This is a genomic window from Streptomyces roseoverticillatus, assembly GCF_000719265.1.
Taxonomy (GTDB): domain Bacteria; phylum Actinomycetota; class Actinomycetes; order Streptomycetales; family Streptomycetaceae; genus Streptomyces; species Streptomyces roseoverticillatus.
Genome location: NZ_JOFL01000035.1, coordinates 1 through 54052, shown reverse-complemented (window position 1 = coordinate 54052; position 54052 = coordinate 1). Strand labels below are relative to the sequence as shown.

The window sequence follows — 54052 nt, the reverse complement described above, 5'->3', positions numbered from 1 at the left end:
CGTCGACGGTCCCCAAGCCCCCCACTCGCCCGAACCCGCCTGAGGCCCGCCGTCCCCTCTACAGAAACGCCATCAAATCCATCGGCAAGAAGAAGACCGGCAGCGTCTCGCTGGTCGAGCTCACCCTGCTGCTCACCGTCCCGGCCGTACTGGCAGCGGCACTGCTGCGACCGCGCTCGGCCACCCGCCGGAACCGATGACCAGTGAGCTGTTGCCCATTCAGTTCCTGACGGCGGGCAGGTCGTAGAGTCGGGTCCCATGAGCCTTGTGGGACGCTACGGCTGCGACCATCTCGTCAGTTGGTATCACCGACTCCCTGAGCGCCGTCTCGATGCCGTCACCACGGTGGTGCTGCACGCCACCGAGCTTCCCGGTTTCGAGGAGGCGTTGCAGGTGGCCGAGGAGACGGCGCGGGAGAGCGAGAGCGGGCGCGGGGTGTGCGGGCATCTGTACATCGACCGGGACGGTACGGTGCGCCAACTCGTCCCGGTCGAACGCGTCGCCCAGCATGTCCAGGGACACAACACCCCGTCGATCGGCATCGAGCTGATCAACCGCGGGCGGTACCCCCGGTGGTTCGACGCCGGCCACCAGACCCCGACGGAGCCCTTCCCGCCCGCACAGGTGCAGGCCCTCATGGACGTCCTGAGGACGCTCCGCACCGAATGCCCCGGCCTCGCCGACCTGTACCGGCACAGCGATCTCGACACCGCCCTGGTCCCGGCCACGGACCGCCCCGAGGTCAAGGTGCACCGTCGCATCGACCCCGGACCCCTCTTCCCCTGGGCCGATGTCTCGGAGTTCTGGGCCGGGCTCAGCCGCCGGCCCTGACGGCCGGCCGCGCTCACACCAGATGGCCACGGGTGCCGTACGCGTCCACGGGCCCCTTCGATGGTGTCAGGTCCGTGCCCCGGGGTACCCGCACGACCGTGCCGACGCATACGACCGACAACCCCGAGGAGGACACCATGGGGTACCCGGACACCGCCGGCCGACGGCCGGAGAGCAATGATGTCGTGGCGCTGCTGATGAATCAGCACGAGCGGATCCGCACTCTGCTCGACGACGTGCTGGAACACACCGGAGAGGAGCGGCGGCATGCCTTCCGGCAGCTCGTCCACCTGCTCGCGGTGCACGAAACGGCCGAGGAGGAAGTCGTCCACCCCTACACCCGGCAGGCCGCCGAGGGCGGCGAGCACGTGGTGGCCGACCGGCTCAAGGAGGAGGACGCGGCCAAGCGGGCCCTGAAGCGGCTGGAGCACTTGGACCCCGACGGCCCCGCCTTCGTCGAGGAGTTCACCACCCTGCGTGACTCCGTGCGCGCCCACGCGCGGGCCGAGGAGACGTACGAGTTCACCCGCCTGCTCGAAGCCGGCGACCCGGCCCGGCTGCAGGCCCTCGCCAAGGCCGTGCGCGCGGCGGAGGCCGTCGCGCCGACGCGCCCGCACCCGGGGACGGAGACCGTCACCAAGAACGCCCTGCTCGGCCCTCCGGCCGCCGTGGCGGACCGCGCCCGTGACGCGGTGCGCAAGGTGCTGGGCCGCAGCTGAGCAGCCGGACGGCCGCCCCCGATCGGCGGCCCCCGCCCTGCGACGGCCCGCTGTGAATGGCACGGTAACGGTGAAGGACACGGTGAGTCCTGAAGGGAAGCCCTGAGGGAAGTCCCGAAGGGAGAGGGAAGACGACATGACCTCCCGTAAGTCAGAGGCGTCGGCCGGGGCACTCACCGATTACCGCCGTAAACGCGACTTCACCAAGACCGCCGAACCGAGCGGCGCGGGCAAGGCGGGCGGCCGCCGCCGCGCCGCCGGTGGACAGCCGTCCTTCGTCGTCCAGATCCACGACGCCACCACCACGCACTTCGACTTCCGGCTGGAGGCGGACGGCGTCCTGAAGTCCTGGGCCGTCCCCAAGGGCCCTTCCCGGGACCCGCAGGAGAAACGGCTGGCCATGCCCACCGAGGACCACCCGCTGTCGTACCGCACCTTCGAAGGCGTGATCGCGGAAGGCGGCTACGGCGCGGGCACGGTCATCGTCTGGGACGAGGGCACCTATCGCAACGAGACCACCGGCCGTGACGGGGATGAGCTCCCGATGGCCGAGGCCCTGCGGCGCGGCCACGCGTCGTTCTGGATGGACGGGAGCAAGCTGCACGGCGGCTACGCGCTCACCAGGATCCGCGAAGGCCGCGACGAGGCGTGGGTGCTGGTCAAGCGGAAGGACAAGCACGCAACCGCTGCCCACGGCTCAACCGACCCTGTACGGGCCCGCTCGGCCCTTACGGGGCGCACACTGCGGCAGGTCGCCCGGCAGGCGGCGGCAGCGGAATCCGGCTGACCAGGACCTGCGAGCAGCTGAGCAGCGCGAAGCAAGACAGGGGAAGGCAGGAGGAGAAGGCCAGGGAAGGCAAGCGAAGGCCAGGGAAGGCAAGCGAAGGCCGGGCAAGGGAAGGCAAGCGAACGCCATGAAGATCCGTACCGGCCGCCGCACCGTGGAGATCAGCCGCCCCGGCAAGGTGCTCTTCCCCGCCGGGCCGGCCGACGCCGCCGGCTCCGCCGGCAAGGACCGGACCGGCGACACCGCTCTCACCAAGGCCGACCTCGCCGAGTACTACCGCAAGGCCGCCCGGCGGATGCTGCCGCACCTGCGCGGGCGGCCGCTGATGCTGGAGCGCTGCCCGGACGGAACCGACGGCGAATGCTTCATGCAGAAGGACGTACCCGACCACTTCCCCGGCTGGGTGCACCGTGCGGAACTCGCGAAGGAGGGCGGTACGGTCACTCACGTCGTCTGCGACGACACCGCCACCCTCGTCTACCTCGCGGACCAGGCGTGCATCACGCCGCACCGCTGGCTCGCCCGCGCCGATCGCCCGGACTGCCCCGACCGGCTCGTCGTCGACCTCGACCCGCCGGGCGCTTCCCGTGACGACTTCACCGCCGTACGCGAAGCCGCCCTGCTGCTGCGGGAACTCCTGGACGAACTCCGCCTCCCCTCCACGGTCATGACCACCGGGTCGCGCGGGCTCCACGTCCTCGTCCCCCTGGACCGGCGTGCGCCGTTCGACGACGTCCGCGCCTTCGCCCGCGACCTCGCGGACGTCCTCGCCGCCCGCAACCCTGCCGGACTGACCACCGAGCCGCGCAAGGCGGCCCGCAAGGGCCGGCTCTACCTCGACGTCCAGCGCAACGCCTACGCCCAGACGGCCGTCGCGCCCTACGCCGTCCGGGCCCGTCCCGGAGCCCCCGTGGCCACCCCGCTGAGCTGGGACGAGGTCGACGACCCGGAGCTGACGGCCGGCCGCTGGACCCTCACCACGGTCGGCAGCCGCCTCGGCCACGACCCTTGGCAGGACGGCGGAGCGGCGCCGCGCGGCCGGTCACTGGGCCCGGCCCGCCGCAGGCTCGACGCCCTGCGCGCACGCACCTGAGCGTGTGACGCCCTGCCCCTGCACCGGTCAGCCTCCGTTCCCGGCACGGGCGGCTTCCTTCACTTCACCGGCGATCTCCTTGTCCAGTGCAGCTCTCACCAGAGCGGCCGCGAACGCCGGAGCGTCCGTACGTGCGACCAGCCGTGCCAGCGCGCCGGGATCGCGCGGCAGCCCGAGGAGCGCGGCGCCCTCCCCTGCCTTTCCGTCGAAACACGGATGCACCTCCGGCCACACGCCCTGCACTTCCCGCAGGAAGATGGCCACACCCGCGGGCCCGAGCCCCGGGAGTTCCTGCAACAGCTTCCGCAGCCGCCCGGTATCGCCGTCCGCCTCCTCACGCATCCGCCGGACGTCGCCCCGGTAGCGGTCGATCAGCAGTTGCGCGCCGTCGCCGAGCTGGGTGGCGGTGCGCTCGTCGTAGCGGCGGTAGCCGCCCTTGCCCAGCGCGTCCACGCGCTGCTGCCAGGTCGCCCCGGCCATCCGCCGGGGATCCTTCATCCCGGCCTCCGCCAGACAGCGTGCGGCTTCGACCGCGACGGACGCCCGGATCCGCGCGCTGAGCAGACAGGCCAGCACGAGGAGCCGGTACAGCGGCTGCGGGGTGTCCCGCAGCCGGATGCCCGCCTCCTCGGCGTACGTCCGCCCGTACATCCGCAGCAGCGCGGCCGCGGTCCGCTCGTTGCCGGTACCCATGGAACGAGTGTGTCCTGACGGACCCGGTCCCGCGCGGCGCGATCACGCTATCCGGCCGTTCTCCGCGCCGGCTGCATGCCGGGGGACAAGGGGGTAGATGTGTACGGGAGCTGCGGACCGATCTTCATATCACCGCTCTCGACCACCCCGTTCTCCTTTCTCCCCGGAGGCTTCCATGGCTCGCTCCGGCACGTCCTTCGTCCGCACCTGGCAGCACTGGCGCCGCGGACGCGACCTCTCCGTCCCCGCCCGCCCCACCACCGTCGAGGACGCCAACCGGCGGTTCCTGCTCTACGGGGTCCTCCCGCTGTGGGTGGTACCCGCGGTCGCCGACTGGTGGATGCACAAGAAGACGAGCATCGAGCACACGAGCGGCGTGAAGGAATCCGCCGTCCACGCGCTGATGATGACCGAGGCCGGTGTCCCCGTCGCGATGGGCCTCCTGGCCAGGATCAACCCGCTCGTCCTCTCCGTGATGGGAGGGGCGGCCGTCGCCCACGGCGCCACGGCCCTCTACGACGTCAGCCTGGCCACGGCGGAGCGCGAAGTACGCCCCGTGGAGCAGCACATCCACAGCTTTCTGGAGGTGCTGCCACTGTCGGCGATGGCGTTCACCGCGTGCCTGCACGCCGACGAGGTCCGTGCCGCCCTGCGCGGCGGACCCGGCCCCCGCGACTGGGCCCTCCTCCCCAAGGACAGGCCGCTGCCCGCGAAGTACCTCGCCGGGCTCGCCGCGGTGATCTGCGCCGGGGTGATCCTGCCGTACGCCGAGGAGTTCTCCCGGTGCCTGCGCGCCCGGCGTCCCGTGCCCGTCTCATGAGGCGCCCGCCCGCTTCCGCTCCCGCCCGCGCCACGCCGCCCCGGCGGCTGCCTCCGCTGCGCATGCTCCGCATCGGGGGGTCGGGGCCGGAGGACGTCGTCGTCGATGCCGCCGGACGGGTGCTGACCGGCACCGACGACGGCCGGATCCGGCGGATCACCCTGCCCGGCCCGCGCGGCGGCGCGCGGGTGGAGGAGATCGCCCGGACGGGCGGCAGGCCACTAGGCCTGGAGGCGCTGCCCGACGGCCGGCTGCTCGTCTGCGACGCGGAACGGGGGTTGCTGCGCATCACCCCTGAAACCGAAGGGGGCAGGCGAGCCAGGACCGAGGTGCTCGTGGGCTCGGTGGCAGGTGCCCCACTGCGGTTCTGCAGCAACGTGACCGCCGCCGCGGACGGCACCCTCTACTTCACCGCCGCCAGCCTGCGCTACGGGCTGCGCGACTGGCAGGCCGACATCGTGGAGCACTCCGGTACCGGCCGGCTGCTGCGACTCCGGCCGGGCGGCGAGCCCGAAGTGCTCCTCGATGACCTGCAGTTCGCCAACGGCGTCGTCCTGGCGGCCGACGAGTCGTACGTCGCCGTGGCCGAAACCGGCGCGTACCGCCTCACCCGCCTCTGGCTCACCGGCCCGCGGTCCGGCGTGCGCGACACCCTGACCGGCAACCTGCCGGGCTTCCCCGACAACCTCTCCCGCAGCGCCGACGGAACCCTCTGGACCGCCCTGGCCGCGCCCCGCACCGCGCCCCTCGAATGGCTGCACCGAGCACCCGTGCCGGTACGACGCACGGCGGCGGCCGCGGCGGTCCACCTGCGCCTGCCCCCACGCCGTGTCGCGCGCGTCATCGGCGTCGACGCCGGCGGCCGCATCACCCACGACCTTGGACGCCACGGCACCGGCTACCGGATGATCACCAGCGTGTACGAGCACCGGGGCACCCTCGTCCTCGGCAGCCTCCTGGAGCCGGGCATCGCCGTGTGCGAACTCCCGGCCTCCGCTCCCTGAACGAGGGCAGGGGGGCGTACCCGCTCGTCCCGCCGGGACCGTACGAGCCTGCCCGGACCGTACGGGCCCGCTCAGGCGGCGTGCCTGCCCCTGCCCCTTGCGAACGCCCTGGCAGGCGACGCCGGGCCCACCGGCGGGGTCGGCGCCTGATGCGAGTCCGGCGCCTGATGCAAGTCCGACTCCTGACGCGAGTCCGACTCCTGACCGGTGAGATCGGGCACCGCCCGTAGGAGGCGGCGCCGGGGCTGCGCGGGGCGTTCGGGGACGCGACCGCTCAGCAGCCGTTCCTCGTAGCGGCCCAGCGCGAGCACCACGCACAACATAAAAGGCGGCAGGAGCAGAGCGACGGCGACCACGGGGTCCCCTTTCGCAGCGGCGGTGGTTTCCCTTGTCGCGTTGCCGTGCGTGGGTGGTGCAAACACCGGGTTCCGCCAAATGGGGGACTCCATGGGGAACTCCATGGAGAACTCACGGCCACGGCATCAGCCCGTGGCCGATTCCGCCCGCACCTCCTCGGCCGACGTGTCCCGAAGTTCCCCGTCGAGACTCAGCCAGCGCGTTATGGCGATGGATTCCAGAAAGCGGATGTCATGGCTGGCCACGATCAACGCGCCTTCGTACGAATCCAGGGCCATGGCCAGCCGGCGGACGCTTGCCATGTCCAGGTTGTTCGTCGGTTCGTCCAGCATCAGCAGCTGCGGGGCGGGTTCGGCAAGCATCAGGGCCGCCAGAGCGGCCCGGAAACGCTCTCCGCCCGACAGGGTCCCCGCGCACTGGTCGGCCCGTGCTCCCTTGAACAGGAAGCGGGCCAGCTGCGCCCTGATCCGGTTGCCGGTGGCTCCGGGGGCGAACCGCGCCACGTTGCCTGCGACCGTCAGCTCCTCGTCGAGGACGTCGAGCCGCTGTGGCAGGAACCGCAGCGGCACGTGGACCGCAGCCTCCCCGGAGAGCGCCTCCAGCTCACCGGCGATCGTCCGCAGGAGCGTCGTCTTGCCCGCGCCGTTGCGGCCGACGAGGGCGATCCTCTCGGGGCCGCGCAGCTCGAACCCGCCATCGACCCGCGCCCCGTACTTCAGGCGGAGGTCGCGCAGCGTGAGGACGGAGCGGCCCGGCGGCACCGCCGTGTGCGGGAGGTCGACGCGGATCTCGTCGTCGTCGCGCACGGCCTCCTCCGCCTTGCCGAGCCGTTCCTTCGCCCCGGCCAGCTTCTCCTCGTGCATGATGCGGTGCTTGCCCGCGGAGACCTGGGCCTGGCGCTTGCGGTCACCCATGACGATCTTGGGCTCGCGCTTGCTGTCCCACATCTTCTGGCCGTACCGCTTGCGGCGGGCGAGCTTGACGTGGGCGTCGGCCAGCTCGCGCTTCTGCTTGCGCAGATCGGACTCGGCAACCCTCACCAGCCGCTCGGCCGCCTCCTGTTCGGCGGCGAGCGCCTCCTCGTACGCGGAGAAGTTGCCCCCGTACCAGGAGACCTCACCCGCCCGCAGGTCGGCGATCTGGTCGACGCGGTCGAGGAGCTCACGGTCGTGGCTGACCACGACCATGACGCCGGACCACGCCTCGACGGCCGCGTACAGGCGCCGGCGTGCGTACAGGTCGAGGTTGTTGGTGGGCTCGTCGAGAACGAGGACGCCGGGGCGGCGCAGCAGCAGCGCGGCCAGGCGCAGCAGGACCGACTCCCCGCCCGACACCTCGCCGATGGTGCGGTCCAGGCCGATGCGGGCCAGCCCCAGGCCGGCGAGCGTCGCCGTGGCGCGCTCCTCGACGTCCCAGTCGTCGCCGACCGCCGTGAAGTGCTCCTCGCGCACGTCGCCCGCCTCGATGGCGTGCAGGGCGGCACGGGTGCCGGCGATGCCGAGGACATCCTCGACGCGGAGCGCCGTGTCGAGCGTGGCGTTCTGCGGCAGGTACCCGATCTCGCCCGCGACGCGCACCGTGCCGCCGGTGGGCGTGAGCTCCCCGGCGATCAGCTTCACCAGGGTCGATTTTCCGGAGCCGTTGAGACCGATGAGGCCGGATCTTCCGGGCCCGAAGGCGACCTGAAGACCGTCGAAGACGGTGGTGCCGTCCGGCCAGGCGTAGGAGAGCGATGTGCACGTGATGAAAGCAGGGGAAGCAGACAAGAAAGCCTCGTAATCGTTGCGGGGAAGGCGGCCGGGGAAACGCCGGAAGGGCGTGGGGCGGACACCGCCGGGCGACCAGGAGGGACCGACGAGAAGGCAGGAAAGAGATTCCCGCATCGGCGGAGGGACGGCTCAAGCGTCGAGGTCGCACACGGAACGCGGGCAGCGGCGGCGTCATGGCGCTGCTGCGTGGCGCGGTGTCTCAAGACCTCAGACGAGCAACGTCCTGCTCCGATCGACGACAACAAAGGCGTGATGAAACGTAAAGGAGCGGTGGTGACGGCGTCAACGCAATAAAGTCCGGCTCCGTGGAGATCGCTGAGACGCATCGTGCTCTGCTCGGCAGGCTGCTTCCGAATGACGGGCCGGGGGTCCGGACCGTCCGGTGGGGGCAGTTCCACCACGAGGTCATCGGATCCGATCGTGTGGTGTGCCCGCCTCGCACCGAGGCGGTGGCCATGACTCCCCTGATGTCCGGGACCCCGCCGAGGACCTCGCGGCCGTCGGCGCCGGCTACGGCGCGGACTTCCTGGGGCGGGGTACTCGCCCGTGGCGGCCGGCTGTGGCCGGCTACCGCTGAGAGCTGTTCCGGACAGGGCCGCCGCAGGACAGGGCCAGTAAGGGCCAGTACGGGACAGGACCATTGCAAGGAAACGTGTTCAGGCTCATCATGCCTGGGTGCGTTTCTCGATGAATGTCCCCAATTTCGGAGACTTTGCCGATGCCAGGAACGTGGCGGCCCTGGCCAAAGCGGCCGAGACGGCGGGCTGGGACGGCCTGTTCCTGTGGGACCACGTGGTCCATGACAAGGACTCGTCCCGCCCGGTCGGCGATCCGTGGATGCTCCTGACAGCGGCGGCATTGGCCACCACGTCCATCAAGCTGGGCACGCTGGTCACACCCGTACCCCGGCGCCGTCCGCACCAACTGGCCCGTCAAGTCACGACACTGGACCGCATCAGTGGTGGCCGAGTGGTCTTCGCGGCGGGCCTGGGCGGGCTCGTCGAGGATGAGTACGGCAGCTTCGGCGAACCCACCGACGAAGTCCTGCTCGCCGAGCGCCTGGACGAAGGGCTGGGCCTGCTGGAGCGGTACTGGACCGGGGAGCGGATCACGCACCGCGGCCGGCACTTCCAGGCGCAGGACGTGGCCCTGCTGCCCCGGCCCGTCCAGCGCCCGCGTCCGCCGGTGTGGATCGCGGGCTACTGGCCGAACCGCAGGCCGATGCGGCGCGCGGCCCGCTGGGACGGCGTCGTTCCGCTGTTCGCCTCCGCCGGGCACGGCCGCACCCCGCCGGTGGAGGAGGTGCGCGACCTGGTGGCCTACGTCGGCCGGCACCGCCCCGACGACCGCCGCGGCGCGCCCTTCGAGGTGGTCGTCGGAGGCCTCAGCCCCGCGAACGAAGCGGCCGCCGCCCGCGACCTGATCGGACCGCTCCGCGACGCGGGGGCCACATGGTGGGACGAACGGCTTCCCCTGGACGACCCCGGGCTCTCCCGCCTCGACACGCTCCTCCACCGCGCCGGACAGGGCCCGCCCCGGCTTTGACACATGCACAGCGTCGGCGGACTACCAGCTGCACCACCTACCGGTACCGGTACCGGAACGCTGTGTTCCTGGGGTGTTGTGTTCTTAGGGAACGCGGCGGGGACGGGCCACGAGTTCGCCGCCGCAGTTGGGGCAGACGTCGTGCATGGCGTCGCTGCAGGGCACACAGAACGTGCACTCGTGCGAACAGATGCGGGCGGGCGAGTCCGGCGGCAGCACTGCGCTTTCACATCGCTCGCAGCGCTCGCGCATCTCCAATGCCATGGCTTCTCCTTGACGGGGTCGGGCATCCGCCGGCGGGTCAGCCGGCACTGGATGAGGTCGGAGCCCATTCTTGGCAGGGGAAACATGGCCGGAAAGCGTCGGCAGGGCCAGCTTTGCGCAGGATCGGGCCAGCACCGGAGCCCGCATTGACCAGGACCGACCGGTCGTCGGCCGGCCTCCGCAGCACGGGGCACCTGGGACAGGAACAGGACACGCACTCGCGCTAGTGTGCGCACGTGAGTCTTTGTGTCGTAGTGGGATTCGGGGCCGCCGGGGCGGCCACTGCTCGGATGCTGGCCGAGAAGGGGTACTTGGTACGGGTCGTCACCCGGTCGGGCCGGAGCCCGGAGCCCGGCATCGAGCACGTCGCGCTGGATGCGACGGACAGCAGGCAGCTGATCGAGGCGTCGCAGGGCGCGGCCGCGATCTACGGCTGCGCCGCGCCGCCCTACCACCGCTGGGCCGCTGAGTGGCCGCCGCTGGCCTCGTCGCTCTGCGCGGCGGCCGAGGCCACCGGTGCCGTCCTGGTGATGCTGGGCAACCTCTACGGCTACGGCCCCGTGGACGGCCCCTTGACCGAGGACCTTCCCCTCGTGGCGACGGGCCCCAAGGGACGGGTGCGCGCCGCCGTTTGGGAGCAGGCGCGAGACCTGCACGAGCAGGGCCGCATCAGGGCGGTCGAGGTGCGGGCCTCGGACTTCTTCGGCCCCGGCGTGACCGACGGCGGACACCTGGCCGCCCGGGTCATGCCACGCCTGCTGCGCGGCAAGCCCGTCTCCGCGCTCGGCGACCCGGACGCCCCCCACAGCTGGACATATCTCCCCGACGTGGCCGGGGCCCTGGTCGAGGTCGCGGGCGAGGAACGCGCCTGGGGGAGGGCCTGGCACGTTCCGACGGCGCCCGCGCTGTCCGCCCGCCAGATGGTGGACCGCCTCGCCGCGCAGGCCGGAACGGGACCGGTCGCCGTACGCAGGCTCTCGCCGGCCGTGCTGGGTATCGCGTCCGTGTTCTCCCCGCTGATCCGCGAACTGAAGGAGATCCGCTATCAGTTCGACCGCCCGTTCGTCGTCGACTCGAGCGCTTACGAAGCCGAATTCGCCGTACGCGCCACCTCCGTCGACGAGCAGGTCAAGGCGACGGTCGACTGGTGGCGCGATCGGTCGTAGGCCGTAGCAGCCGTAACAGTCGTAACAGTCCAGGCCTGGCCTTCATGCACGCATGAAGGCCAGGCCTGGCCGGGACTGCAGCGCCGGCGGTCCCTCAGGAAACGAGGGGCTGCTCTTCCAGTTCGGTCAGCTGCACGGTGCACAGGCCGCTGCGCCCGACCTTCACGTCCTCCACCTTGAGCTGCGTGCCCGGCAGGAGGATGTACTCCTCCTCACCGGTGAACGCCGAGAAGCGCTGGATGCCCACGGCCCGGGCGGGCCGCACCTCGAAGAGCGTCCGCTTGCCGCGGCTGCCGAGGAACGCCTGTGCCACGCCCAGGTTGGGCGTGCAGGACGAGACGCCCCACCAGGTCACGGTCTTGCCGACCGGGTACTGCCCGCGCAGGTCCAGCGATACCCCGCGCCACAACGGCTCCGTGCGGGCGGGAAGCCCCGACACCGCCGAGAACAGCAGCCGCAGGTACGGGAGGTAGGGGGCGACCTTGGAGCGGTCCGGGGAGCGCAGGATGGCGTTGATCTCCCGGTAGAACGCGGACTCGCAGGTGTAGAGGTAGAGGGCGGCGATCGCGTCGGCGGACAGGCTGCCGGCCGTGGCCGGCTCGGCCGCCCGGCTCCTGCCGAACTCGTGCGACAGGCCGACGTGCCGGTCCAGACCGGACAGCAGCTTGGCCACCGGGCCGACGGCGTCGCGGAAGTCCATGAGCGGGGTGTCGAACACACCCGTGATGGCGGGGAGGGCGAGGCCCTCGTCCTTTACGCTGGCGAGCCGCTCGAGATAGAGCTGGTGCAGCTCCATGGTGGACGTGATGAACGCGCCCATGCGTTCGGCGATGCCGCCGTCCGCCCCGCCGCCGGCCTCCGCCGCGGCCTTGTCCCACCCCTTGCTCGGCAGCCAGTCGACCGTGTCGGCGCCCAGCGACGCGAGGGCGTCGTTCACGACCGCGAAGTGGTCGCCGTCGCAGAAGATGTCGCCCTGCGCCGCGGGGTTGGGGTGGTCGATGTGCCGGACCTCGACCCCGGGGTACTTCTCCTGGAGCCGGAGGACGACCTTCTTCAGGCTGCGCGCGTGAGCCCCCCACCATGCGAAGACGACACCACGGTCCTCCTCGTCGGCGTCCTGCTTGGCTTTGAGTATCTCCTCGACGATCCGCTCGGCGACCGGACGCCAGAAGGCGGTGTGCCGGTCGGCGTCGGCACCCCTTCCCCCGCTGCTGCTGGCGGTGAGTGCCGTGTTCAGCAGCAGCACGCCCTGCGTGAGCATCGCCTGGAACCACTCCGGCGGCTGGACGGTGTCCTGCTCCTTCAGCAGCGCCCGGATATCGGCGATCGGGGTCTTCTTGGGTATGCCGTACTTCCACATCGCCGCCGCCTTGATGATGCAGCGGATGCTGACGACCCTGCCGAACTGGCTGTCCTTCCAGTCGTGGAAGGTGTTGTCGAACATCGCGATGCCCGTGGCGCTCTCCGGCCGCGGGTACGGATTCTGACCGAAGGCGACGACCTTCCACTTGTGCGGTGGATGGGGCTTGAGCGCCTGAAAGGTCAGCTCGCGGACAGGGACGATTTCCGGGCCGCGACCCGAGCCGATGAACGCAGCCGCTTCCGGCTGCTCCTCGATAACCGGCTTCAGCAGCGGAAGCCACGGTTCACCGCCGCCTTTGAAGAGCTCGGTGAGGGCAAGCGGGTCATTGGCGTCGGGCTCGGCCGGGGTAGGGGAATCGCTCATTGTGGAGGGGCTCCGAATATCAAAACGTGCTGATAGGGCATGTTCGGCAAGGTGGGCAAGGCAGGTGAAACCGCCGCGCGAGGGCCTGAACGCGGCGACAAGAACCTAAAACGCCGCTTCGGGTCTCCGGCTCTGCCTCACGGAAACTGCCTGCAGGCTAGCACCGGGCTCTGACACCCACCGCAATCGTGACGAGAGGTCATGAACCGCAGGTGGCAGCGGCGTTGTCAGTGGGGCGCGGTAACGTCATGAGCGCTGGAACGACCGGCTTTCCGATGGGAGTGGACCATGACCGTAGACCGTGTGCAGCCGCCGCTGAGAGTGGTACTGACCGATATCAACACGAAGGTGGTGGAGGCGTGGCGCGCGGCGTTCGCCGACACCCCCGGGATCGAGATCCGCAAGGGTTCGATCCTCGATGAGGGCGTCGACGCCTGGGTTTCCCCGACCAACTCCCGGGGCCGTATGGACGGCGGCGTCGACGCGGCCATCAAGCGATACCTCGGAGCGGGAATCCAACTGCGCGTGCAGCGTGCAATACGCGACCAGTACGAGGGAAATCTCCCGGTGGGAAGCGCGGTGTGCGTCCCGTCCGGGGCGGTCAATCCGAAATTCCTGATCTCGGCGCCCACGATGGAATATTCTTCGCAGAACGTGAGCGAGACCCTGAATGTGGCCCTGGCGTGCGCCGCCGCCTTCCAGGCGATCCACCGGCAGAATGAGAAGGCGCCGGGCAGCATCGGGTCCGTGGCCCTGGTCGGCATGGGCGCCCAGACCGGCCGGGTGCCGGCACGGGTGTGCGCCAACCTGATGTGGACGGGCCACACGTTGTTCAACGACTACCGCTTCGACGACTACGACGACCTGCGCAGCACGATCACCGCCCAGCTCGACGACATCGAGAACGCGCCCGAAGAGAAGCGCGTACGCATAGTGCCGCCCAAGCGCACCACTTCCCGCCGCTGACCAACGGCATGTGATCCAATGGAAGGATGAGCGACACGGGCGTTTCTCTGGGGCCGTTAGAACGGATCGACGGCCGCTGGGTAGTGGGGGAGTCCCGAAAGCCGGGCGGCACCTGGCTCGAGTTCCGTACGGAGGGGCTGTACCAGCACGCGCGGGACTCCGAGGGACAGCTGATCCCCTGGTCCAGGATCATGATCCTCGGGCGCTGCACGGTAGGGGCCAGGTATCCGAGGGGCTCGCACAGTGTGAAGGCACTGCTCGATGTCCTGCCGGGGCCGTGGAGGGGACACGGCCGCGGCTACCTGCACATGACGCTGCGCCATCCCTACGAGGACTGGCTGGCCCCCTTCAGTCTCCACCCTCGTTGGTACAGCCCGACCGAATTCGAGTTGTTCCAGGAACTGCTCGGACAGACGGACGGCGCAGGCGAGATACACAGGCTCGGCGACGCGGACTGGCTGGGCCGCGTGGTCGAACAGCTGGCACCACAAAGGCCCTGGACGGCCTGGAAGATACACGATGCCGTGAACGAGGCTCGCGGAGGGTGAGGCGCACCTGTTTGATTTTGTGGACAGGGCGGTTCGAAAACCCGAGAATCACCCTCATGACGTCTCCTGAGTTCCGTACGCGCGTGACCCGGCCTTCCGAGGCCGACCGGGAGAGGGCACTGGCGATCCTGCGCGACGGCACCGGCGACGGCAGGCTCTCCCACGACACGTTCATGCGCCGCATGGACCTCGTCCTGACCGCCCGCACCAGCGCCGAGATCGAGCTCGCCATGGCCGGCCTCCCGGCCCGCGGGCGGTTCTCGGACTTCGTCCTGGCCGTGGTGGGCCGCGTGTCCTCCTTCGGGGCCCGCGTCCGCGGAGCCTGGCGGGCCGCGCGGCTCCCCGGCCTCCGGCTCCCCGAGCCCGGCACGAAGCCGCTGACCATCGGCCGGGCCCCGGTGTCCGACCTGCGCCTCGAAGACGACACGGTCTCCCGCCGGCACGCGGAACTACGCTGGCTCGACCACGGCTGGCGCCTGACCGATTTCGGCTCCCGCAACGGCACTTACGTCAACGGACTGCGCATAGCCGGCTCCGTCCGCGTCGGCCCCGGCGATCACGTCGCCTTCGGCGACCTCGGCTTCCGCCTGTCGGTCTGACGGCTGCGGATCCCGCGGCAGACCGGTTCGTTCTGCCGGGAGGCCACTTTGCCGTACCCCGCAGGGGGGCGCAGGGCGTGCACGACAGTTCCGTAGGCGGCCCTCGGCGGCGGATCCCTGCCCGGTGGGACCTTCCGTGATGCCGGGCAGGGTCAGGCGCGAGCCGGCTGCTGTCGGCGAAGTGCTCGGGGTGGAACTCCGCGGCCGGCCGACGGCTTCGGCGTCCGCATGCCCGAGGGCTTCCGGGTAGGCGGAGCCAAGACCAGTAGCGGTCGCGCTCGTTGCCTGTCTCAGCGGCGGGGGCGTCAGCCGAGGGTGGTGTCGCCGTGTGCTTCGAGGAGTCTGCGCAGCTCTGAGTTGAGGTGTTTGCGTTCCTGAGGGTCGAGGGGTGCGCAGATCTTCTCGTAGTTGCGCATGTGGGCGGCGAGGACCTCGTCGGCGAGGGCTTTGCCGTGTTCGGTGAGGCGGATCTGTACCGAGCGCCGGTCGGTGCTTTCCCGTACTCGTTCGACCAGGCCCTTGGCCTCCATGCGGTCGAGCCGGTTGGTGATGGCGCCCGCGGTCACCATGACCGCCTTCACGAAGGCTCCGGCGCTGAGTGTGTAGGGCGGCCCGGAGCGGCGGAGCGTGAAGAGCATGTCGATCTCGCCGAGGTTCAAGCCGAACTCTTCGTACAGCTTCTTGTAGTGCTGGTCGAACACCCGCTGCATGCGGGAGATGCGCGCGAGCAGCTCCACTGATTCCAGCCGGCCGGCAAGGTCGGGCCGCTCTGTACGCCACTGCTCGGCCATCTGGTCCACCGCGTCGGCCATGACAGCTCTCCTCCTCGCAACGATGTAATTCAACCTTAAGAGACTTGACGGCGAAAGAGCAAATGTGCGTGTCTTTCAACAGCAAAAGATATTGCCTTAAGGGGTGTGGCCTTGAGTCAGATCTCCGGAGTCGCCCCTGAGTCACCTGAACGAGTGATTCCGCTCTGTGGTGAGGCGAGAGCACACTTCCGGGTGGAGGGCGTAGCACCTCTGACGTCCGTGAAGACCCGAGGAGGGCTTCTCATGCTCCCGTTCCGCACCCGCAGACTCATCGCCGCCGCCGCAGCTGCCGTTGCCGGGGCGTTCCCCCTGGCAACAGCCGGAACCGCCCCGGCCGCTGCTGCAGGTGGCGCCATCGCCCAAACCCTGAACTGCTCCGGTTCGATCAGGGTGAACATCACCAATACCGGAGCCGTCGACGGCAAAGGCACCCTCCGCTGTGCGACACCCACCACTTCCTACGACGGCCGGCTGACGCTCTCGGGAACCGTGACGAGCATCAGCGGGCTGGTCTATCAGATCAAGACGAAAGACCAGCTCAGCATCTTCAGCGGCAGCACTGGCGAGATCATCGACCTCTCGGTGAACCGGACCCTGCAGAAGCTCTCCGACACCCCCACCGGCAACGCCACGGAACAAGGCGCGGGACTGGTCATCGGAGGCGGCCCCTTCGGAGGCTCCACGGAGACCGAGTCCGGCACGGGCACGTTCGGCACGGGGATGGTGACGACCTTCCTCATCACCAACAACTACGTCCTCGACCTGCACGGCTGACTCCAGTCAGTCTGTCTGGAACCTCCACCCCGCGGTGACCCGGACCCCGTCTTCGGTCTCCCGACGCCTGGGCCGACCTGCCACAGCGTGACGTGACTACTGGAAGAGCTGAGGACGCCTGCGCCCGGGCGGGGGAGCCGCCGGGACCGCTCGGCCGCCTCTCCTCAGGTCACCGCGTGTTCGGCGTATTCGGCAGGTTCGGCGGCATCGCCGTCAGCGCGGCCTTCGCGACGACCGCGGCCTCCGCCTCGCAGGCCGCGTACTTCGTACTGACGAGGTAGACCCGTATTACGAGATTGCCGTCGCGGACATTCAGCCGGTAGCACTTCTGACCGCTCCCGGAGGCCGTCCAGCACGCCTCGTCACCGAATAGTTCGCTTGCTCGAGATAGACGTCCTTGTCCTTCCTCCGCTCGCCCTGCAGCGGAAGCTTGGGCCCGGCCTCCGTGCACACCGGCATCGTCACGTACTTGTCCGGCGCGTTATCGCCGTCGTCGCGCAGGAGCAGGTACGCGCCTACGCTGAGACCCGCCGCGAGCACCGCCCCCGCCGCGGTCCACGTCACGGAACGCCGGTTGTTGCGGACCGGCCGACCGGGGGTGGCGCGGGCGGCGTACGTGGTGAGCACGGCCGTGGGCGGCGCGGTGGCAGGGGCGGCGGTGCCCGGCAGGAGCACCGTGCGTCCGGGGTCGCCGTCGAGGAGGCCCTCGACCCGGGTCCGCTGCTCGTCGATCATCCGGTGCACGGCGGGCGGCCACGGGCGGGCCGCCGGAGCGACCGGACCGAGGAGGCCGAGCAGTTCGGCCGGCGCGGGCCGGTCAGTCGGCCGCTTGGCCGGACACCGGGCGACGATCCCGTGCAGGGCCCGGGGCACACCGCTCAGGTCGGGCTCGGTGTGGACGATGTTGTAGAGCGTCTGGAGGGCGGAAGGGCCGGCGAACGGGCTGCGGCCTGTTGCCGCCAGGACGAGTACCGAGCCGAGCGAGAACACGTCGCTCGCCCCGGTCAGCTCCCGGCTCTCCGCCTGCTCGGGCGACATGAACGGCGGTGAGCCGATCACCCAGCCGGTGCGGGTGAGTTCGGTGACATCCCCCTTCTCCGCTGCCGTCTCCGCCGTCCGCGCGATGCCGAAGTCGATGACCCGGGCGCCGTCCTCTGCGAGCAGGACGTTCTCGGGCTTGAGGTCGCGGTGGACGAGGCCGCCCGGTGGATCTCGTCCAGGGCCGTCGCCAGGCCCACCGCGAGGCGGTGCAAGGCACCCTCCGGCAGGGCGCCCGCACGCTCCACGGCCGCGCCCAGCGAGGGGCCGGGCAGGAACGCCGAGGCGGGCCAGGGCAGCTCGGCGTCCGCATCGGCGTCGAGGACGGCCGCCGTGTACGCGCCCGACACTTTCCGCGAGGCCTCCACCTCCCGCCGGAAGCGGGACCGGAAGCCGTCGTCGGCCGCCTGCCGGGCGTGCACCAGCTTCACCGCCGCGGGGCGGCCGTCCGGCGCCACCCCGAGCAGCACCTGCCCCATGCCGCTCTGTCCGAGCACTCCGACCGTTCTGAACGGGCCCACGTGCGCCGGGTCGTCCACTCCAAGCATCTGCATGCCGAATCCGTCCTCCCCCGTCAAATACGTGAGGATCTTAGGACGGTGCGGTTTCTTATGACGGGCGGCCTTCCCGGTGCCTTCCCTGACGGCGTCCGCGCGGGCCCGTTTCCTCGAAGCGACGCCGGCGCGGGAAGTCCGGAAACCCATTTGGAGCGTGGAGCGTAAGCCTCCGAACGGAATCCGAGCATCCGATATGCCGCGCCTTTGAGTTGAACTTATCGGTCATATTCGGTCGACCTCGCGACTTCATGGTTGACGCCGTCGGTGCGGCCGTGCCTACGCTTCCAGAGCAAGATCAACAGGCCCACTGTCTCTGCGAAATGGCCGCATCATGACGAACCCGACCAGTCTCGACAGCCGCACGCCGAACGCGAGAGATGCCCCCGTAAGACCCCGACGCGTCCTGACAGTTGCCTGCCTGGGTTACGGCATGCTCGTCATCGACATCAGCATCGTCAACGTCGCGATCCCGGCGATGCGCGACAGCCTGCACGCGAGCCTCGCGACGATGCAGCTCGTGGTCGACGCGTACGTCATCGTTCTCGCCAGCCTCGTGCTGGCCGGAGCCGCGGCAGTCGGACGGTACGGCTCCGTTCCCGCGTTCCGTCTCGGCATCGGCGTCTTCGGGCTGGCATCCGTGCTCTGCGGAGTCGCCCCCAACGGTTCCGTACTCGTCGCCATGCGGGTTCTGCAGGGACTCGGCGCGGTCCTGCTCGTGCCCGCCACTCTGGTGATGATCACCGACGCCTACAAGGACCCGGGCAAGCGTGCCAAAGCCATCGCCGTCTGGGCGACGGTCGCCGGAAGCCCCGTTGCGTTCGGTCCCATTCTCGGGGGCGCCCTCGTCTCCGCCGTCGGCTGGCGGAGCATCTTCCTCATCAACATACCGGTCGTCCTGGCCGTCCTGTGGCTCTCGGCACGTCACATGCCCCGCGGCGCAGCAGAGGCGAAGAAGGAGCCGCAGGACATCGCGGGCCAGCTCCTCGGCATCGTTTTCCTCGGAAGCGTCGCGCTGGCGCTCACCGAGGGCCGCGAACTGGGCTGGACCCGGCCGCTGCCCATTGCCGCAGCTGTGACCGCCCTCGTAGCGCTCGCCGCGTTCGTCGTCAGACAGCGCGCCTGTTCCTTCCCCATGATTCCGAAGGACCTGCGCCGGGCCCCGGGATTCGGCAGCTTCGTCATGGTGGGTCTCCTGCTCTTCCTCGGCTACTACGGGCTGGTGTTCTCCATCAGCGTCTTCCTCCAGCAGGTGCGCGGCTACGGCCCGGTCACCACCGGCCTGTGCTTCCTGCCGTCCGCCCTGCCGATCACGTTCATGCCCCTGGTCGCCGGGCGCGTCAACGCCAAGCACAGTCCCCTGAGAGTGCTGGCCACCGCGGTCGCCCTGACGCTGGCCGGCGGGCTGCTGCTGGTCTTCCTGGGCGGTGAGGCCCCGGTCGGCACCTGCGCCGGGCTCGTCTTCATCGGACTCGGCTTCGGTCTCGCGACCGTGCCTCAGATCTCCCTGGTCATGGCGACGGCCCCGCCGCACCGCTCGGCGATCGCCAGCGGACTGCTGTCGGCGGCCCGGCAGTCGGGAACCACGATCGGCATCGCCCTGCTCGGCGGTCTCCAGTCCGGGGACAGCATCGTCGCACCGGCGCTCGCGGCCGTGGCGGCGTACCTGCTGATGGCGGCGGCCGTCGGCCTCGCCGCCCGGAAGCTGGCCGCACAGGCGTCGTCCCAGACGTCCCCCCGGACCACGTAGCGAGAGCAAGGCCTTCGCGATGTCCGCGCCCCGGTGCCCCGAAGCACCGGCCTCATCACCAACGGAGGACATTCATGAATGAGCACCAAGCCACGCACCAAGCCACGCACCTGGCCGAGCACCAAAACGATGGCCAAGCCGAGCAGCAGAACGATGGCCAAGCCGAGCACCAAAACGATTACCAAGGCGAGCAGCAGAACGCCGGATATCAAGGCGAGCAGCAGAACGGCGAGCAGCAGAACGGTTATCAAGGCAAGCGCCAAGCCGGCCACCAAAACGAGCAGCAACGAGACGAGTACGAAGCGAGCCGCGCCATCGCCTCCCGCGTTGAGGCCCTTCACGCCCACGACCCCGGATTCGCCCGCGCGGCTCCGTCGCCGAGCGTCGCCGAGGCCGTCCACCGCGCCGGCGGCAGCCTCATCGGCACCATCTCGGCCGCCATGAGCGGCTATGCTGACCGCCCGGCGCTCGGGCGGAGAGCCGAGCGCATCGTCGAAGACCCCGCCACCGGCCGGCGCACCACCGAACTCCTCCCCCACTTCGAGACCGTGACCTACGCCGAACTGTGGCAGGAGGTGGGCAGTCTCGCCGCCGCCTGGGCCGATGCCTCGGGCGGCCTGCGCGCCGGCGACTTCATCGGAGTGCTCGGATTCACCAGCACCGACTACGCCACGGTCGACCTCGCCTGCATGTACCTGGGGGCGGTCTCGGTCCCCCTTCCCACGGGATGGTCCGCGGCACGGCTGGCACCCATCCTCGCCGAAACGGAGCCGCGGATCCTCGCGGCCGACCTCGGGTCGATCGACGCCGCGGTCGAGGCCGTCCTGGCCACCGACTCCGTCGAACGCCTCGTCGTCTTCGACTACGACCCGCGCGTGGACGACCACCGGGAGGCCCTTCAAACGGCCGTCGGCAAGCTGAGCGGGCGCGCACCCGTCGTGCCGCTCCAGGAGGAACTGGGCCGCGGAAGGCGGCTGCCCGCCCTGGAACCCCGTGACGACGGCGACCCGGACCGCCTGGCCGGCCTGATCTACACGTCCGGGAGCACCGGCGCGCCCAAAGGCGCGATGTATACCGCATCCATGATCACGAGGATGTGGCAGAACAGCCGCACCGGCATGCCGAACGCCGCGCCGGGCAGCGACAGGCCGGTGCCGACGATCGTCCTGCACTACATGCCCATGAGCCACGTCAACGGCCGTGCCCGGCTGATCTCCGGCCTCGCCTCCGGCGGGATCGGCTTCTTCACGGCTCGCAGCGACATGTCGACACTGTTCGACGACATCGGCCTGGCGCGCCCCACGGTGCTGAGCCTGGTCCCCAGGATCTGCGACATGGTCCACCAGCGGTACCTCCTCGAAGCCGACCGCCTCTCCCGCACCGGCACCCCCCGGATCACCCGAGCGGAGGCCGAGGAGGTCGCGCTCACCCGGGTCCGCGACGACATGCTCGGCGGCCGGATCGTCAGCGCCCTGTGCGGCAGCGCCCCGCTGTCGTCGCAGATGCACACCTTCATGGCAGAGGTCCTCGGCACGAAGGTCGTCGACTGCTACGGGTCGACGGAGACGACCCGTCCGGTCGTCGTCGACCAGCAGGTGCGCCGCCCCCCGGTGATCGACTACCGGCTGGTGGACGTACCCGAGCTCGGATACTTCGCCACCGACAAGCCGCACCCCCGGGGCGAACTCCGCCTGAAGTCGGTCGGGCTGGTGCAGGGGTACTACAAGCAGCCCGAGGTCACCGCGCGCGCCTTCGACGAGGTCGGCTACTACAAGACCGGTGACGTGGTCGCCGAGATCGCCCCCGACCGGCTGGTCTACGTCGACCGGATCAACAACGTCGTGAAGCTCTCCCAGGGGGAGTTCGTCGCGGTGTCCCGGCTGGAGGCGCTGTATTCGACCAGCCCGTACATCTCGCGGGTCTACGTCTACGGCAGCAGCGAGCAGGCGTTCCTGCTGGCCGTGGTCGTCGCCGACCGCGAGCAGCTCGACCAGGAGCGCCTCGGCCGCGAGCAGCTCGACGGCGAGAAGTCGCAGTCGGACGGCGCGGACGGTGCGGACGGCGTAGACGGCGCGGAGGGTGCGGACGGCGCGGAGGGTGCGGACGACGACGCCGCGACCCGCGCGAAGATCCTCGACTCCATGCGGGAACTCGCCCGCGACGCCGGCCTCAACCCGTACGAAGTCCCCTACGACGTCGTCCTCGAACCGCACCCCTTCACGATCGAGAACGGCCTCCTCTCAGGAGTCGGCAAGCTCCTGCGGCCCGCCCTCAAGGACCGCTACGGCGCACAGCTGGAGCAGTTGTACGCGGACATCGCCGGCGGCAGGGCCGGGCGGATCGCGGCGCTGCGGGCCGCGGGCCGGAGCGCCGAGCCGCTGGAAGCGGTCCTCGCCGCGGTCCAGATCACCCTCGGATACCCCGCGTCGATGGTCGTGCCGGAGGCCGCCTTCACCGACCTGGGCGGCGACTCCCTGTCGGCGCTCACGTTCTCGACGGTCCTTGAGCAGATCTTCGACACCGAGGTCCCGGTCCAGGCCGTCCTCAGCCCCACGTCGACTCTTGCCGGCATCGCCGACCACCTCGCAGCAGCGCCCGCAACGGCTGCCGCGCCCCGGCCCACGTTCGCTTCGGTCCACGGCCGCGGGGCCACCGAGGTGAGGGCGGGCGACCTGACCCTCGACCGGTTCGTCGACGAGCAGGTCCTGGTGCGGGCGCCGAAGGCACCGGCCCCGACCGACCCGCCGACCTCCGGGAACGTCCTGCTCACCGGGGCGACCGGGTACCTCGGCAGGTTCCTGGCGGTCGAGTGGCTCGAGCGCGTCGCCGCTTCGGGCGGCCGGCTGACCGTTCTCGCCCGCGGCGCCGACGACGCGGCCGCCGGGCAACGCGTCCTCGAGTGCCTGCGCAGCGCCTCCGGTGACCGGACCGACTGGTTCGACGCGGTCGCGGCGCGGCACCTGGAGGTCCTGGCCGCAGACGTCTCCGCGCCGAAGCTGGGCCTCGGCCGTACGACCTGGGAGCGGCTGGCCGCCGAGACCGACCGGATCGTGCACTCCGCGGCGCTGGTCAACCACGTGCTCCCGTACAGCCGGCTGTTCGAGCCGAACGTCGCCGCGACGGCCGAGCTGATCGAGCTCGCGCTCACGCACCGGATGAAGAAGTTCGCCTACGTCTCGACCATCGCGGCCGCGATGATGCCCGGCGGGACGTTCCTCGACGAAACGGCCGACGTCCGTACGGCCTCACCGGCACGGCAGCTGAACGACTCCGACGCGAACGGATACGCCACCAGCAAGTGGGCGGGCGAGGTGCTCCTCCGGGACGCGCACGACAGAACAGGGCTGCCGGTCGCGGTGTTCCGCCCCGACATGATCCTCGCCCACAGCCGCCTGACCGGACAGCTGAACCTGCCCGACCGCTTCACGCGGCTGCTCCTCAGCGTCGTCGCGACGGGCATGGCACCGCGCTCCTTCCACCGGCTCGACGCGGACGGCAACCGCCGGCGGGCCCACTACAGCGGGCTGCCCGTCGACTTCACCGCCGACGCGATCGCCTCGCTCAGCGCGCGGAGCCAGGACGGCTACGTCACGTACCACAGCGTCAACGCGAACGACGACGACGTCTCGCTGGACGAGATCGTGGACTGGCTCATCCGCGCGGGCCACCCGATCACCCGGATCGACGATTACGAACAGTGGCGCGTACGGTTCGAGGCGGCCCTGAGAGGCCTTCCCGAACACCAGCGCCGGCTGTCGATGCTCCCGCTGATGCGGGCGTACGCCCGGCCGACCGAGCCGAGAACGAGCTCCATGGTGCCGGCCGGACGGTTCACGACGGCCGTCGCCGAGTCCGGTGCCGGCGGGGGCGTCATACCGTCCCTCTCGGCGGATTTCATCGACAAGTGCGTCGCGGACTTGAGGACGCTCGGCATTCTCTGACGCGCGGGCGCGCAAGCCGGCCGGAGGAGGGAGGCGGAGTGGGCTGTCCCGGGGCGCTGTGTTGACCTTCAAGCCGCTTGAAGGTCAACAATCGCAGCCATGGACGAGATCGACGCGCTGATGAGCATCGGCGCCTTCGCACGCAGGGCGGGGCTGGCCCCGAGCGCTCTGCGCTTCTACGACGACTGCGACATGCTGCGCCCCGCCTATGTGGACGACGCGACCGGCTACCGCTATTACGCCGCGGACCAGGAACCCCGAGCGGTCCTGGTCCGGCGGCTGCGCGAGGCCGGAATGCCGCTCACCGACGCCTCGGTGGTGCTCGACGGCACCCGCGAGGAAGCCCGCGCCGTTCTGGAAGGGCACGCCCGGCGGGCGCGCGAGACCGCGGCGTCGGCCCGGTCGGCGATCGAGGAGATCCTCCGCGACCTGCCGGGAGGCGCGCGCCGCGCCTCGGTGCGGCTCGGCGGGGCGGAGCTGGCCAGCGCCGTACGCCAGGTCGCCCCGGCGGTGGCGTCAGCTCCCGTACGGGAGGAGTTCCCGGTACTCGGTTGCGTCCTGATCGAACTGGACCGCCAGGAAACGCGGCTCGTGGCCACGGACCGCTATCGCCTGGCGGTCCGCGCGCTGCGGACCTCCTCTGCTGAGGCCGTCGAGGCCGTCGAGGCCGTGGAGGCCGTTGGGGGCGTTGGGGGTGACCCGTACCGCGTCCTGGTCGACGCCGCGGAGCTGACGGAGGCCGCGTCCTGGGCCCTGCGCACGCCGGGCATCCGCATCGAGGCGGACCAGCAGGGCGTACGGCTGCACAGCGACACAGCCGTACGGGACCTCCCGACCGTCGAGGGGACGTTCCCGGACTACCGGCTGATCCTGGACAACCTGCCGGCCGCCCGGCACCGGATCATCACGGACCGGACCGCCCTGCGCAAGACGATCGCGGATGCCGGAGACGACGGGCCACTGACGCTGCACACCGGCGACCAGCAACTCACCCTCGCCACGCGCGGCTCGAAGACCGCCACGCCGCCCGCCATCTGCACAGGACCGCCCGTGCGCATCGCCTTCGACCCGCACGTACTCCTCCCGGCGCTCGACGCCGGCGTCGGCCCCGACGTACTGCTGGAAATCTCATCACCGTCCCAGCCCGTGATCGTCCGCTCCGCGGACCAGGGAAGCTTCACCACGTTGGTCATGCCGGTCCGTGACGCGTCGGCGGACGGGGCGGCATGACGTTCCCGCCCCCTGCGGATCGGGCACACCCGCTCAGCAGGGCCCGCGCCGCGGCCGCGGACGGTGCCCCGGACGTCAGCCTCTGGTGGTGAGGCAGAAGGGATGCCCGGCCGGGTCGGTGAAGACGCGCCATCTGTCCGCGCCCGGCTGGTGCTCCGGCTTGGTCGCCCCCAACTCCATGAGCAGGAGCTCGGCCTCATCGAGGTCGTCGACTTCGAAGTCGAGGTGGACCTGTTGCGGCACGGACTGACCAGGCCAACGCGGCGCCCGGTAATCATCCACCCGTTGGAAGCCGATGAAGAGCCCGTCCCCGCGGGTGAGGCCCGCGAAGTCACGGTCGGATGCGGGGTGAAGTCCGAGCCCGGTGGCTTGCTGATAGAACGCGGCCAGTGCCTCGGGGTCCGCACAGTCGAGGGTGATCGCCGTCAGCTTCATCTGCAGGGGCATGGCACCTCCATGGCGGCCGTCAAGCTGTGGATTCGAACGCGGGTGTGCATCGGACTCCCTCGGTAGCTGTTCCGTGGGGTGGTGGTGCCGGTGATGACCAACGCGGGAACGAGTCGGAATCAGGGCGTGGGGGCGATGACTTGCAGCCGGACACCAGCGGTGGCTTCGGCGGCCGTACGCATCGCCTCCGCAGGGGTTTCGGCGAGGGCGATGGCGTAGCCGATGCGGTCGTGCGAGCTGTGGAGCCCGGTGAGGTCGGCGCCCGGCGTGCGGTCGAAGTGCCAGCGGAGGATGCCGTGCGTGGGGGTGAGGGAGAGGGCGGTGAGGGCGCCCGGGGCGGGGGGCATGACGAAGCTGACGGCTGCTGCCGGGGCGGCCGGGGCCGGGGACTGGGCGGGGTCCGTGCCGAGCAGAGCGGCGATCGCGTGGTCGTACTGGTCCCGGCCCGTGGCGAGTCTGACGAGTTCGGGGATGCAGTCGCCGCCGACCCGGGTGTGCGTCTCGATGACGACGGGGCCGTGCACCGGGTCCAGCCGCAGTTCGGTGTGGCTGGCGCCGTGGTGGATCCCGAGCCGGTCCAGGACGCAGCGCACCGCGTCCTCCAGCCGTTCGCCGTCGCCTTCCGGCAGGGGAGCGGGGACGACGTGCCCGGTCTCGATGAAGTTGGGGCTGCCGGTGGTCTGTTTCGCGGTGATGGCCAGGATGGTGTGCCGTCCGGCCGCGCTGACTGCCTCGACGCTGAATTCTGGTCCGGTTGCGGCGTGTTCGGCGATGTAGTGGACCGCGCCGGCCTGCTCGCCGGCGGTGCCCTGCGTACGGTGTCCCCGCCCGGCCGTGACCTTCGCGTGCCACCGTTCGACGCCGGCATGCGACTCCAGCGCTGTGACCCCGGCGCTGCCGGCCCCGTCGGCCGGCTTGACGATCCAGGCGACGCCGTCGGGCTCGGCGCGTACGGCATCAACGATTTCGTCTGCGGTACCGGCCGCGTACGGCCACGCGTAGGGGGTGTCGGCGAGGAGGCGGCGCATGGCCGCCTTGTCGCGGGCGTGGGCGGCTGCGGCGGGGGAGACGGAGGGGAGGCCCAGGCCGGTGGCGATCCGGGCGCTGACCTCCTGGGCGTGTTCGGTGAAGGAGACGACCAGGCGCGGTGGCCCGAGCTCCCCGGCCAGCCGGTCGACGGCGGTTCTGGTCGCGTCGTGGTCGGTGATGTCGCAGAAGACGACGCGTTCGGCGTGGGCTGTGACCTCGCGGGGTATGGCCTGGTCCGGTTGCGCGAGCACCACGAGCCGGTGTCCGTGCAGGGCGATGGCCTGGGATCCGGTGGTGCTAGGGCCGAGCAGGCATATCCACGTCATGGGAGTTCCTTTCGTGACCGCTGGGCGGTGTGTCAGATGTACTGCCGGCAGGCGCACGGCGGTCAGTGGTACGGCGGCCGCTCCAGGACATGGCGAGGCCGGTGAGCAGGGCGAGCGCGGCCGCGCCCCAGTACGGCGCCGCTGCCGGTGACAGCACTCCCGGCACGGTGGGACGGACTGCCAGGAGCGTACCGAGCCAGGCGCCGGCCGATTCGGCGGCGCCCCATGCCACGCCTGCGAGGGCGTAGGCGGCCGTGGTGGACAGCGTGCCGCGGCGCTCGCCCACCTGGGCGTCGTAGAGGGGGCTCCACACCAGTTCGGACAGGGTGAAGAGCACCATGGCCGCGAGGAGCAGCCCGAGGCCGCCCGTGCGGCCGAAGGCGAAGAGCACGACGGCGGCGGCGAGAATCACGTTGGCCGCGGTGCAGAGGAGGCCGAACCCCGCGCGCGGGCGGCTCAGCACCCGGCGGGACAGCGCGGACACGGGCACCTGCAGGGCCACCACCAGGACGGCGTTGAGAGTGAACACCAGGCCCAGGTCACGGGTGCTGATGGTGTCGCCGAGGTAGGCGGGAAGGACGTCGAAGACCTGGGCGTAGGCCACCCATGTGCCGCACACCAGCAGAGAGAAGGCCACGAAGGGACGCTGCGGCAGCCACCGGCCCTTCCGGCCGTCGTCGTCCCCTTCGGCGGTCCGCTGCGGAGAGTCGGAGCCCCGCCACGTGCCCGGCAGCGCGGGCACCGCGGCCAGTGCCACCAGATCGAGCGCCGCAGCCGCGAGCGGCAGCCAGCCGGCGTGCCACTCCAGGAGGGCGCCGCCGATGACCGGGCCGACCGCGGAGCCCGCGTTGACCGCCATGTTGAGGTAGCTGAACCCGCGCAGCCGTTGATCGGGCGGGAACGCCGCGACCTGGGCCTTCATCGCCGTCGTCGCCATCGCCAGGGACAGGCCGGCCAGCGCGGCGACCACCAGCCAGCCGTAGGCCGGAAGGTGCAGACCCGCCCCGAGCACGGCGAAGGCGAGGGCCGCTCCCAGGTAGCCGGCGCCGACCGAGGCCTTGAGCCCGAGCCGGTGGATCAGCGGCACCAGCAGCACCCCGCCGGCCCGGTTGGCCAGGATCGCGGCGCCCACCACCAGGCCGGCGTCAGCCCCGGTCAGGCCGCGGGAGTCCACCAGCCACAGCCCGAGGTAGGGCAGCACGGCGAAGAAGCCCGCGCAGCTCGTCGCCCGCGCCACCACCAGCGCGGTGAGCTGCCGGGCACTCAGCGGACGGTCATCGCCGTCGTCTTCGCCGCCCGCGGTCGTCCGGGATCGTTTCGCGGCCAGACGGTCGAGACGGTCTGTCATGTGTGCCCTTCCGTACGGTCCGGGCACCGGAGTACGGGGCCAAGACGCCAGCGAACCAGCGACTGCTGCGGCCCCGTGCTTGGTGCGGTGCCGAACCGGCGTCACGACGACCGGGCAGGGCGACGAGCGGCACAAGCGAAACGGACCCAGCGGTCCGTTCTTTCTACCCCCGGTTCGGCAACTGCGACCTATGAAGATGATCACGCCGCGACAGGTGGAGCCGGTGGCGACGGCCAGCTACCGTCAGGAGGTTCCGGGCCCGCTCGTCCGAGCGGTGGTGTGGTTGGCTACGCCGTATGGGTCGTAGACGAGCGTTCCCCGGGTGCACGTATATACAGGTCAGCTGTGTCGGCAGGGATGACGGACGGCGGAGGCCCGCCCTCCGGCCAGGGAGCGGATCATGACTGTCCCCAGCGCGCGATCGGAGTCCGGCAGCGCCCCGGCACCGAAGGCGGTGCCCCCTTTCGACCCTGAACTGGACGCCGCACTGCAGGCCTTGGGAAGGGAGCCGGGGGAGCCCCTCACGCCGGACAACCTTCAGGCCCGGCAAGAGCGGGACGCCGCGGCCCGGCCTCGGCCGACGGCCGAGGACCTCCGTGCCGACGGCCGCTTCGAGGTGACGGAGCTTCGTGTTCCGGGACCGCCGGGCGCGCCGGACGTCACGCTCGTGAGCGCGCGGCCGTCCGGGCTCACCGGGCCGCTGCCTCTGCTGTACTACATGCACGGAGGCGCAATGATCATGGGTAATGCGTGGTCCGTGCTTCCACGGATCCTCCGCGAGTGGGCCCTCCCGCTGGAACTGGCGGTCATCTCGGTCGAGTACCGGCTGGCGCCGCACGCGCGGTATCCGCAACCGCTGGAGGACTGCTACGCCGGACTCGCCTGGGCGGCCCGGCACGCGGCCGAACTGGGCATCGACCCGGACCGCATCATCATCGGAGGCAAGAGCGCCGGCGGCGGACTCGCCGCGGCCCTCACCCTCCTGGCCCGCGACCGCGGCGGCCCCCGGGCCCTGGGGCAACTGCTGCTGTGCCCGATGCTCGACGACCGCAACAGCACCTTCTCCAGCCACCAGATGACGGGCCTGGGCACGTGGGACCTCACCTCCAACGCGACCGCGTGGCAGGCACTGCTGGGCGACCGCTACGGCGCCGCGGACCTGCCGCCCTACGCGGCCCCCTCCCGCGCCACGGACCTCTCCGGACTCCCTCCGGCCTACATCGACGTCGGGTCGGCCGAGATGTTCCGGGACGAGGACGTGGCCTACGCCAACGCGATCTGGCAGGCCGGCGGCCAGGCCGAACTGCACGTATGGCCCGGCGCCTACCACGGCTTCGACAGCCTGGCACCGCAGGCGGCCCTCAGCCGGGAAGCCCGCAACACCCGCACCCGCTGGCTCCAGCGCCTCCTCACGCCCGCGCACGCGCGGACGAAGCCGGCGACCGCCCCTTTCTGACAGCCCCGCCTTCTTTACAGCCCCGCCTTCTGTGCAGCCTCGCCCGAGTCCGTGGGGCGCGGCGGCCCGGTGCTCCGATGGCGATCGTGCCGGGCTGGTCGCAGCATGGTAGTGAACCGGGTTTTTCCCGGTGTGACCGCCTTGCTAGGTGCTCGGCGAAGTACTTGGCGAGGTATGCGGTCTGTTCCGGCGTTCATGGGGGTTTGCCATGCCGATGTTGCTGATCAAGGGGTCATTTCATCTTTCGGGCCGCACCAGGCCTGACGGGGACACCGTCCCGTTCATTCCGGATTACGTGGGTGAGTGGAAGCTCGTCCGCGGATGTCAGAAGCTGGAGCCCGAGAAGGACGGCCACGTCGATATCCGCCTCGAAGGCATCGACGCGCTGGAAACCCATTACACGGGGAACTACGGGACGGAGGAACGCCAGCCACGGAAGTTCGGCGATGCCGCCACCGACGCGCTGCTGACGTGGCTCGGATTCAGCGACATCCGGCGCACTCTCGATCCCAGTAATGGCCACGAGAAAATCTCCGCCACTCCCGACACGGTCCCGGGCTTCATCCTCACCCGCGGCAGCGACGTATTCGGCCGCTGCGTGGCACTCATCGGCCGGGGCGCCCCGCCGGGTCCCAGTGGCTACGAGATCGAGGTGAAGACGGGGCTCCTGAAGAACACGGCCAACCACCACCTGCTCACGGAGGGCCTGGCGTATCCCACCTTCTACACGGGCCTGCCGGCGGATCTGCGCCAGGAGCTGACCGTCGCCGTCCAGCAGGCGAAGGCCGATCCCGGCAAGGGCGTGTGGAACGTCACGAGCGGTGCGCTGGGTGACGTGACCCTCACCGGAGCGAAGATCACCGGGATGTCCTCCATTACCGAAGATGTGGTGATCCTTCCGAAGCTGTTCCGCCGGCTGAAGGAGTACCTCTCGCTCGGCAACGCGTCGCTGGCCTGCTTCCCCGCGTACCTGGGCGGGGCCGCGGACAAGTTCCGCATCCTGTCGGCCACCCCGTCCCGTGTTCAGACCGGTCTGCACAACGTCATCGAGATCACCAACGGCGAGACCGTGAAGATGACGCATCCCTCCGAGGACCTCCTCTTCACCGAGAAGTGAACCGAGAAGCGAACCGGGAGCGAATCGAGAACCAGCCGTTACGGCCGGGCGTCAGCTGTTACGGCCGGGCTGCCAGTCGGCCGGGAGCGGCGGCAACTCCGCATGGGTGACGGTGAAGCCGCCCTTGACGACCGGGGCGAAGGGCGCCGGCGCCATGCAGGTGCCGACTCTCGGCGCCACCGTCTTGCCGTCGACGACGTCGACGTTGCTCACCGCCCAGTCGAACCCGAACCTCCCCTTGCCGGGGCCGCCGGTCTTGACGCTGAACCCCATCCGCTTGCCTATCTCCCGGGGGTCCGCGGACTTGGTGACGACGGCGCTGAGAGTCGCCGTGTCGCCGGCGGTGACCAGACAGTCCACCGCGGCCTCCCCACGCCGGCTGTCGTTGTTGCCGGCCATCCAGTGGTAGATCGTCACGGTGCCGCGGGCATCGGTGGGCATGCCCTTCGGCAGTTGGTCGAGGGGCCGGCTGAAGGGCGCGGCCGTCGCTTCCACGGAGAAGCGGATGTCGTCGTCCGGCGTGTAGGCGAAGAAGAGGCGCCCCTGGCCGGACACCCTGGCCGGCGGGTACGCCTTCCCGACCCCGGCCTCCGCCCCGGCCTTCGACAGGGGTACGGAGGGGGAGGCGGACGCGGCGGAGGTGAGCCCGCAGAGTACGGCGAACGCGGTCGCGGCGCCCACGGCTCCGGTGACGGTCCTGCGGCGGGAGGAAGACCTCTTGTGCTGCATGCGAACTCCTTCGATCTCGTTCGTTCTTGTGCCTGACGGGGCGTGGGCCGTCGCCGGTGAACGGCCGTCCCGATGACGTGATCAACTCTCGCTTTCGCCCCCGCTCCCGGGCCATCTGCCGATCAGCGGATCTCCGGCTCCGCACGGGCCTTCTCCTCTGCCGTTCGGCAGAGGAGAAGACCCGTGACCCGCCCGTAGGATCACGGCGTGGAGATGATCAAGAGCGTGAGACGACGGGACGCGGTGCTCACCGCGGTCCTGGCGCTGACGGGTTGCTCGGCGCTCGGTGCCACCGCCCTCGGCCTCGACGGCATGCCGCGGCCCTACGGGGCGCCCTCGGCGATCGCCGCCCTCACGCTGCTCCTGTGGGCACTGGCGGGTTGGCCGCGGTCACGGGAACGCCTCGCCGTCCCCCTCGCGCTCGCCGGAGCGGCATCCCTGGTCACCACGGCCATCGCCCGGCCGCCCGCGATGTCCGAGGGCTCCTGGGCACGCCTCGCGGAGACCGCCACCCTGCTGGTGTTGCTGACCGTCGTCGTACGGTGGGCTCCGCTGCGACGCGCGGCGGCGGCCGTTGCCGTGACGGGACCGGCAGTGGCGGCCTGGACCCTGCCGCTGCTGCCGGATCCCACGCCGCTGACCCTGGCCGGCGCGGCGGCGTTCTGGACCCTGCCCGTGCTGGGCGCGTGCGTCATCGGCGGCTATCCCCGGCTGATGGAGCACCGCCGGAACCGGCTGGTCGCCGAGACCCGCCGCGCCCAGCAGCTCAGCCTCGCCCGGGACCTCCACGACTACGTGGCGCACGACGTCAGCGGCATCGTGGCCCAGGCCCAAGCCGCCCGCTTCGTGGCCGGCACCGACCCGCGGCAGGCCCTGACGGCCCTGGAACGCATCGAGACGGCCGGGCTCAACGCGCTGGCGGCCATGGACCGGATGGTCCGGACACTCCACGAAGCGGACGGCTCCGGTGCCGCCCGGACGGAGGACTCCGGCGCCGCCCGCACGAACGGATCCGACCCTGCCCCGACGACCGGATCCGGCGCCGCCCGCGCCGAGGCCGCCGTCGTCGAACCCCTGCCGGGCGTGGACCAACTGCCCGCCCTGGTCGAACGGTTCTCCTCCGCCGCCACCGGTCAGGCCACCCGGCTCACCGTGCAGCCCGGCGCGACGGACGACCTCTCGCGAGCCGTCGGCTCCACTGCCTACCGCGTGGTCGTCGAGGCGCTCACCAACGTCCGCCGCCATGCCCCGGGCGCCACGCGGATCGACGTAGCGCTCACCCGGACCCGTACGCACGACGGCGAATCCGCCCTCGACGTCACGGTCGTCAACTCCGCCGACAGCGAAGACGGCCCCCGCACCACCATCCGTCGCGAGCGCAACGACCACGGCGGACGAGGCCTGAGCGGCATGCGTGAACGCGTACGGGCCACGGGCGGCACGCTGGTGTACGGGCCGCACGAGGGAGGCTGGCGGGTGGCCGCCACCTTGCCGCTGACCCCGGCGGACCCGGCACCCCACGCGGCATCGTCTCCTTCGACACCGACACCGACACCGGCAAAGGCGCCGGCGCCGGCACCGGCAAAGGCGGAGAAGCTCTCGTGACCAACACTCCCACCCGCATCGTTCTGGCCGACGACCAGGACGACATCCGCAGCGGCTTCCGCCTCGTCCTCGACTCCCAGCCGGACATGAGCATCGTCGGCGAGGCCGCCGACGGCACCGGCGCCTTCGAACTCGCCCGCCGGCTGCGGCCGGACGTCGTCCTGGCCGACATCCGCATGCCCGGCATCGACGGTCTCGAGCTGACCCGGCTCCTCGCGGGACCCGGTGTCGCGCACCCCACTCGCGTCATCGTCGTCACCACCTTCGACCTCGACGACTACGTCCACACCGCGCTCCGCAACGGCGCCGCCGGATTCCTCCTCAAACGCTCCGGGCCCTCCCTGCTCATCGAGGGCGTCAGGGCGGCCATGGCCGGCGACGCCCTCATCAGCCCGCAGATCACCGTCCGGCTCCTGCGCCGGCTCACCACGCCACCGCCTCCGCCCCTGTCACCCGTTACGGGCCTCGGCGCCGCCCCCCTCACCCACCGTGAGCAGGACATCGTCCGCCTCGTCGCGCGCGGCTGGACGAACTCCCGGATCGCCGACGAGCTCTTCATCTCTCCGGGAACGGTGAAGACCCACATCGCCAACGTCCGGACCAAGCTCGGCACCGCCAACCGCGTCGGCATCGCGGCGTGGGCCTGGCAGACGGGGCTGGCTGTCCCCGAACCCTGAGCCGGCCGGTGCCGCCTCACCGGCGACATCACGGTACGGAACCGACCCGGCGAAACCACGGAACGCGACCGGCCCGGGCGCGAGCGCGCGCGGCACGGATCCAGCCACTGCCCCATATCCCGGCCACTGTCCTGACGTGGTGTTTTACAGTGGCTTCGATCAGTTCTGGCGATAGGACCTGTGAGGTATTCGCGAACATGTCGACTGAGACGTTTGAGTTTCAGGTAGAGGCCCGTCAGCTGCTGCAGCTGATGATCCACTCGGTCTACTCGAACAAGGATGTCTTCTTGCGGGAGCTCGTCTCCAACGCTTCCGACGCGCTGGACAAGCTGCGCCTCGAGAAGCTGTGGGACGACTCGCTCGACGCCGACGTGTCCGATCTGCACGTCGAGATCGACGTCGACAAGGACGCCCGCACCCTCACCGTGCGGGACAACGGCATCGGGATGTCGTACGACGAGGTCGGACGGCTCATCGGAACGATCGCCAACTCGGGCACCGCGAAGTTCCTCCAGGAGCTCAAGGAGGCCAAGGACGCGGCCGGGGAGGAAGGCCTCATCGGCCAGTTCGGCGTCGGCTTCTACTCCGGCTTCATGGTGGCGGACGAGGTCACCCTGCTGACCCGGCGCGCCGGCGAGGGCCAGGGCACCCGCTGGACCTCGCGCGGCGAGGGCACGTACACGCTGGAGACCGTCGGCGACGCGCCGCAGGGCACCTCGGTCACGCTCCACCTCAAGCCGGCCGACCCGGAGAACCAGCTCCACGACTACACCTCCCCGTGGAAGATCAGGGAGATCATCAAGCGGTACTCGGACTTCATCACCTGGCCCGTCCGGATGGTGCCCGAGGCCTCCGCCGCAGCCACAGCGGACGAGAGCGGCGAGGCGCCCGAACCCGAGACGCTCAACTCCATGAAGGCACTGTGGGCGCGGTCGCGCGACGAGGTGTCCGACGACGAGTACCACGAGCTGTACAAGCACATCGCCCACGACTGGCGCGACCCGCTGGAGACGATCCGGCTCCAGGCGGAGGGCACCTTCGAGTACCAGTCCCTGCTGTTCCTCCCCGCTCACGCCCCCCAGGACCTGTTCACGCGGGACTTCAAGCGGGGCGTGCAGCTGTACGTCAAGCGCGTGTTCATCATGGACGACTGCGAGGCGCTGCTGCCGCCGTACCTCCGCTTCGTCAAGGGCGTAGTCGACGCGGCGGACCTCTCGCTCAACGTGTCCCGCGAGATCCTCCAGCAGGACCGCCACATCGAGCTGATGCGGCGACGGCTGACGAAGAAGGTCCTGTCCACGGTCAAGGAGATGAAGACCAAGGACCAGGACCGCTACGACACGTTCTGGCGGGAGTTCGGCACCGTCCTGAAGGAGGGACTGGTCACCGACCCGGAGAACCGCGATGCCATCCTCGCCGTCGCGTCGTTCGCCAGCACACACCACGACACCGAGCCGACGACGCTCAAGCAGTACGTGGAGCGGATGAAGGACGGCCAGGAAGACATCTACTACCTGACCGGCGAGTCCCGGCAGAGCATCGAGAACTCCCCGCACATGGAGGCGTTCCGCGACCGGGGCATCGAGGTGCTGCTGCTCACCGACGCCGTCGACGAGGTGTGGGCCGACGCCGTCGGCGAGTACGAGGGCAAGAAGCTGCGGTCCGTGGCCAAGGGCCGGATCGACCTCGACGCCGAGAACGAGGACGCCCCCGACGGCGATCGGGAGAAGCGGACCGAGGAGTACGCCGGGCTGCTCGGCTGGATGAAGGAGCAGCTGGACGGGGACATCAAGGACGTACGCCTCTCCTCCCGCCTCACCGTCTCCCCGGCCTGCGTCGTCTCCGACGCGCACGACCTGACCCCGGCCCTGGAGAACATGTACCGCGCCATGGGCCAGGAGGTGCCCAGCGCCAAGCGGATCCTGGAGCTCAACCCGGACCACCAGCTGGTGAAGGGCCTCAACCAGGCGTACAAGGAGCGCGAGGACCGCACGGAGCTCGCCGGCACCGCCGAGCTCTTGCACGGCCTGGCCGTACTCGCCGAGGGAGGCCGGCCGAAGGAGCCGGCCCGCTTCGTCAAGCTGATGGCGGACCGCCTGGAACGCGCGCTGTAACCCGGACTCCGCCGGACACCGGCGGCCTGCCCGGATGACACGGCAGGCCGCCGAAGCCCCGACTCCCTGCCGGGGCCACGAGCGGCTTCAGCAAGGGTCGGGCTCGGCGTTGTTCACTGCTCCGCGATGAGGCCCGGCAGTTCGCGCATGTCACCTGCCGCTGCCCGCGCGGAGCTGCAGGCCGAGATAGGTCCAGGCCACCCCCGGGCGTCCGTGCGGGTCCTCGCGCCGGGCGTGGTGAATGACGTGCAGCCCGGATCGCCGGGCGAGTTCCACGGTCTCCTGCGCGGTGACGGGGAACATGCGACGGCCCGCCGGGACCGGGCCGTGGCGCAGGGAGAGGATCACTCGGCCTCCGGCTGCGAGGAGGCCGGTCAGGCGAACCATGGCCGCAGAGCGCTGCCGTTCGTCCAGGTGCATCCAGACCGCGGTCAGCAGAATCAGGTCGAAGCGGAGCCGCTGTGCGCTCAGGCGTGGCAGACGGTCGTCTCTGTTCACCCTGTTCGCCCTGTCTGCCCTGTCCACGACGCGGCACTCTATTGCCGGGATCGTGCTGGACACCGCGATGAAGATCACTCGTGCCGGCGTCACCCGAGGGGCGGAAGGCAGGCCCGCCCCGGCGGGTCCGGCACGGAGACGTTCTGTCGGTGAATGCCCAGGTGTGGTCTCATAGCGTCGGCGACCGCTGCCGCACTGCCACATCCTGACGGAGACGACCCGCTTGTCGTGGAGGCGCGCGTGCTGATCGACGGAACCGCATCTGCCGGACCGGAATCCGGCCTCCTGACCGAGGCGTGGAGCCTGCTGCCCGATGTCGTGGCGTTGCGGCGCCGCATCCACCGCCTTCCGGAAGTGGGCACGTACCTGCCCCGTACCCAGCGGGCGGTTGTGGAGGCCCTCGACGGACTGGGCCTGACGGTGACGCTCGGCAGGACGCTGAGCTCGGTCGTGGCCGTGCTCGACAGCGGACGGCCCGGGCGGACCCTGCTGTTGCGCGCGGACATGGACGCCCTGCCGCAGCAGGAGAACACCGGCCTCGACTTCGCCTCCGAGGTGCCCGGCGTCATGCACGCCTGCGGGCACGACGCGCATGCCGCCATGCTCGTGGGCGCCGCGCGGCTGCTCAGCACCCGCAGGGACCGGCTGGCGGGGCGGGTGGTCTTCATGTTCCAGCCCGCCGAGGAGACCGCCGGCGGGGCCCTGCCCATGATCGAGGAGGGGCTGCTCACCCTGGCCGACGGCACGGCGGTCGATGCCGCGTTCGCCCTGCACATCAACGCCCGCAACGAGACGTGCACCGTCCACGTCCGGCCGGGCACGCAGTACGCCGCCGCCGACGTGGTGCGGATCACCGTCAGGGGCCGGAGCGGGCACGCGGCCGGCCCGCACCGGGTGCTCGACCCCGTCCCGGTCGCCTGCGAGATCGTCCAGGCCCTGCAGACCATGATCACCCGGACCGTCGGCATCTTCGAGCCCGCGGTGCTGACGATCACCACGATCCGGGCAGGAAGAGCGTTCAACATCATCCCGGAGACCGCGGAGCTGACCGGCACGTACCGCACGCTCTCCGAGGCGACCCGCCGCAAGGTGCGCGAGGGCATCGCGCGCGTCGCCGAAGGCGTGGCAGCCGCCCATGGCATGACCGTCGACCTCGAACTCCCTGAGGGCTACCCCACGGTGCGGAACGACCCCGCGTTCACTGCCTTGGTGCGCCGCGCGGCGGCTGCCGCCCTCGGCCCCTCCCACGTGCACGAGCTTCCCCACCCCACGATGGGCGGCGAGGACTTCTCGTACGTCCTGCAGCGCGTGCCCGACGCGATGGTGTTCCTGGGCGCCTGCCCGCCCGGCAGCGTGCCGGGGACGGTCCCGGACAACCACTCCGACCGTGTGCTCTACGACGAGCGGGCACTGGCCGCGGGTGTCGCCCTGCACTGCGCGGTCGCCGAGGACTTCCTGCGCGGCGGCGGAAGCGAGGGCGAAGAGGGCGAGTGCGGCGCGGCTATTGGTGCGGCCCGCACGGACGAGAGCGGCTGAGCACCGGCAGCAGGTACGGCCCACGCCGAGGATCCTTACGACGCCGCCCACTTGCCCGCTGGCTGAGCATGTCGTTCCGAACTGCCGGCAGGCCCATCACCGAGCCCGTCGCGAAGCTGTGCGGCGACCCTACAGCCGCTCTGCGGCGCGGGTGACTGTTCCGAATACCTTGTCGAAGGCGAGGGACCGTGCGACGGGAACGAGGAAGTAGGCGGACCCGGATCCCTCGGTGGTGAGGGGACCGGTGCGTCCGGACAGCAGGATGTCCACGGGAGTGAGCACGCCGAGGTCGTCGAAGACGTACGCGACCGGGAGCTGCGTCCATGCCGTCAGATGGAGGTGGGCCATGACGGCGGACCGTTCCACCGCGTGGCGGTGTGACGTGCTACTGGTCATCCGGGACTTGCAGTCGATCAGGACGACGCGCCGGTCCCGGGCAGCCGCCAGATCCGGCGTCCATCGCAGGTAGCTGTCGGTACGGCGCAGGGCCGAGCGTATTGCCTGGCTCAGTACCGCCTGTCCCCACGGCGAGACGTCCCACCCGCGTTCGGCCAGCTCATGTGCGACATGGGCCTCGTGCGCATCCCCTACGGCTTTCCTTTGCTGAAAGCTCGGCATACGGGCAAGTGTCGCGTAACGGTCCCGCGCCGGAACGATCAACGAATCCGTACCGGCCACCCCTGACCAGGAACCCGGGAGACCCGTGACGTCCACTGGTCTCCGTGAGTGTCCGCCTGTGTCCATGGCGCCTCAACTCCACGCGTACGGAGTCGACCGAAAAACGCGGACCGCCCGCTGCATCGCCGTCGCGCGTCGGATCTCCAAGACCAAGCGCACCAAGCGGGACGAAATCCCAACTATGCGCCTATTATTGGATGTCGTGGGGCGACATGGTGCGGAACATTCGGCGGCGTCCGGTACAGGGCGATGGCGGACCACTTCCTTGCTCGGTGTGTGCGGTGCGGTGGCCCTGGCCGCCGCCCTGCCGCTGGCCATGGCCTCGGGCAGCCCGGGCGGCGGCGCGTCGCCGAAGAGCACCCGCCGTCAGGCGGGCGCCCGGCCGGGCTGGGGCTTCACCCACACGCAGTACAGCGCGGAACACGGCACACCGGAAGCCACACGCAAGGCCGGTGCCCTGCTCTCCGCGCGGCCCTTGCCGCAGAACCAGCACATCATGGGGTGGGGCGCGGAGAACCCCGAACCGGCGCCCGGGCGGTACGACTTCCAGGCCCTCGACGAGCGCGTCGCCCTGATGCGGGCCACCGGCGCCACCCCCGTCCTCACCCTGTGCGGCGCCCCCGACTGGATGAAGGGCGGACGGCGAGGGCGTACCGACTGGTCCAGGCTGGAGGCCGCTCCCGACCGCCGGCACTACAAGGACTTCGCCCGGCTCGCGGGCGCGATCGCCCGCCGCTACCCGGACATCAGGCACTTCCTCGTGTGGAACGAGCTGAAGGGCTTCTACGACGAGGACAAGCGCCGGTGGAACTACGAGGGGTACACCCAGCTGTACAACCTCGTCTACGCGGAGCTGAAGAAGCAGAACCCGGACAACCTGGTCGGAGGCCCCTACGTGGTGGCCGACCACGACGCGCCCGCCGACGACCCGGAAGACCGCTCGCCCGAACTCCGCGGCCCCTGGGGCGAACTCGACCAGCGCTCCGCCGACGTCATCCACTACTGGAACGCGCACAAGGCAGGCGCCGACTTCGTCGTCGTCGACGGCTCCAGCTATACCCGCGAGGGGCACGAGACGATCCCTGACGAGTTCGCCGCCACCGAGAAGTTCGCCGCCCTCACCCGCTGGCTGAGGAACATCACCGGGCTTCCCGTCTGGTGGGCCGAGTGGTACGTCGAGCCGCCCGCCGAAGACGACCGGCCGGGCGGCAGGGACGGCTGGAACGAGCATCACCGCACCGCCGTGCACGCCACCGCGATGATGCATCTGGCCGCGAGTGGCGCCTCGGCCGCCTTCTACTGGAATCCCCAGCGAACCGGGGACGACTGCCCCGGCTGTCTGTGGAGGAGCACCCATCTGCCCGACGGCGGCCAAGGACTGCCCATGGCCCGGCTGCTGAACCGGTTCGCCCACGAGTTCCCGCCAGGCAGCGCCTTCCGGCCGGTGGACGCCACGGCGGAGCCGGGCGCGAAGATCCAGGTCCTCGCCGACGACGCAGCCGTCCTCGTCGTCAATACCGAGCGCCGACCGGTGGCGGCCCGGGTGGACGGGAAGGCACTGTCCCTCGCCCCGTACGAAGTGCGCTGGCTGGCACGCTGAACCGCTGCGCGGCGACGGTACGGGGCCGGTCCGGGCTGGGGACCAGGCGTTCAAGCCGGGCCGGCGACGGCCACGCCTTGCCGGGGGCTGTACACACAACGACGTAGCGGCAGGTCATCCCTGGCGACGAGGAGTCCGCGGAACTCCGCTGCCGACAATGATCACGTCTTTGTTCGCGCCGCAAACGCAGTAGCGGCCGCTCTTCGCCGGCTGACGGGCGGCACACCGGGACCGGTACGGTTCGCCCCGGCGGGCCGGCGCGTGGGTGACTACCTGATCCTGCTGCTCCTCTTCGGGCTGATGTTGCTGGCCGCACGCACCGCGCTCGGCCGGGCCCGGCCCCCGAGCATCGGTTGGATGACCGATGTGCGCCCACACCCCCCGCATGCACAGTGCTGTCAGCTTCCCCGCCGGCCGTCACGGGTTCGCGGGAGCCCCCAGTCACCACCCCTGGCAGATAGGACATCACTGTGCCCGGCACTCCGGCAGATCTCGTCTTCGTCAACGGTTCGGTCCTCACCGTCGACTCCCGCTTCACCGTCGCCTCCGCCCTCGCAGTCACCGACGGCCTCGTCAGCGCGGTCGGCGATCAGGACGAGGTCATGGCACACGCCGGCTCCGCCACCCGGATCGTCGACCTCGAAGGCGGGACGCTCCTGCCCGGCATCAACGACACGCACCTGCACGGCTGCGCCTTCGGGCTGACCAGGCCCCCGCTGTCCGTCGACGTCTCCCACCCCGCCGTACAGTCGCTGGCCGACGTCGCCGAGGCCGTACGGAAGGCCGCCGCGACGACCCCTGCGGGGGAGTGGATCACCGGTCACGGGTGGGACGCGGGCTACCTCGCCGAGTGCGTCGCCGACCCCTCCCGGCTGCCCTCCCGGCAGGACCTGGACGCCGTCAGCCCGCACCACCCCGTCCTGCTGTACTCCGCCACCGGACACGCCACGTGGGTCAACTCCATGGCGCTCTCGTGGGCCGGAGTGGACCGTGACACCCCCGTTCCGCCCGGAGGCGTCATCGTCACCGACGAGGCGGGCGAGCCCACCGGCCTCCTCCAGGAGGGCGCCCAGGACCTGGTCCACCGGGAATTGCCCGCCCTCTCCCAGGAGGTGCGCGCCGACGCGATCCGGGCCACCCTGCGCACCCTGGCCCGGCTCGGCATCACCAGTTACACCGAGCCCGGTCTCGGCCCGGGCGGCGACGCCCTGATGCGCGGCGCCATGGCCCACAGCACCCTCGACGTCTACCGGCGTCTGCTCGCCGACGGCGAACTGACCGCGCGGGTCGGCGTACTCCTGCTGCCGACGGGGATGACCGGCACGGCCGACGAGTTCGTACGGACGCTGGCGGCCATGGACGAGCCGCCGTCCACCGACCCCCGCCGCCTCGCCGTCCTCGGCGTCAAACTGTTCGCCGACGGCATTCCGGTCAACAAGACGGCCTGGATGCACGAGCCGTACGTCGGCGGCGGCTGCGGCTCGCTGTGCGTCGGCGGGGACACCGACGACGAGCGCGCCGCCCAGATCACGGAGATGGTCCGGTACACCCACGCCGCCGGGTACCAGGCCGGTGTCCACGTCACCGGCGACCGGGCCATCGACACCGTCGCCGACGCCTTCGCCGCGGCCTCCGCCGCGCAGCCCCGGCCCGACGCCCGGCACTACGTCATCCACGGCGACTTCCTCACCGCCCGCAGCATGCGGACGCTCGCGCGGCACGGCTTCGGCGTCAACATGAACCCCACCATCAAATGGACCGTCGCCGACCTCGAGGAAGAGTTCGTCGGCCCGCAGCGGGCGGCGTACGAATGGCCCTACCGGGACGCGATCGACGCCGGAGTGATCGTCACCAGCGGCTCCGACGCCCCCGTCACCCTCCCCGACTGGCGGCAGGGCGTCTCCACGATGATGCTCCGCGAGTCCAAGGCCAGCGGCCGCGTCAGCGGCCCCGACCAGCGCATCCGGCTCGCCGAGGCCCTCCGTACGTACACCTCCGACGCGGCCTGGCAGGACTTCGCCGAGGACTGGAAGGGCACCCTGGAAGTGGGCAAGGCCGCCGACCTGTGCGTGCTCGCGGGCGACCTGCTGACCGCCGACCCGCACGACATCCCTGCCATGCCCGTGGTGTTCACCGCCGTCGGCGGCGACGTCGTGCACGACGAACTCGGCGTTTAATGGTCATTTTGATGCCTGTTTGACGACCTGACACCGGATGATCATTCTGAGTGGATGAAAGCCGAGCCGACGCCCATGACAGCAGCGCAGCCGAGCACGAGGGATGCGCGGCCCAGCACGACGGACGTCCTGAGCGCCGCCTTGGACGTACGCGAGGCCGCGCGCCACGCCGCGCGGGGGAAGGGCGGCGCCGACGCCGTCCTGACGGCGCTGTCCGCGGTGATCGACCACGACCACGCGTCGCTGTCCCGGTGGGACCCGTTGCTCCGCCGCCACGTCACGCTGGCCGGCAGCTACCCGGCGGGCACCACCCGGTACATCGAGACCCGCCTGCACGACGACCCGGCCTTCGCTCTCATCCGGCACGCACCGGGCACCACGAGCTGGTGGCACGACGTGCCCGCCCCGGTGCGGGGGGCTTCCACCGGGTTCCAGGAGGTCCTCGAACCCCTGGGCGTCCAGGACGGCGTGGCCCAGTGCCTGTTCTCCGCGGACGGCCGGTACGTGGGCATCCTCAACCTCAGTACGACACGGGCACGATGCGACCAGCCGGCCGTCCGGGCCGTGATGACCCTGCTGGGCGAGTGCCTCGCGGCCGTCGCCGACCCGCTCGCCGGGCACCGCTCCCCGGGTCCCGGCGGCGCCGGCCACGTCTGCGCCGTGCTCCTGCCGGGCACCGACGAGGCCGACGACGCGGTCCCGGTGACCGTGAGCGGGGAGCCACTGCCCGGCCTCACCGAGCCCGGCTCCCCGCTCGTGGCCCTGCTGCGGCGCTCGGCCGCACGGCGGACGCTGCCGGCCACGGTCCTGATGCCGTACCGGCAGCGGATGCTCGAACTCCACCTGACCCGCCGAGGGGACCGCACGGTCGTCGTATGCCGTGCGGTCGCCCGCCCCGCTGCACTCTCCCCGCGCGAGCTGGAGGTGCTGGCCGAACTCACCCAGGGCCGGACCAACCGCGAGATCGCCGACCGCCTCTACGTCAGCCCGCGCACCGTCGCCACCCACATCGAGCACATCCTCGCCAAACTCGACGTCCCCAACCGCGTGGCCGCCGCAGGCCGAGCCGTCGCCTGGGGCCTGGAACCGGCGCCCTGACCGGCCCCCTGCGCCAATGGCGTCAGGCCGCGGAGGCAGGACTCGGCCTCTGCGGCGTCAACCTGCACATCTACTGATCGGTGCGGCGGAGTCCGTCCTTCCTGGTCCGAGGAGCCGGTCGTCGGAGCAGCGTGCGGCAAAGGCGCATGCGTGGTTCGCCGAGCCGGCGAAGCCAGAGTGAGACCGATCAGTGACGAGCGCACGGGCCCCCTGGTGCCTCCAGCAGGGGCGCTGCTCTGTATTCGGGTGTGGTTCGGGCGTAGACTTGAAGAATTCTTCAATTCATTACTTGCCGTAGTGCTTAAGGCAGGTCGGGCGTGGAGGTCCGGGGTGGGCGGGTTCGTCGAGGCGGCGCAGGCGCGAGTGCACCGGGCGCGGGCAGCTCTTGCTGCCGCGGAGGAGGCGGGGGACGTGTACGCGGTGGTGGGGGCGTCGGATGAGCTGGAGGACGCGTTGCGTGTGGCGCGTGAGCATGATGTGGATGTGGAGGGCGGGGAGTGATGGGTGCTGGGGTTCCGCTGTATCAGGCGAAGGCCGAGTTCTTCCGGATGCTGGGACATCCGGTGCGCATCCGGGTGCTGGAGCTGCTCCAGGACGGGCCCACACCGGTGCGTGATCTTCTGGCGGCGATCGAGATCGAGCCGTCCAGTCTGTCGCAGCAGCTGTCGGTGCTGCGGCGCTCGGGCATCGTCACCTCCACTCGCACCGGTTCCACGGTCGTCTACGAGCTGGCCGGCGGGGACGTTGCCGAGCTGATGCGTGCGGCCCGCCGCATCCTCACCCAGATGCTCGCCGGGCAGCACGAGCTCCTGGAGGAGCTGCGCGAGGCAGAGTCGGCCGAGGTGGCGCGGTGAGGCGGCGTTACAGGCGCGTTGCGGCTGTGTGTGAGCCGGCGTCTTCGCCGGTCCGGCGCCGGATCCTGACAGTGCCGCTGGTGCCGGAGGCTGTGCGGCAGGTGCGGTGCGATACGACGGTGGCGCTTTCGGAGTACGGGATTCGCCCGGACTCGGCCTTCGCCGGGGCCGTGCTGCTGGTGGTCAGTGAGCTGGTCGCCAATGCTGTCCGTCATGCCGCCGACCGATCGCCGACGGCGGACGTGACGGTGGCGATGGGAGCGGGTCAGCTCGTGATCGGTGTCGCGGATCAGGATCCGTGCCTGCCCGATCTGTCGCCGGCAGGGGCCGGTGAGGGTTTGCGGACTGTCGCTGACATGGCTGCCGTCTACGGTGGAGCGGTCGGTGTGGAGCCGGCGGTGCACGGTTGCGGCAAGGTGGTGTTGGTGAGGTTCCTGCTCCCTGACGATGCGGGCTCTCACGGAGGGCGCTCCAGGGCCTGTGCGTTTTGAGAGCATGCACCTGCACCTGCACCTGCACGCTGACGGCAGGCGGCCCACGCACACGGCCAACGCGTAGGAGACACGTGCCCTCGCCGCGTCGGCCGTGCAGACCGGGGTGCGCGTACGGATACGCCCCGGCGTCGCTGTCCCCGCTCCACCGCGAGAGTGCTCAGGCGCCGCATCGGATGCTGCTGATCCTGGAGGAAGGGAGCCCCGTCATGGTTGATGACGCGCCTGGCAGGCCCGTGCCGTCTGATACCGGTGCGAAGAGTGAGAAGTGGGCGGAGCGGCAGGTCGCGCTGCGGGTGCTCGTCTATGTCTTCGTCACCCACCTCTTCGCCGGCTTCATCTGGCTGCTCTTCTATATCGGTGGCCACGCGGACCAATAGCGTGCCGTGAACGCCGGTGGCTCGGCCGTCCAGGACTTGCCTTCTTCGCCCCTGTGACTGTTGCTTCAGGCCTTGCCAGCGGTGTTCCGGGCGCCGGGCCACTCATCGGAACACCACTCCCGCTGTTCTGCGGCCTCTCCCCGGTGGGCGGCGAGGGCCGCGAGGGCGGTGGGCAGGTCGCAGTGGACGGGGATCGGCGGATGGGCGGCGTCGGGGACGAGAGAGCCGTCCGCGGGGATCGCGGCGAGCTCCAGCCGGCGCCCCTCGGCCGCGAGCCGGCGGGCGGCCCGGGCGACGGCCATCTGGCCGCCCACGGACCAGCCGCGGAGCGCGGTCAGGTCCAGGATGACCGGTCCGGCACCGCGCGCCAGGACCCATCCGACGGCGCCGGTGAAGCGGTCCACGGTGTCCGCGCCGAGGAATCCCGCCAGAGAGAGGATGCCGAGGTCCTGCTGGATGGTGTAGCGCCACTCGATGGTCATCGTTGTTGCTGCCTCGTTCTTCTACAGGGGGAGGGTGATCCAGATGCTCTTGCCCCGGCCGTCCGCATCGCTCCGGATGATCGCGGTGCCGCCCAGGCCGAGAGTGAGTTCCATGATCATGGCCAGGCCGCCGCTACCGGCGGCCGCGGCGTGCAGGGCGGGCTGGTGGGGGTGGCGGTCATGGACGGCGAAGGCGAGTGTGTCCGGGCCGCCGGCGTAGGTGACGGTCACCTGGGGCGAGAGGGCCACGGCGTGCCGGACGCTGTTGGTGACCAGCTCGCTCAGGATGAGCAGCGCCGCATCGAGGACCGGGTGGCCGGGCCTGATGCCCCAGGAGGTGAAGGTCATCTGGGCGGTGCGGCGGGCCAGGGACACCGAGGCCGGCACGGCGGGGCAGACGAGCACACTTCCGTACGGCAGGGGGATGGGCGGTTTCATGAGGCCGAGGGCCTGCCCTTGGCACTCTCGGACGCCCCGGTGGTGGCGTGGGTGAAGCGGTAGCCGTTGACCGTCTGCGGGTGGATGCGCAGCAGGGTGTCGTGGGGGCCGTGGGCCCAGCCGGGGAGGGCGCGCCGGTAGTGGGCGGCTTCGTCGGGGTTGGTGATGGCCTCGGCCGGGCCGGAGGCGGTCACGGCCCAGCCGGTGCCGGTGTTGGGGTGGATGTAGTCGCAGTGGTAGGTGACGCTGACACGCGCGGAGAGCACGGCGCCGGAGGCCGGGGCGCGGACGATCAGGCGCCCGTATTCCAGGAGGTGGGAGGCGGGCCGTACCGCGATCGTGTCGCGCTGCTCGTACATCATCCGGCCTTGGGAGGCGCCGCCGAGCAGATACCAGGCTTCCTCGCCGGAGACGTCGATCACGCGTCGGAGCGCGGGGGAGGTGGTCATCGCGATGGCTCCTCGCTGATCACAGGGACAGGGACAGGGACAGGTGCAGGTGGTGGCGGGGCGGGCTGGGCGGGAAGGGGCAGAACGCCGGTGTGGTGCAGGTGGGCGCGGGCCGCGGCGATGGCTTCGGGCGTGGTGGCGTAGTCGCAGTCGGTGGGCCTCAGCAGGCCGAGGGCGCCGGTGGACTGCAGGACGTGGCGCTGGCCGGGACGGATTCCGGAGGCCAGGACGGTGATGCCGCGCCGCTTCAGCTTGGCCACCGCGTCCTTCAGGACGAGGGCGCCGGTGGCGTCCATGGTGCTCACCCGCGACATGCGCAGGATCACCACGCGCACGTCGGCGACCTCCGACAGCTCCAGCAGGAAGCGGTGGGCGGCGGCGAAGAACAAGGGTCCGTCGATCCGGTACGCCACGATGTGCTCGGCCAGCAGCGCATGCTCCTCGGCGCTGTGGTCCCCGGGCAAGTCCCCCTTCAGGGGTACCTGGTCCAGGCGGGCCTGCTTGGCCACCGCCCGCAGCGCCAGCGCGCCCGCCACGGCCAGGCCGGTGATGACCGCGTAGACCAGGTCCAGGGCCAGGGTGGCAGCTGCGGTCAGGACCAGGACGAAGGCGTCGGAGCGGGTAGCGCGGGCCATCGCCCGCAGGCTGCCGACTTCGACCATGCGGATCGCGGTCGCGATCAGCACCCCGGCGAGCGCGGCGAGCGGGATGCGGGAGACGAGCGGGGCGGCGGCGAAGACGATGACCGCCAGCACCGCGGCGTGGACGAGTGCGGCCAGCCGTGAGCGCGCGCCGGTGCGGACGTTGACGGCGGTCCTGGCTATCGCGCCGGTGGCCGGGACGCCGCCGAACAGCGGCGCGGCCAGGTTGGCCAGCCCCTGCCCGAACAGCTCCCGGTCCGGATCGTGCTTCTGTCCCACCGTCATGCCATCCGCCACGGACGCCGACAGCAGCGACTCCAGCGCGGCCAGGGCCGCCACTGCCACCGCCGGCGCCAGCAGGGAACCCAGCGCGCCGAGGTCGAGGAAGGCCAGGGAGGGGGCGGGCAGCCCGGCGGGCAGGTCCCCGATCGGACGGGCAGCATCCAGGTGGCAGAGCCGGGCCACGATGGTCGCCCCGATCACCGCGACGATCGAGAAGGGGATCGCCGGCCGCCACCGGGCCCCGGCCAGCATGACCGCAGCTACCGCACCCGCGAGCGCGACAGCGGTCCAGTTCGGGGCGCGCACGAAGGCCTCGACCGCGCGCCAGGTCACAGCCAGAACCTTGTCGCCCTCCGGCTTGGCCACCCCCAGCGCGTTCGGCACCTGCTGCAAACCGATCACGCACGCGATACCGAGGGTGAACCCCTCGACCACCGGGGCGGGGACGTACCTCATGTACCGCCCGGCACGGGCCAGGGCAAGGGCGACCAGCATCAGCCCCGCGAGCAGACCCACGGTAAGGACGCCGCCGGGCCCGTGCTGGGCAACGATCGGCACCAGGACGACGGTCATCGCCCCGGTCGGCCCCGACACCTGAAGATTCGACCCACCGAAAACCGCGGCGAACGCACCGGCCACCACCGCCGTGGCCAGCCCTGCCTCGGCCCCGAGCCCCGAGGAGACCCCGAACCCCAAAGCCAGTGGCAGCGCCACGATCGCCACCGTCAGGCCCGCAAGCAGGTCACGGCGAGGGGCGCGACCCATCGCCCTCAGATCGGCACGCGCGGGCAGCAGGGAACGCACCCGGGTCCACACCCGGGCAGGCGCAGTACTCACTTCGCGCCGGCCTCGGCGTCGCGCAGCTCCTCGAGCAGCCCGTGCTGCCCGGCGAGCATCTCGGTCAGGATGCGGCGGGCCGCACGCATCAGCTCGGCAACGTCGCCGCCGGCCAGCTCGTAGACGACGGTGGATCCGGTGCGGGTGGAGGTGACGATGCCCGAGCGGCGCAGCACCGCCAGCTGCTGCGACAGACCCGAGGGCTCGACCTCGATCGCTGCCAGCAGATCACGCACCGGCATCGGGCCGTCCTGGAGCAGTTCCAGGACACGGATGCGGACCGGGTGTCCGAGCATGCGGAAGAACTCGGCCTTGGCCTGGTACAGGGGAACCGGCACGAAAACCCTCAGCCTCTCGCCTTGCCGCCCCCTCGGCGCAGGGGCATGACGTGGTTGCTGTGCCCGCGGCTACCTACGGACACAGCGAAGACAGCATGTATTGAATTGCAAAATTTTGCAATTCGTCAGTACGTCGACAGCCTGCGTCGCGAAGCCTCACCGCGAGTGCGGCAACGCCCTGATCCCGATCAGGACAGAATCTCCGGGCTCGGATCACCAGGTGTCCCGTGGCGGAGGCGAGCGAGCCGCCCGTGGCCGCTGCCGTCCACGCCACACGCGCTTGCTCGACGACCACCTCCAGGTGTGAAATACACTCCCTCGGTGAACGAGACCTTGCCCCCGTGCCCCGAATGCTCCAGCGCATACACCTATGAGATGGGCGCGCTCCTGATCTGCCCGGAATGCGGGCACGAGTGGTCACTCCCGACCGCGGAACCCATGAGCACCACCGAAGACGGCGTGATCAGGGACTCGGTCGGCAACGTACTCGCCGACGGTGACACGGTCACGGTGGTCAAGAGCCTGAAGGTCAAGGGCAGCCCGACCGGGATCAAGGCGGGTACGAAGGTGCGCAACATCCGTCTCGTGGACGGCACGGACGGCCACGACATCGACTGCAAGATCGACGGCTTCGGTGCCATGCAGCTCAAGTCCAGTGTGGTCAGAAAGGCCTGACCGGATTTCCGACGGCCGGGCCGCCATCGCGCCCGGCCTCGACCGGCGCCTACAACGACACCGAAAGCGCCGCAGACTACGCGGACCTGCGGGTGACGCTGGGCATCGACCAGTGGAACGTGTTCGGCATCTCCTACGGCACTCACCTGGCGCTCATCTGTATGTGCCAACACCCCAGGGAATCCGGTCAGTCGGCATCGACGGCATCCTGCCGCCCTCCAAGACGGGATCGGCGCTGACCTGGAGCAGCGCCCGGCAGGGCTTCGAGGGCCTGTTCAAGTCCTGCACGCAACAGCCCGCGTGCAACCGCCACAGGTCGACGACGGGCTCCCCGTCGAGGTAGACCGCCACCGAAGCGCCGACCTCCCTTCCGCTGCGCAGGGAGTCGGCGAACGCCTCCCGTACCGCGCTGAACTGTGTGCTGCAACTGCCGTGAATGTCCATGCTGGACGAGGCCTCCGATCTCAACGTGCTGCTACGGGCCGGTCATTGCGGGCGAGAGGGCGGTGAGTCCGCGGATCCGAGCTGAAGTATCTGCGTCGCGACTTGGCGCAGGGACTCGATCTCGCCAGACAAGTCCGTTCCCCGGCGCCGAGGGCGAGGAGGCGCCGTAGGGGCCCCGCGGCTGCCGGCGCATCGAGTGCCGGCGGTGTTCGGGGTGCGGTGACGCTGATGTGAGCGCAGGCAGGGATGCGTGAGGGGCTGAAAAACACCGGGTGTGTGCACGTTCTTAACGTAGTGTGATGTGGTCGCCCTTGACTGTAGTTGGCCGTCGGCGGTTGACTTCAGTTCGCTTACGTTCAGCAGCGCAGTCCCCGGCCCCTGGCCCACCCGACGCGCGAGCGCACCCCTTCCCCTGTGACCTCGGAGACCCCGTGACTTGTGAAGTGGCTCCTGAACTGCTTACTCCGCTTGACCTTGCTTTCTGGAACATCGAGTCTTCCGGGCATCCCTTGCACATGGGCGGGCTCTTCGTTTTCGACGCCGACACCCCGGACGCCGCCGAGCGCGCTGCCGGGCTGCTCGTGGCCCGCGCCGCTCGTATACCGGGCCTGAACACCCGTATCCGCCCCGTCTTGTTCCCCCTCGGCTCCGCTGCCCGCCACGTCGCCCCTGACTACGATCCGCTGGACCATGTCCATCTCACCGAGCCTGTACGGGACTTCCATGCAGCCGCCGGGGCTTTGATGCAGGAGCCGTTGGAGCGGGGGCGGCCGCCATGGGCGGCGCATGTGCTGCCCGGCGCGGAGGGTACATCCTTCGCTGTCCTGTTCACCTTCCATCACGCTCACGCGGACGGCATGCGTGCGGCGGCGTACGTCCTGTCGCTCCTGGACCCCGCAGCCGTCGACGCAGCACCCGCCCCCTCCGGTGCACCCCGGCGGCGTGAGACAGACTCCGCTCTGCGCCTGCCTGATCCTCGTAAGTTGCCCGGTCTGGTGCGCGGTGTCGTCACTGATGCCGGGCGGGCCGTGTCGATCAGTTCCGCGATGGCCCGCGCCGCCTGGGGCGTGCGCTCCTCGCCCGCCCTGATCTCTCGCGCCACCGGCGCTCGCCGTGCCGATGGTGCGGTCGTCGGCCTGCGTGAGGTGAACCGTATCCGCCAGGCCACGAGCGGCACCGTCAACGACATCCTCCTCGCGGTGGTCGCGGGTGGTCTGCGGCGATGGCTCGACAAGCGTGGCGACGGCAGTGACGGCGTACAGCCCCGTGCACTCGTCCCCGTGTCGCTGCGTGACCCGGGCGACGCGAGCGCCTCGGGCAACCGGCTCTCCGGTTACCTGACGCGCCTCCCCGTCGACGAGGCCGAGCCCCTTGCCCGTCTGCGCGCGGTGCACGAGGCCATGGAGCGCAACAAGCAGGCCGGCCCCGCCAGCGGACCGGGCGCCGCGGCGCTGCTCGCCGATGCCATCCCGCCCCTTGGCCACCGCTTCGGCGGCGGCCTGATCGCCCGCTCGGGCCGGCTCTTCTACGACCTGCTCATCTCCAGCGTGCCGCTGCGTGGTGCCGATGGCCTGAAGCTTGCGGGTAGTCCCGTCCGTGAGGCCTACCCCCTCGCCCCGCTCGCGCCCGGGCAGTCCCTTGCCGTGGGCATCACCACGTACGAGGACCGTGTCTGCTACGGCCTGCTCGCCGACGCCGTCGCGGTCCCCGACCTGGACGTACTCGCCCGGTCGATCGCGGAGGAGGCCGCCGAACTGGCCGCAGTCTGCGAGACCTGAGCCTTTCCCGCTTGTCGACGCCCGGCCGCCCCAGCCCTCGACCGGGGCGGCCGGCTCAGCAAGGGGCCGGTCCCCTGCGGCGGGCTCCGTACGCCTTTGCCGTCGAATGAGCTGGATCGCTCAGCATGATCACCAGAGGCTGCTCCCGTGCCCGAGCGGATGAACCTTGGGGCGTCACCGCTTCCGGCTTCATTGCCGGCTGCTCTCCGCGCCCGTGAGGAAGGATCCCGTCCAGGATTTTGGTGTGGTGCAGGCGATGGTGTCTGTTTCTTTGGAGTTGAGTGTGTCCCGGGGGCGGCTCTGGTCATGCCGTGGATGTTCGCGGCGCCGATGCGCCCTCTGCGCACGGGGATAGACCCATCGGTCCTCGGGGCGAGGCGTTGTTGAAAGCGGAGCACTCGGTTCGGGTGCTGGTAGCGCAGCCCTTTAGGGTGTTGCACATGCTGTTTCCTGTACATGCTCTTGCCCACCGGCCGTTGACCGTGGGGGCCGTTGCTGAACTTGTGGGCCTGCCGGCCGCACCTTCCGCCTCTGACGACTTCGACGCGGTCGATGCCGAAGTGCAGCGGCGGGGGTGGTGCTGGGAGGAAAGCCTGGTCTGTGAGTCCTTCCGCACCGCGGAGCAGCATGTGTTGTGTTCCGAGGTTTTCAGCCCGTTCGGAGATCCTGACGCGCGGACTTTCCTGGTCTTCGGGGAGCTCTACCCCGTCGATCCGCACGACGAAAGCATGACCAACGGATCATGGCTGTACGGCCTCATGGATCGCTGGCAGGAGCAGCCCGGCTGGAGCGGCCGCAGGCCATGCACGGATCAGGATTGTGAGGCCGTACTCGCACAGGCCGCGCAGGCGGTGACCGAACATCTCGGCGCGCCCCCTGAGCGAACAGTTTTGTCCTCTTCGGCCGTGGTGAACGGGCCCGCACTGACGCAGCGTATCTGGCGCACTCCCACTCATGCTCTGGTACTCGGGCCGGCAGCCGACAACGGCCCCTACGGTTACCTCACCCACTTGCAGCTGTCCTGCACCCCTCTCGCCTGTGCTCCCGATCTGCCCTCCGCAGACGACGAGGACGGCCTGGCCGACTGGATCGCCGCACACATCGACTGGTGACGCCATCGGCCGGGGCCCTTACCGGCAGGTGCGCGTGCAGGCGCTCGACCGTGGCGGCGCGGCCCGGCCCACGGATGCGCCGGCCAACGATGACGGCCGGTCCAGTTATGAGATCTTGTGCGATCGGGTAGCCGGAAGCAGGCGCGTGCTGGATCTAGGCTGCGGTGATGGGCCTACTGCTTGAGTTCCTGGCCCAGGAGGACGGGAGACAACTCGCGGGGGTGGACCGGTCTGCGCATTCTCTGGCGCTGGCACGACGTCGACCGATGCTGTCCGAAGCGAGGCTGGAAGAGGGCCGAGCTCAGGAGCTCCCCTTCGCCGACGACAGCTTCGACGCCTGCGTTTCCCATATGGCGCTGATGCTGATGAGCGAGATCGAGCAAGTCGTAGCTGAGGTCGCCCGAGTGCTGTCTCCCGGAGGAGTTCCGGCATGCGTGGTGGGAGGCGGGGCCGTTGGCGGCGAGGCCTATGAGCGGTTCCTCGGTCCCTATCGATCTCAGTGGTCCGGTGGAGCAGGTATGGGCTGCTGTCTCCAGCCTTTATGACCTCGGCCCGCTCGATGAAGCATGTGTGGAGCGGTTGCGTGAGGCCTTCTTCGCAGAGGCAGGCACATGACGACGCCAGAAGGGCTCGTCCCCTGCGCGTTCAAAATCCACCTCGCGACAGCACGACTTCGTTCGAGGCCTCGTCACCAGGCAGCGCGGCCGAGATCGCCGCGCTGCTGAGCAAGTTCATGGATGACGGCCAAGGCGCAGTGTCTGGACGGGGAATGGGGCAACGACAGGGCTCCCGAATTCCGTGGCCTCATCCCACGGACTGGCTGGTCAGGAACAAGTGTCCCGCGCCGGGAGCCTGGGGTCTCCACCGGAGCCCGTTGCCGAGGGCCGGGGTGGGAAGCTCACATGGTGATGGTCGCCCGGACGAGGTTGTGGTCCGAGAGGCCGTCCGCGCTCTCGACCGCCGCGCTGCTGACGCCAGCGCCTCGTACGACCACGTGATCGATCCACGGTGACGCCGAGCCTGATGGGTGCGGCCGTGTCGGCAGGGCGTCTGACGGGAGATCCGCGACGGCGAAGCCAGTGCCCAGAGCCGACGCCACAGTGGCACGGTCGGTGTTGAAGTCACCGAGAAGAACTGCCGCGTGTCCCGGGGGAGTGGCGGCCAGTTCGGCCAGGCGAGCCAGCTGGCGCGTGCGCCGCTGGTCCCCGCTCACGTGGGTGGCAACGATGAGCGTTCCGGCGACCTCGACGGCGAGCGCGCCCTTCCCTCGGTCGTCCTCGAAGGACACAGTGGCGACCTCCCGGCTCGGCCCGTCGACCAGGAGCACGAGATACTCCCCGGGGTCGCGCAGCGAGCAGGGGCCATCCTGGCGTGGTGCTGGGACGCGCGGATACCGCAACGTGTGGACAGTCCGGTCGGTCAGCGCACGG

General features: G+C 70.6%; 52 protein-coding genes and 1 pseudogene. 34 read left to right on the top strand and 19 right to left on the bottom strand.

Annotated elements, in window-relative coordinates; all coding sequences use genetic code 11:
- From IF61_RS36700 to ligD, 5 genes are all read left to right on the top strand, one after another.
- Positions 1-200: hypothetical protein (locus tag IF61_RS36700; protein ID WP_425428240.1), on the top strand; the 200-nt coding region annotated here is incomplete at its 5' end.
- 58 nt (positions 201-258) lie between these two features.
- Complete coding sequence (locus IF61_RS0129770; RefSeq protein ID WP_030369652.1) at positions 259-831, top strand: N-acetylmuramoyl-L-alanine amidase; 573 nt, start codon at positions 259-261, stop codon at positions 829-831.
- Between the two features lie 137 nt (positions 832-968).
- Entirely contained in the window at positions 969-1550 is a 582-nt protein-coding gene (locus IF61_RS0129765; RefSeq protein ID WP_030369651.1) for a hemerythrin domain-containing protein, read from the top strand.
- Positions 1551-1686: 136 nt separating this feature from the next.
- Complete coding sequence (locus IF61_RS0129760) at positions 1687-2337, top strand: DNA polymerase ligase N-terminal domain-containing protein (RefSeq protein ID WP_052393224.1); 651 nt, start codon at positions 1687-1689, stop codon at positions 2335-2337.
- Positions 2338-2464: 127 nt separating this feature from the next.
- On the top strand, positions 2465-3430 hold the full coding sequence (gene ligD, locus IF61_RS0129755) for a non-homologous end-joining DNA ligase (protein ID WP_030369649.1): 966 nt from the start codon (positions 2465-2467) through the stop codon (positions 3428-3430).
- A 27-nt stretch (positions 3431-3457) separates the two neighbouring features.
- Here ligD and IF61_RS0129750 read toward each other — a convergent pair whose 3' ends face one another.
- A complete protein-coding gene (locus tag IF61_RS0129750) occupies positions 3458-4123 on the bottom strand; it encodes an HhH-GDP family DNA glycosylase (RefSeq protein ID WP_030369648.1) in 666 nt (221 codons plus the stop codon).
- A gap of 175 nt (positions 4124-4298) precedes the next feature.
- Here IF61_RS0129750 and IF61_RS0129745 point away from each other — a divergent pair, with 175 nt between their 5' ends.
- Positions 4299-4943: a hypothetical protein gene (locus IF61_RS0129745; protein WP_030369647.1), complete on the top strand. Its 645-nt coding sequence runs from the start codon at positions 4299-4301 to the stop codon at positions 4941-4943.
- The gene (locus IF61_RS0129740; protein ID WP_052393230.1) at positions 4940-5947 is read left to right on the top strand and encodes an SMP-30/gluconolactonase/LRE family protein; all 1008 of its coding nucleotides are present in this window, start codon (positions 4940-4942) and stop codon (positions 5945-5947) included. Before IF61_RS0129745 ends, IF61_RS0129740 begins: the two co-directional genes overlap by 4 nt.
- A gap of 482 nt (positions 5948-6429) precedes the next feature.
- On the opposite strand, the gene IF61_RS0129730 is transcribed toward IF61_RS0129740, so the two are convergent.
- The gene (locus IF61_RS0129730; RefSeq protein WP_030369644.1) at positions 6430-8070 is read right to left on the bottom strand and encodes an ABC-F family ATP-binding cassette domain-containing protein; all 1641 of its coding nucleotides are present in this window, start codon (positions 8068-8070) and stop codon (positions 6430-6432) included.
- A 308-nt stretch (positions 8071-8378) separates the two neighbouring features.
- Between IF61_RS0129730 and IF61_RS37320 the strand changes: the two are divergent.
- Together IF61_RS37320 and IF61_RS0129725 are read left to right on the top strand one after the other, a co-directional pair.
- Positions 8379-8528 (top strand): annotated as a pseudogene (locus IF61_RS37320) (phosphotransferase); the annotation flags it as partial.
- A gap of 220 nt (positions 8529-8748) precedes the next feature.
- Entirely contained in the window at positions 8749-9618 is an 870-nt protein-coding gene (locus tag IF61_RS0129725) for an LLM class flavin-dependent oxidoreductase (protein ID WP_030369643.1), read from the top strand.
- 84 nt (positions 9619-9702) lie between these two features.
- On the opposite strand, the gene IF61_RS34800 is transcribed toward IF61_RS0129725, so the two are convergent.
- Positions 9703-9882 (bottom strand): DUF1272 domain-containing protein, encoded by a 180-nt coding sequence (locus IF61_RS34800; RefSeq protein ID WP_078660603.1) that lies wholly within the window; start codon positions 9880-9882, stop codon positions 9703-9705.
- Between the two features lie 236 nt (positions 9883-10118).
- Here IF61_RS34800 and IF61_RS0129720 point away from each other — a divergent pair, with 236 nt between their 5' ends.
- Positions 10119-11048, top strand: a complete 930-nt coding sequence (locus tag IF61_RS0129720; protein ID WP_030369642.1) for an NAD-dependent epimerase/dehydratase family protein — start codon at positions 10119-10121, stop codon at positions 11046-11048.
- 94 nt (positions 11049-11142) lie between these two features.
- Here IF61_RS0129720 and IF61_RS0129715 read toward each other — a convergent pair whose 3' ends face one another.
- Positions 11143-12774, bottom strand: coding sequence for an ADP-ribosyltransferase domain-containing protein (locus tag IF61_RS0129715; protein WP_030369641.1), 1632 nt, complete (start codon positions 12772-12774; stop codon positions 11143-11145).
- A gap of 288 nt (positions 12775-13062) precedes the next feature.
- Here IF61_RS0129715 and IF61_RS0129710 point away from each other — a divergent pair, with 288 nt between their 5' ends.
- From IF61_RS0129710 to IF61_RS0129700, 3 genes are read left to right on the top strand one after another with little or no spacing between them, the layout of a single operon-like run.
- Entirely contained in the window at positions 13063-13740 is a 678-nt protein-coding gene (locus IF61_RS0129710; protein WP_030369640.1) for a macro domain-containing protein, read from the top strand.
- A 26-nt stretch (positions 13741-13766) separates the two neighbouring features.
- Positions 13767-14288, top strand: a complete 522-nt coding sequence (locus IF61_RS0129705) for a hypothetical protein (RefSeq protein ID WP_245684668.1) — start codon at positions 13767-13769, stop codon at positions 14286-14288.
- Positions 14289-14344: 56 nt separating this feature from the next.
- Entirely contained in the window at positions 14345-14887 is a 543-nt protein-coding gene (locus IF61_RS0129700; protein WP_030369638.1) for an FHA domain-containing protein, read from the top strand.
- Between the two features lie 305 nt (positions 14888-15192).
- Here the strand turns inward: IF61_RS0129700 and IF61_RS0129695 are convergent, their stop codons facing one another.
- Positions 15193-15699 (bottom strand): MarR family winged helix-turn-helix transcriptional regulator, encoded by a 507-nt coding sequence (locus IF61_RS0129695; RefSeq protein WP_030369637.1) that lies wholly within the window; start codon positions 15697-15699, stop codon positions 15193-15195.
- Between the two features lie 243 nt (positions 15700-15942).
- Between IF61_RS0129695 and IF61_RS0129690 the strand changes: the two genes are divergently transcribed.
- On the top strand, positions 15943-16473 hold the full coding sequence (locus IF61_RS0129690; protein ID WP_157848721.1) for a hypothetical protein: 531 nt from the start codon (positions 15943-15945) through the stop codon (positions 16471-16473).
- 312 nt (positions 16474-16785) lie between these two features.
- Here the strand turns inward: IF61_RS0129690 and IF61_RS37315 are convergent, their stop codons facing one another.
- Together IF61_RS37315 and IF61_RS37310 are read right to left on the bottom strand one after the other, a co-directional pair.
- Positions 16786-17637, bottom strand: a complete 852-nt coding sequence (locus IF61_RS37315) for a serine/threonine-protein kinase (protein WP_245684671.1) — start codon at positions 17635-17637, stop codon at positions 16786-16788.
- Positions 17529-18065 (bottom strand): protein kinase family protein, encoded by a 537-nt coding sequence (locus IF61_RS37310; RefSeq protein ID WP_052393220.1) that lies wholly within the window; start codon positions 18063-18065, stop codon positions 17529-17531. Before IF61_RS37310 ends, IF61_RS37315 begins: the two co-directional genes overlap by 109 nt.
- A 334-nt stretch (positions 18066-18399) precedes the next feature.
- Here IF61_RS37310 and IF61_RS0129675 point away from each other — a divergent pair, with 334 nt between their 5' ends.
- The 3 genes from IF61_RS0129675 (at position 18400) to IF61_RS0129665 (ending at position 24986) form a co-directional block, all read left to right on the top strand.
- Positions 18400-19815: an MFS transporter gene (locus IF61_RS0129675; protein ID WP_078660602.1), complete on the top strand. Its 1416-nt coding sequence runs from the start codon at positions 18400-18402 to the stop codon at positions 19813-19815.
- Between the two features lie 74 nt (positions 19816-19889).
- Positions 19890-23756, top strand: a complete 3867-nt coding sequence (locus IF61_RS37305) for a thioester reductase domain-containing protein (RefSeq protein WP_078660601.1) — start codon at positions 19890-19892, stop codon at positions 23754-23756.
- A gap of 99 nt (positions 23757-23855) precedes the next feature.
- Positions 23856-24986 (top strand): DNA polymerase III subunit beta family protein, encoded by a 1131-nt coding sequence (locus IF61_RS0129665; protein WP_030369633.1) that lies wholly within the window; start codon positions 23856-23858, stop codon positions 24984-24986.
- A gap of 75 nt (positions 24987-25061) precedes the next feature.
- Here the strand turns inward: IF61_RS0129665 and IF61_RS0129660 are convergent, their stop codons facing one another.
- From IF61_RS0129660 to IF61_RS0129650, 3 genes are all read right to left on the bottom strand, one after another.
- Positions 25062-25433 (bottom strand): VOC family protein, encoded by a 372-nt coding sequence (locus IF61_RS0129660; RefSeq protein WP_030369632.1) that lies wholly within the window; start codon positions 25431-25433, stop codon positions 25062-25064.
- Positions 25434-25552: 119 nt separating this feature from the next.
- Positions 25553-26788, bottom strand: coding sequence for an ATP-grasp domain-containing protein (locus IF61_RS0129655; protein ID WP_052393219.1), 1236 nt, complete (start codon positions 26786-26788; stop codon positions 25553-25555).
- Positions 26760-28136 (bottom strand): MFS transporter, encoded by a 1377-nt coding sequence (locus tag IF61_RS0129650; RefSeq protein WP_030369630.1) that lies wholly within the window; start codon positions 28134-28136, stop codon positions 26760-26762. The genes IF61_RS0129655 and IF61_RS0129650 overlap by 29 nt, the downstream gene beginning before the upstream one ends.
- Positions 28137-28536: 400 nt before the next feature.
- Between IF61_RS0129650 and IF61_RS0129645 the strand changes: the two genes are divergently transcribed.
- Positions 28537-29592, top strand: a complete 1056-nt coding sequence (locus IF61_RS0129645; protein WP_052393216.1) for an alpha/beta hydrolase — start codon at positions 28537-28539, stop codon at positions 29590-29592.
- Positions 29593-29740: 148 nt separating this feature from the next.
- Entirely contained in the window at positions 29741-30709 is a 969-nt protein-coding gene (locus tag IF61_RS0129640; protein WP_342668030.1) for an Ig-like domain-containing protein, read from the top strand.
- A 51-nt stretch (positions 30710-30760) separates the two neighbouring features.
- Here IF61_RS0129640 and IF61_RS0129635 read toward each other — a convergent pair whose 3' ends face one another.
- The gene (locus IF61_RS0129635) at positions 30761-31438 is read right to left on the bottom strand and encodes a hypothetical protein (RefSeq protein ID WP_043191358.1); all 678 of its coding nucleotides are present in this window, start codon (positions 31436-31438) and stop codon (positions 30761-30763) included.
- A 213-nt stretch (positions 31439-31651) separates the two neighbouring features.
- Between IF61_RS0129635 and IF61_RS0129630 the strand changes: the two genes are divergently transcribed.
- From IF61_RS0129630 to htpG, 3 genes are all read left to right on the top strand, one after another.
- A complete protein-coding gene (locus tag IF61_RS0129630) occupies positions 31652-33043 on the top strand; it encodes a sensor histidine kinase (RefSeq protein WP_245684670.1) in 1392 nt (463 codons plus the stop codon).
- A complete protein-coding gene (locus IF61_RS0129625) occupies positions 33040-33720 on the top strand; it encodes a response regulator (protein ID WP_030369625.1) in 681 nt (226 codons plus the stop codon). The genes IF61_RS0129630 and IF61_RS0129625 overlap by 4 nt, the downstream gene beginning before the upstream one ends.
- Positions 33721-33917: 197 nt before the next feature.
- Entirely contained in the window at positions 33918-35834 is a 1917-nt protein-coding gene (gene htpG, locus IF61_RS0129620) for a molecular chaperone HtpG (RefSeq protein ID WP_030369624.1), read from the top strand.
- 150 nt (positions 35835-35984) lie between these two features.
- On the opposite strand, the gene IF61_RS32895 is transcribed toward htpG, so the two are convergent.
- Complete coding sequence (locus IF61_RS32895; RefSeq protein WP_211264956.1) at positions 35985-36332, bottom strand: class I SAM-dependent methyltransferase; 348 nt, start codon at positions 36330-36332, stop codon at positions 35985-35987.
- A 240-nt stretch (positions 36333-36572) separates the two neighbouring features.
- On the opposite strand from IF61_RS32895, the gene IF61_RS0129610 reads away from it, so the two are divergent.
- Positions 36573-37868 carry a M20 metallopeptidase family protein gene (locus IF61_RS0129610; RefSeq protein WP_245684667.1) on the top strand — a complete coding sequence of 432 codons (1296 nt, stop codon included), beginning with the start codon at positions 36573-36575 and terminating at the stop codon, positions 37866-37868.
- A gap of 129 nt (positions 37869-37997) precedes the next feature.
- Here the strand turns inward: IF61_RS0129610 and IF61_RS35590 are convergent, their stop codons facing one another.
- The gene (locus IF61_RS35590) at positions 37998-38264 is read right to left on the bottom strand and encodes a hypothetical protein (protein ID WP_245684666.1); all 267 of its coding nucleotides are present in this window, start codon (positions 38262-38264) and stop codon (positions 37998-38000) included.
- Positions 38265-38820: 556 nt separating this feature from the next.
- Here IF61_RS35590 and IF61_RS0129600 point away from each other — a divergent pair.
- The 7 genes from IF61_RS0129600 (at position 38821) to IF61_RS32890 (ending at position 45146) form a co-directional block, all read left to right on the top strand.
- Positions 38821-40146 (top strand): glycoside hydrolase family protein, encoded by a 1326-nt coding sequence (locus IF61_RS0129600; protein WP_342668029.1) that lies wholly within the window; start codon positions 38821-38823, stop codon positions 40144-40146.
- Positions 40147-40616: 470 nt separating this feature from the next.
- A complete protein-coding gene (locus IF61_RS0129595) occupies positions 40617-42323 on the top strand; it encodes an amidohydrolase (RefSeq protein ID WP_030369619.1) in 1707 nt (568 codons plus the stop codon).
- Positions 42324-42377: 54 nt separating this feature from the next.
- Positions 42378-43421 carry a helix-turn-helix transcriptional regulator gene (locus IF61_RS37300; RefSeq protein WP_245684664.1) on the top strand — a complete coding sequence of 348 codons (1044 nt, stop codon included), beginning with the start codon at positions 42378-42380 and terminating at the stop codon, positions 43419-43421.
- A 330-nt stretch (positions 43422-43751) separates the two neighbouring features.
- Entirely contained in the window at positions 43752-43922 is a 171-nt protein-coding gene (locus tag IF61_RS36430; protein WP_169748860.1) for a hypothetical protein, read from the top strand.
- Positions 43922-44275, top strand: a complete 354-nt coding sequence (locus IF61_RS0129580) for an ArsR/SmtB family transcription factor (RefSeq protein ID WP_030369617.1) — start codon at positions 43922-43924, stop codon at positions 44273-44275. The genes IF61_RS36430 and IF61_RS0129580 overlap by 1 nt, the downstream gene beginning before the upstream one ends.
- Before the next feature lie 80 nt (positions 44276-44355).
- A complete protein-coding gene (locus IF61_RS0129575; RefSeq protein ID WP_245684663.1) occupies positions 44356-44766 on the top strand; it encodes an ATP-binding protein in 411 nt (136 codons plus the stop codon).
- A gap of 236 nt (positions 44767-45002) precedes the next feature.
- Positions 45003-45146: a DUF6126 family protein gene (locus IF61_RS32890; RefSeq protein WP_245684669.1), complete on the top strand. Its 144-nt coding sequence runs from the start codon at positions 45003-45005 to the stop codon at positions 45144-45146.
- A 65-nt stretch (positions 45147-45211) separates the two neighbouring features.
- Here IF61_RS32890 and IF61_RS0129565 read toward each other — a convergent pair whose 3' ends face one another.
- From IF61_RS0129565 to IF61_RS0129545, 5 genes are all read right to left on the bottom strand, one after another.
- Positions 45212-45628: an STAS domain-containing protein gene (locus IF61_RS0129565; protein WP_030369615.1), complete on the bottom strand. Its 417-nt coding sequence runs from the start codon at positions 45626-45628 to the stop codon at positions 45212-45214.
- Positions 45629-45649: 21 nt separating this feature from the next.
- A complete protein-coding gene (locus IF61_RS0129560) occupies positions 45650-46066 on the bottom strand; it encodes an ATP-binding protein (protein ID WP_030369614.1) in 417 nt (138 codons plus the stop codon).
- A complete protein-coding gene (locus IF61_RS0129555; protein ID WP_052393210.1) occupies positions 46063-46515 on the bottom strand; it encodes a pyridoxamine 5'-phosphate oxidase family protein in 453 nt (150 codons plus the stop codon). Before IF61_RS0129555 ends, IF61_RS0129560 begins: the two co-directional genes overlap by 4 nt.
- Positions 46512-48203: a SulP family inorganic anion transporter gene (locus IF61_RS0129550; protein ID WP_397945666.1), complete on the bottom strand. Its 1692-nt coding sequence runs from the start codon at positions 48201-48203 to the stop codon at positions 46512-46514. Before IF61_RS0129550 ends, IF61_RS0129555 begins: the two co-directional genes overlap by 4 nt.
- 68 nt (positions 48204-48271) lie before the next feature.
- Complete coding sequence (locus IF61_RS0129545) at positions 48272-48613, bottom strand: ArsR/SmtB family transcription factor (RefSeq protein WP_030369611.1); 342 nt, start codon at positions 48611-48613, stop codon at positions 48272-48274.
- 321 nt (positions 48614-48934) lie between these two features.
- Between IF61_RS0129545 and IF61_RS0129540 the strand changes: the two genes are divergently transcribed.
- From IF61_RS0129540 to IF61_RS37290, 4 genes are all read left to right on the top strand, one after another.
- Positions 48935-49288 (top strand): zinc ribbon domain-containing protein YjdM, encoded by a 354-nt coding sequence (locus tag IF61_RS0129540; protein WP_030369610.1) that lies wholly within the window; start codon positions 48935-48937, stop codon positions 49286-49288.
- 887 nt (positions 49289-50175) lie between these two features.
- Positions 50176-51510 carry a wax ester/triacylglycerol synthase family O-acyltransferase gene (locus IF61_RS0129530; protein ID WP_043191350.1) on the top strand — a complete coding sequence of 445 codons (1335 nt, stop codon included), beginning with the start codon at positions 50176-50178 and terminating at the stop codon, positions 51508-51510.
- 440 nt (positions 51511-51950) lie between these two features.
- Entirely contained in the window at positions 51951-52622 is a 672-nt protein-coding gene (locus IF61_RS37295) for a hypothetical protein (RefSeq protein WP_245684662.1), read from the top strand.
- A gap of 167 nt (positions 52623-52789) precedes the next feature.
- The gene (locus IF61_RS37290) at positions 52790-53167 is read left to right on the top strand and encodes a class I SAM-dependent methyltransferase (protein ID WP_245684661.1); all 378 of its coding nucleotides are present in this window, start codon (positions 52790-52792) and stop codon (positions 53165-53167) included.
- Between the two features lie 353 nt (positions 53168-53520).
- On the opposite strand, the gene IF61_RS0129520 is transcribed toward IF61_RS37290, so the two are convergent.
- Positions 53521-54052 (bottom strand): endonuclease/exonuclease/phosphatase family protein (locus IF61_RS0129520; RefSeq protein WP_043191347.1); only part of this gene is annotated, 532 nt, incomplete at its 5' end.

Coding starts and splice junctions, on each gene's coding strand:
- IF61_RS0129770 (WP_030369652.1), top strand. CDS start 259: ATGAGCCTTGTGGGACGCTACGGCTGCGACCATCTCGTCAGTTGGTAT.
- IF61_RS0129765 (WP_030369651.1), top strand. CDS start 969: ATGGGGTACCCGGACACCGCCGGCCGACGGCCGGAGAGCAATGATGTC.
- IF61_RS0129760 (WP_052393224.1), top strand. CDS start 1,687: ATGACCTCCCGTAAGTCAGAGGCGTCGGCCGGGGCACTCACCGATTAC.
- ligD (WP_030369649.1), top strand. CDS start 2,465: ATGAAGATCCGTACCGGCCGCCGCACCGTGGAGATCAGCCGCCCCGGC.
- IF61_RS0129750 (WP_030369648.1), bottom strand. CDS start 4,123: ATGGGTACCGGCAACGAGCGGACCGCGGCCGCGCTGCTGCGGATGTAC.
- IF61_RS0129745 (WP_030369647.1), top strand. CDS start 4,299: ATGGCTCGCTCCGGCACGTCCTTCGTCCGCACCTGGCAGCACTGGCGC.
- IF61_RS0129740 (WP_052393230.1), top strand. CDS start 4,940: ATGAGGCGCCCGCCCGCTTCCGCTCCCGCCCGCGCCACGCCGCCCCGG.
- IF61_RS34800 (WP_078660603.1), bottom strand. CDS start 9,882: ATGGCATTGGAGATGCGCGAGCGCTGCGAGCGATGTGAAAGCGCAGTG.
- IF61_RS0129715 (WP_030369641.1), bottom strand. CDS start 12,774: ATGAGCGATTCCCCTACCCCGGCCGAGCCCGACGCCAATGACCCGCTT.
- IF61_RS0129710 (WP_030369640.1), top strand. CDS start 13,063: ATGACCGTAGACCGTGTGCAGCCGCCGCTGAGAGTGGTACTGACCGAT.
- IF61_RS0129705 (WP_245684668.1), top strand. CDS start 13,767: ATGAGCGACACGGGCGTTTCTCTGGGGCCGTTAGAACGGATCGACGGC.
- IF61_RS0129700 (WP_030369638.1), top strand. CDS start 14,345: ATGACGTCTCCTGAGTTCCGTACGCGCGTGACCCGGCCTTCCGAGGCC.
- IF61_RS0129695 (WP_030369637.1), bottom strand. CDS start 15,699: ATGGCCGACGCGGTGGACCAGATGGCCGAGCAGTGGCGTACAGAGCGG.
- IF61_RS0129690 (WP_157848721.1), top strand. CDS start 15,943: ATGCTCCCGTTCCGCACCCGCAGACTCATCGCCGCCGCCGCAGCTGCC.
- IF61_RS37310 (WP_052393220.1), bottom strand. CDS start 18,065: ATGCAGATGCTTGGAGTGGACGACCCGGCGCACGTGGGCCCGTTCAGA.
- IF61_RS0129675 (WP_078660602.1), top strand. CDS start 18,400: ATGACGAACCCGACCAGTCTCGACAGCCGCACGCCGAACGCGAGAGAT.
- IF61_RS37305 (WP_078660601.1), top strand. CDS start 19,890: ATGAATGAGCACCAAGCCACGCACCAAGCCACGCACCTGGCCGAGCAC.
- IF61_RS0129665 (WP_030369633.1), top strand. CDS start 23,856: ATGGACGAGATCGACGCGCTGATGAGCATCGGCGCCTTCGCACGCAGG.
- IF61_RS0129660 (WP_030369632.1), bottom strand. CDS start 25,433: ATGCCCCTGCAGATGAAGCTGACGGCGATCACCCTCGACTGTGCGGAC.
- IF61_RS0129655 (WP_052393219.1), bottom strand. CDS start 26,788: ATGACGTGGATATGCCTGCTCGGCCCTAGCACCACCGGATCCCAGGCC.
- IF61_RS0129650 (WP_030369630.1), bottom strand. CDS start 28,136: ATGACAGACCGTCTCGACCGTCTGGCCGCGAAACGATCCCGGACGACC.
- IF61_RS0129645 (WP_052393216.1), top strand. CDS start 28,537: ATGACTGTCCCCAGCGCGCGATCGGAGTCCGGCAGCGCCCCGGCACCG.
- IF61_RS0129635 (WP_043191358.1), bottom strand. CDS start 31,438: ATGCAGCACAAGAGGTCTTCCTCCCGCCGCAGGACCGTCACCGGAGCC.
- IF61_RS0129630 (WP_245684670.1), top strand. CDS start 31,652: ATGATCAAGAGCGTGAGACGACGGGACGCGGTGCTCACCGCGGTCCTG.
- htpG (WP_030369624.1), top strand. CDS start 33,918: ATGTCGACTGAGACGTTTGAGTTTCAGGTAGAGGCCCGTCAGCTGCTG.
- IF61_RS35590 (WP_245684666.1), bottom strand. CDS start 38,264: ATGACCAGTAGCACGTCACACCGCCACGCGGTGGAACGGTCCGCCGTC.
- IF61_RS37300 (WP_245684664.1), top strand. CDS start 42,378: ATGAAAGCCGAGCCGACGCCCATGACAGCAGCGCAGCCGAGCACGAGG.
- IF61_RS0129580 (WP_030369617.1), top strand. CDS start 43,922: ATGGGTGCTGGGGTTCCGCTGTATCAGGCGAAGGCCGAGTTCTTCCGG.
- IF61_RS0129565 (WP_030369615.1), bottom strand. CDS start 45,628: ATGACCATCGAGTGGCGCTACACCATCCAGCAGGACCTCGGCATCCTC.
- IF61_RS0129560 (WP_030369614.1), bottom strand. CDS start 46,066: ATGAAACCGCCCATCCCCCTGCCGTACGGAAGTGTGCTCGTCTGCCCC.
- IF61_RS0129555 (WP_052393210.1), bottom strand. CDS start 46,515: ATGACCACCTCCCCCGCGCTCCGACGCGTGATCGACGTCTCCGGCGAG.
- IF61_RS0129550 (WP_397945666.1), bottom strand. CDS start 48,203: ATGGGTCGCGCCCCTCGCCGTGACCTGCTTGCGGGCCTGACGGTGGCG.
- IF61_RS37295 (WP_245684662.1), top strand. CDS start 51,951: ATGCTGTTTCCTGTACATGCTCTTGCCCACCGGCCGTTGACCGTGGGG.
- IF61_RS37290 (WP_245684661.1), top strand. CDS start 52,790: ATGGGCCTACTGCTTGAGTTCCTGGCCCAGGAGGACGGGAGACAACTC.